Origin of the sequence: Flavobacterium piscis (assembly GCF_031457575.1) — a bacterium.
GTDB classification, from domain to species: Bacteria; Bacteroidota; Bacteroidia; order Flavobacteriales; family Flavobacteriaceae; genus Flavobacterium; species Flavobacterium piscis_A.
Genome location: NZ_JAVDWQ010000021.1, coordinates 1 through 57,671 on the forward strand (window position 1 = coordinate 1; position 57,671 = coordinate 57,671).

47 protein-coding genes and 4 tRNA genes (1 of these 51 running past the window's edge) are annotated in these 57,671 nt (G+C 34.9%); 39 read left to right on the forward strand and 12 right to left on the reverse strand.

Features of this window, described 5'->3' with window-relative positions; genetic code table 11:
• Nucleotides 1-220 precede the first annotated feature (220 nt).
• The 19 genes from rpsU to J2W48_RS20755 all read left to right on the forward strand — a co-directional run bounded on the left by rpsU (nt 221) and on the right by J2W48_RS20755 (nt 19,167).
• On the forward strand, nt 221-415 hold the full coding sequence (gene rpsU / locus J2W48_RS20665; protein WP_007807454.1) for a 30S ribosomal protein S21: 195 nt from the start codon (nt 221-223) through the stop codon (nt 413-415).
• 145 nt (nt 416-560) lie between these two features.
• Entirely contained in the window at nt 561-1,454 is an 894-nt protein-coding gene (locus tag J2W48_RS20670) for a tyrosine-type recombinase/integrase (RefSeq protein WP_310283837.1), read from the forward strand.
• Nucleotides 1,455-1,488: 34 nt separating this feature from the next.
• The gene (hpf, locus tag J2W48_RS20675) at nt 1,489-1,791 is read left to right on the forward strand and encodes a ribosome hibernation-promoting factor, HPF/YfiA family (protein WP_310283839.1); all 303 of its coding nucleotides are present in this window, start codon (nt 1,489-1,491) and stop codon (nt 1,789-1,791) included.
• A gap of 91 nt (nt 1,792-1,882) precedes the next feature.
• Nucleotides 1,883-1,956, forward strand: a tRNA-Thr gene (locus J2W48_RS20680).
• 54 nt (nt 1,957-2,010) lie between these two features.
• Nucleotides 2,011-2,091: transfer RNA gene (locus tag J2W48_RS20685), tRNA-Tyr, on the forward strand.
• Between the two features lie 84 nt (nt 2,092-2,175).
• A tRNA-Thr gene (locus J2W48_RS20690) sits at nt 2,176-2,247 on the forward strand.
• Between the two features lie 54 nt (nt 2,248-2,301).
• Complete coding sequence (gene tuf / locus J2W48_RS20695) at nt 2,302-3,489, forward strand: elongation factor Tu (protein ID WP_310283842.1); 1,188 nt, start codon at nt 2,302-2,304, stop codon at nt 3,487-3,489.
• A 59-nt stretch (nt 3,490-3,548) separates the two neighbouring features.
• Nucleotides 3,549-3,619: transfer RNA gene (locus J2W48_RS20700), tRNA-Trp, on the forward strand.
• Between the two features lie 18 nt (nt 3,620-3,637).
• The gene (gene secE / locus J2W48_RS20705; RefSeq protein ID WP_008466927.1) at nt 3,638-3,835 is read left to right on the forward strand and encodes a preprotein translocase subunit SecE; all 198 of its coding nucleotides are present in this window, start codon (nt 3,638-3,640) and stop codon (nt 3,833-3,835) included.
• Between the two features lie 10 nt (nt 3,836-3,845).
• Nucleotides 3,846-4,397: a transcription termination/antitermination protein NusG gene (gene nusG / locus J2W48_RS20710; RefSeq protein ID WP_310283844.1), complete on the forward strand. Its 552-nt coding sequence runs from the start codon at nt 3,846-3,848 to the stop codon at nt 4,395-4,397.
• A 67-nt stretch (nt 4,398-4,464) separates the two neighbouring features.
• Entirely contained in the window at nt 4,465-4,902 is a 438-nt protein-coding gene (gene rplK, locus J2W48_RS20715) for a 50S ribosomal protein L11 (RefSeq protein ID WP_007807442.1), read from the forward strand.
• 13 nt (nt 4,903-4,915) lie between these two features.
• On the forward strand, nt 4,916-5,605 hold the full coding sequence (gene rplA, locus J2W48_RS20720; protein WP_073240943.1) for a 50S ribosomal protein L1: 690 nt from the start codon (nt 4,916-4,918) through the stop codon (nt 5,603-5,605).
• 22 nt (nt 5,606-5,627) lie between these two features.
• Nucleotides 5,628-6,128 carry a 50S ribosomal protein L10 gene (rplJ, locus tag J2W48_RS20725; protein ID WP_310283849.1) on the forward strand — a complete coding sequence of 167 codons (501 nt, stop codon included), beginning with the start codon at nt 5,628-5,630 and terminating at the stop codon, nt 6,126-6,128.
• A gap of 90 nt (nt 6,129-6,218) precedes the next feature.
• On the forward strand, nt 6,219-6,590 hold the full coding sequence (gene rplL / locus J2W48_RS20730; protein WP_007807437.1) for a 50S ribosomal protein L7/L12: 372 nt from the start codon (nt 6,219-6,221) through the stop codon (nt 6,588-6,590).
• 266 nt (nt 6,591-6,856) lie between these two features.
• Complete coding sequence (gene rpoB / locus J2W48_RS20735; protein WP_310283851.1) at nt 6,857-10,669, forward strand: DNA-directed RNA polymerase subunit beta; 3,813 nt, start codon at nt 6,857-6,859, stop codon at nt 10,667-10,669.
• Between the two features lie 316 nt (nt 10,670-10,985).
• Nucleotides 10,986-15,296: a DNA-directed RNA polymerase subunit beta' gene (rpoC, locus tag J2W48_RS20740; RefSeq protein WP_310283854.1), complete on the forward strand. Its 4,311-nt coding sequence runs from the start codon at nt 10,986-10,988 to the stop codon at nt 15,294-15,296.
• Between the two features lie 56 nt (nt 15,297-15,352).
• Nucleotides 15,353-15,661 (forward strand): DUF3467 domain-containing protein, encoded by a 309-nt coding sequence (locus tag J2W48_RS20745; protein ID WP_025572408.1) that lies wholly within the window; start codon nt 15,353-15,355, stop codon nt 15,659-15,661.
• A 210-nt stretch (nt 15,662-15,871) separates the two neighbouring features.
• Complete coding sequence (lnt, locus tag J2W48_RS20750; protein WP_310283860.1) at nt 15,872-17,407, forward strand: apolipoprotein N-acyltransferase; 1,536 nt, start codon at nt 15,872-15,874, stop codon at nt 17,405-17,407.
• A 38-nt stretch (nt 17,408-17,445) separates the two neighbouring features.
• Nucleotides 17,446-19,167 (forward strand): LamG-like jellyroll fold domain-containing protein, encoded by a 1,722-nt coding sequence (locus J2W48_RS20755; protein WP_310283863.1) that lies wholly within the window; start codon nt 17,446-17,448, stop codon nt 19,165-19,167.
• Nucleotides 19,168-19,430: 263 nt separating this feature from the next.
• On the opposite strand, the gene J2W48_RS20760 is transcribed toward J2W48_RS20755, so the two are convergent.
• Nucleotides 19,431-21,020 (reverse strand): peptide chain release factor 3, encoded by a 1,590-nt coding sequence (locus J2W48_RS20760; protein ID WP_310283865.1) that lies wholly within the window; start codon nt 21,018-21,020, stop codon nt 19,431-19,433.
• Nucleotides 21,021-21,175: 155 nt separating this feature from the next.
• Nucleotides 21,176-22,618 (reverse strand): alpha-amylase, encoded by a 1,443-nt coding sequence (locus J2W48_RS20765; RefSeq protein WP_310283868.1) that lies wholly within the window; start codon nt 22,616-22,618, stop codon nt 21,176-21,178.
• A gap of 508 nt (nt 22,619-23,126) precedes the next feature.
• Between J2W48_RS20765 and J2W48_RS20770 the strand changes: the two genes are divergently transcribed.
• Nucleotides 23,127-24,557: a peptidylprolyl isomerase gene (locus J2W48_RS20770; protein WP_310283870.1), complete on the forward strand. Its 1,431-nt coding sequence runs from the start codon at nt 23,127-23,129 to the stop codon at nt 24,555-24,557.
• A gap of 78 nt (nt 24,558-24,635) precedes the next feature.
• Entirely contained in the window at nt 24,636-25,589 is a 954-nt protein-coding gene (locus tag J2W48_RS20775; RefSeq protein ID WP_310283872.1) for an AAA family ATPase, read from the forward strand.
• A 189-nt stretch (nt 25,590-25,778) separates the two neighbouring features.
• On the opposite strand, the gene xrtN is transcribed toward J2W48_RS20775, so the two are convergent.
• Both xrtN and J2W48_RS20785 read right to left on the reverse strand, forming a co-directional pair.
• Nucleotides 25,779-27,014 (reverse strand): exosortase N, encoded by a 1,236-nt coding sequence (gene xrtN, locus J2W48_RS20780; protein WP_310283875.1) that lies wholly within the window; start codon nt 27,012-27,014, stop codon nt 25,779-25,781.
• The gene (locus J2W48_RS20785) at nt 27,014-29,512 is read right to left on the reverse strand and encodes an XrtN system VIT domain-containing protein (protein ID WP_310283877.1); all 2,499 of its coding nucleotides are present in this window, start codon (nt 29,510-29,512) and stop codon (nt 27,014-27,016) included. Before J2W48_RS20785 ends, xrtN begins: the two co-directional genes overlap by 1 nt.
• Before the next feature lie 404 nt (nt 29,513-29,916).
• On the opposite strand from J2W48_RS20785, the gene J2W48_RS20790 reads away from it, so the two are divergent.
• The 3 genes from J2W48_RS20790 (at nt 29,917) to J2W48_RS20800 (ending at nt 36,593) form a co-directional block, all read left to right on the forward strand.
• Nucleotides 29,917-32,700, forward strand: a complete 2,784-nt coding sequence (locus J2W48_RS20790) for a bifunctional aconitate hydratase 2/2-methylisocitrate dehydratase (RefSeq protein ID WP_310283878.1) — start codon at nt 29,917-29,919, stop codon at nt 32,698-32,700.
• Nucleotides 32,701-32,829: 129 nt separating this feature from the next.
• The gene (locus J2W48_RS20795) at nt 32,830-35,094 is read left to right on the forward strand and encodes an aconitate hydratase (RefSeq protein ID WP_310283879.1); all 2,265 of its coding nucleotides are present in this window, start codon (nt 32,830-32,832) and stop codon (nt 35,092-35,094) included.
• 383 nt (nt 35,095-35,477) lie between these two features.
• On the forward strand, nt 35,478-36,593 hold the full coding sequence (locus J2W48_RS20800) for a C40 family peptidase (RefSeq protein ID WP_310283881.1): 1,116 nt from the start codon (nt 35,478-35,480) through the stop codon (nt 36,591-36,593).
• A gap of 106 nt (nt 36,594-36,699) precedes the next feature.
• Here J2W48_RS20800 and J2W48_RS20805 read toward each other — a convergent pair whose 3' ends face one another.
• The 8 genes from J2W48_RS20805 to J2W48_RS20840 form a co-directional block, all read right to left on the reverse strand.
• Nucleotides 36,700-37,152, reverse strand: a complete 453-nt coding sequence (locus J2W48_RS20805; RefSeq protein ID WP_310283884.1) for a hypothetical protein — start codon at nt 37,150-37,152, stop codon at nt 36,700-36,702.
• Between the two features lie 171 nt (nt 37,153-37,323).
• Nucleotides 37,324-38,862 (reverse strand): L-aspartate oxidase, encoded by a 1,539-nt coding sequence (nadB, locus tag J2W48_RS20810; RefSeq protein ID WP_310283886.1) that lies wholly within the window; start codon nt 38,860-38,862, stop codon nt 37,324-37,326.
• Nucleotides 38,862-39,806: a quinolinate synthase NadA gene (gene nadA / locus J2W48_RS20815; RefSeq protein ID WP_310283888.1), complete on the reverse strand. Its 945-nt coding sequence runs from the start codon at nt 39,804-39,806 to the stop codon at nt 38,862-38,864. The genes nadB and nadA overlap by 1 nt, the downstream gene beginning before the upstream one ends.
• Nucleotides 39,807-39,920: 114 nt before the next feature.
• Nucleotides 39,921-40,370 carry a CopD family protein gene (locus J2W48_RS20820; RefSeq protein ID WP_310283890.1) on the reverse strand — a complete coding sequence of 150 codons (450 nt, stop codon included), beginning with the start codon at nt 40,368-40,370 and terminating at the stop codon, nt 39,921-39,923.
• Nucleotides 40,371-40,382: 12 nt separating this feature from the next.
• The gene (locus J2W48_RS20825) at nt 40,383-41,072 is read right to left on the reverse strand and encodes an anaerobic ribonucleoside-triphosphate reductase activating protein (RefSeq protein WP_310283892.1); all 690 of its coding nucleotides are present in this window, start codon (nt 41,070-41,072) and stop codon (nt 40,383-40,385) included.
• Nucleotides 41,053-41,217 carry an anaerobic ribonucleoside-triphosphate reductase gene (gene nrdD, locus J2W48_RS20830; protein ID WP_310283895.1) on the reverse strand — a complete coding sequence of 55 codons (165 nt, stop codon included), beginning with the start codon at nt 41,215-41,217 and terminating at the stop codon, nt 41,053-41,055. The genes J2W48_RS20825 and nrdD overlap by 20 nt, the downstream gene beginning before the upstream one ends.
• Before the next feature lie 87 nt (nt 41,218-41,304).
• On the reverse strand, nt 41,305-43,425 hold the full coding sequence (locus J2W48_RS20835; RefSeq protein WP_310283897.1) for a ribonucleoside triphosphate reductase: 2,121 nt from the start codon (nt 43,423-43,425) through the stop codon (nt 41,305-41,307).
• A gap of 66 nt (nt 43,426-43,491) precedes the next feature.
• Nucleotides 43,492-43,950 (reverse strand): DUF542 domain-containing protein, encoded by a 459-nt coding sequence (locus tag J2W48_RS20840; RefSeq protein ID WP_310283899.1) that lies wholly within the window; start codon nt 43,948-43,950, stop codon nt 43,492-43,494.
• A gap of 458 nt (nt 43,951-44,408) precedes the next feature.
• Between J2W48_RS20840 and J2W48_RS20845 the strand changes: the two genes are divergently transcribed.
• From J2W48_RS20845 to J2W48_RS20915, 15 genes are all read left to right on the forward strand, one after another.
• Entirely contained in the window at nt 44,409-44,675 is a 267-nt protein-coding gene (locus J2W48_RS20845) for a hypothetical protein (protein ID WP_310283901.1), read from the forward strand.
• A 104-nt stretch (nt 44,676-44,779) separates the two neighbouring features.
• Entirely contained in the window at nt 44,780-46,267 is a 1,488-nt protein-coding gene (nirK, locus tag J2W48_RS20850; RefSeq protein ID WP_409025191.1) for a copper-containing nitrite reductase, read from the forward strand.
• A 32-nt stretch (nt 46,268-46,299) separates the two neighbouring features.
• Complete coding sequence (locus tag J2W48_RS20855) at nt 46,300-46,677, forward strand: c-type cytochrome (protein ID WP_310283905.1); 378 nt, start codon at nt 46,300-46,302, stop codon at nt 46,675-46,677.
• 23 nt (nt 46,678-46,700) lie between these two features.
• Nucleotides 46,701-47,537 carry a formylglycine-generating enzyme family protein gene (locus J2W48_RS20860; RefSeq protein WP_310283906.1) on the forward strand — a complete coding sequence of 279 codons (837 nt, stop codon included), beginning with the start codon at nt 46,701-46,703 and terminating at the stop codon, nt 47,535-47,537.
• On the forward strand, nt 47,500-48,135 hold the full coding sequence (locus J2W48_RS20865) for an SCO family protein (RefSeq protein ID WP_310283909.1): 636 nt from the start codon (nt 47,500-47,502) through the stop codon (nt 48,133-48,135). Before J2W48_RS20860 ends, J2W48_RS20865 begins: the two co-directional genes overlap by 38 nt.
• 2 nt (nt 48,136-48,137) lie before the next feature.
• Complete coding sequence (locus J2W48_RS20870) at nt 48,138-49,403, forward strand: alginate export family protein (RefSeq protein WP_310283911.1); 1,266 nt, start codon at nt 48,138-48,140, stop codon at nt 49,401-49,403.
• Between the two features lie 162 nt (nt 49,404-49,565).
• Entirely contained in the window at nt 49,566-51,038 is a 1,473-nt protein-coding gene (locus tag J2W48_RS20875) for an MFS transporter (protein ID WP_310283913.1), read from the forward strand.
• Between the two features lie 14 nt (nt 51,039-51,052).
• On the forward strand, nt 51,053-52,102 hold the full coding sequence (locus tag J2W48_RS20880; RefSeq protein ID WP_310283915.1) for an MFS transporter: 1,050 nt from the start codon (nt 51,053-51,055) through the stop codon (nt 52,100-52,102).
• Nucleotides 52,103-52,177: 75 nt separating this feature from the next.
• Nucleotides 52,178-54,394, forward strand: a complete 2,217-nt coding sequence (locus tag J2W48_RS20885) for a molybdopterin oxidoreductase family protein (protein ID WP_310283917.1) — start codon at nt 52,178-52,180, stop codon at nt 54,392-54,394.
• Between the two features lie 18 nt (nt 54,395-54,412).
• The gene (locus tag J2W48_RS20890) at nt 54,413-54,979 is read left to right on the forward strand and encodes a 4Fe-4S dicluster domain-containing protein (RefSeq protein WP_310283919.1); all 567 of its coding nucleotides are present in this window, start codon (nt 54,413-54,415) and stop codon (nt 54,977-54,979) included.
• A gap of 10 nt (nt 54,980-54,989) precedes the next feature.
• Nucleotides 54,990-55,502, forward strand: a complete 513-nt coding sequence (locus J2W48_RS20895) for a Rieske (2Fe-2S) protein (protein WP_310283920.1) — start codon at nt 54,990-54,992, stop codon at nt 55,500-55,502.
• An 18-nt stretch (nt 55,503-55,520) separates the two neighbouring features.
• Nucleotides 55,521-55,778: a DUF6755 family protein gene (locus J2W48_RS20900; protein ID WP_310283921.1), complete on the forward strand. Its 258-nt coding sequence runs from the start codon at nt 55,521-55,523 to the stop codon at nt 55,776-55,778.
• 31 nt (nt 55,779-55,809) lie between these two features.
• Complete coding sequence (locus J2W48_RS20905; RefSeq protein WP_310283923.1) at nt 55,810-56,811, forward strand: 2-hydroxyacid dehydrogenase; 1,002 nt, start codon at nt 55,810-55,812, stop codon at nt 56,809-56,811.
• A 65-nt stretch (nt 56,812-56,876) separates the two neighbouring features.
• A complete protein-coding gene (locus J2W48_RS20910; protein ID WP_310283925.1) occupies nt 56,877-57,476 on the forward strand; it encodes a hypothetical protein in 600 nt (199 codons plus the stop codon).
• 149 nt (nt 57,477-57,625) lie between these two features.
• On the forward strand, nt 57,626-57,671 hold the start of the coding sequence (locus J2W48_RS20915) for an AAA family ATPase (protein ID WP_310283926.1). The gene runs 1,121 nt beyond the window's last position; 46 of the gene's 1,167 nt are visible here — the first part of the coding sequence; the start codon lies at nt 57,626-57,628; the stop codon falls past the right edge of the window.

The following is a 57,671-nucleotide window of genomic DNA, read 5'->3' on the forward strand; positions in this document are numbered from 1 at the left end:
GAATAAAGAATAAAGAATAAAGAATAAAGAATAAAGAATAAAGAATAAAGAATAAAGAATAAAGAATAAAGAATAAAGAATAAAGAATAAAGAATTTGAGATAAAATCTATTCTCTTTCTTCTATGCTCTTTATTCTTTTAAAATAATTTATAATTTATAACTCATAATTCATAATTAATATTTACTTTTGCACCCTTAACGAGAGGAGGTGTCAATATTATGTTAATTATACCAATTAAAGACGGAGAAAATATCGATAGAGCATTAAAGCGCTATAAAAGAAAATTTGATAAAACAGGAACTGTTCGTCAACTAAGAGCACGTACTGCTTTTATTAAGCCTTCTGTAATCAAAAGAGCTCAAATCCAAAAAGCGGCTTACATTCAAAACATGAAAGATGGTTTAGAAAGTTAGTAACAGCTTTTCAAAATAATTACCGTTAGTCATCATAAAGTTATAACTTTGATGCTAACGGTTTTTTTTATGCCTATTATTTTAAAATCACTTTGATTTTAAAATAAATATATAAAAAGGTAGAGGAGGATAATATTTATTTTTTATGAAATCTAATAAAGACGCTTTTCGTGATTATCTTGAGCTGGAAAAGAAATATTCTGCTCATACGGTTAATGCTTATTTAAATGATATTGCATTTTTTGAAATATTTAATAAAGCTCATTTTGAACAAGAGAATATTGATAAGGTAAATTACAGTCAGGTCAGAAGCTGGATTGTTTCGTTAGTAGATGATGATATTTCCAATGTCTCTGTAAATAGAAAAATGGCTTCGTTAAAAGCATTTTATAAATTTCTTTTAAAAACAAAGCAAATAGAGGTGAGTCCAATGCTAAAGCATAGGGCATTGAAGATGCCTAAAGTTGTTCAGATTCCATTTTCTGAAAAAGAACTGATGGATTTAATGCAGGCTGTTGGTTCTCCTGTTGGTTTTGAAGAAGTCAGGGATAAGCTTATTGTAGATATGTTTTATACTACAGGAATGCGAAGGGCGGAATTAATACATTTAATGATTAAGAATGTTGATTTGTCCACAAATGTAATTAAGGTTCTAGGAAAGAGAAATAAAGAGCGTATCATTCCTGTTTTGCCAATTATTGCCGGACAGCTTGCTGACTATTTAATTGAGCGGTCATCGATCGAAAATATTGTAGATAGTGATTATTTCTTTATTTCAAAAAAAGGGTTAAAATTGAGTGAATCTTTTGTGTATCGATTAATAAATTCATACTTTAGTAAAGTCTCCGAAAAGGTAAAAAAGAGTCCGCATGTGCTTCGTCATACGTTTGCGACTCATTTATTAAATAACGGGGCAGATTTAAATTCAGTTAAGGAATTATTAGGGCATTCGAGTTTGGCGTCAACACAAGTTTATACTCATAATAGTTTAGCGGAGCTTAAAAAGGTATATACAAATGCACATCCAAGAAATAAATAATAATTCTGAAATGTTTAACCCTAAAATTTGTATTATGAAGGTAGATGTTCACGCAGTTAACTTTACTGTTGACAGAAAATTGGTAGATTTTATTCAGGAAAGAATGGATAAATTAGAAAAATACTACGACAAGGTGGTTTCTTCAGATGTTTTTTTGAAAGTAGAAAGAACAAGTGATAAGGAGAATAAATTTGTAGAGATTAAAATTAATGTTCCTGGAGATGATTTTTTGGTAAAAAAACAATGTAAGACTTTTGAAGAAGCGGTTGAACTTTCGGCAGAATCATTAGAGCGTTTACTGGTAAAAAGGAAGGAAAAGGTAAGAGCACACATATAATTGAAATTTTTTTTTAAAAAATGTTTTGATACAAAGATAAAATAGCTACATTTGCAGTCCGTTAGAAATAGCGGACTTTTTTATTGATATTGCCAGCGTAGCTCAGTTGGCTAGAGCAGCTGATTTGTAATCAGCAGGTCGTGGGTTCGAGTCCCTCCGCCGGCTCTAATATTTTCAAATACGATTTGAAATTGTTTATGCAATTATTGATAAAAAAATGGGGAGATACTCAAGCGGCCAACGAGGGCAGACTGTAAATCTGCTGTGTGAACTTCGCAGGTTCGAATCCTGCTCTCCCCACAAGAATTAATTTAGATTGCGGGTTTTAGATTGTGGATTGAAAAAATCTGAAATTAGAATCTAAACTCTTTAATCAAGGATTCTGCCGACTTAGCTCAGAGGTAGAGTGCTTCCTTGGTAAGGAAGAGGTCACGGGTTCAATTCCCGTAGTTGGCTCAAGTAAGTAGGAAATTGAAATAAATATATAACTAAGATTAAAAATTAAGTAAAATGGCAAAGGAAAATTTTAACCGTAACAAGCCCCATTTAAACATTGGAACAATTGGGCACGTGGATCACGGAAAAACAACATTAACTGCGGCAATTACAAAAGTATTGTCAGATGCAGGTTATTGTCAAGCAAAATCATTTGATCAAATCGATAATGCTCCAGAAGAAAAAGAAAGAGGTATTACAATTAATACATCACACGTAGAGTATGAAACAGCTAATCGTCATTACGCTCACGTTGACTGTCCAGGTCACGCGGATTACGTAAAGAATATGGTTACTGGAGCTGCTCAAATGGACGGAGCTATCTTAGTAGTTGCTGCTACAGATGGTCCAATGCCACAAACTCGTGAGCACATCCTTTTAGGTCGCCAGGTTGGTATTCCTAGAATGGTAGTTTTCATGAACAAAGTAGATATGGTTGATGACGCTGAGTTGTTGGAACTTGTTGAAATGGAAATTAGAGATTTATTGTCTTTCTACGAATATGATGGAGATAATGGACCTGTTGTTCAGGGTTCTGCTTTAGGTGGGTTGAATAATGATCCTGCTTGGGTTCCTAAAATTATTGAATTGATGGAAGCTGTTGATAACTGGATCGAAGAGCCAGTACGTGATACTGCAAAACCTTTCTTGATGCCGGTTGAGGATGTATTTACAATTACTGGTCGTGGAACTGTTGCTACAGGTCGTATCGAAACTGGTATTGCTAATACAGGTGATGCTGTTGAAATCATTGGTATGGGAGCTGATAAATTAACTTCTACTATTACAGGAGTTGAGATGTTCCGTAAAATCCTTGATAGAGGTGAAGCTGGAGATAACGTAGGTTTATTGTTAAGAGGTGTAGATAAAGAATCTATCAAAAGAGGAATGGTTATCATTAAGCCAGGATCAGTAAAACCACACGCTACTTTCAAAGCTGAGGTTTATATCCTGAAAAAAGAAGAAGGTGGACGTCACACTCCATTCCATAATAACTACCGTCCACAGTTCTACGTACGTACAACTGACGTAACAGGAGTTATTACTTTGCCAGAAGGTGTAGAGATGGTGATGCCAGGAGATAACTTGACTATCAATGTTGCTTTGTTAAGCCCAATCGCAATGAGCGTAGGTTTACGTTTTGCTATCCGTGAAGGTGGTAGAACTGTAGGAGCAGGTCAGGTGACTGAAATCGTAGGTTAATCCTATAAAAAATTATAAAAGCCAGTTGGTTTTCTTAACTGAAATCACTGGCTTTAATTACGGGCGTAGTTCAAGGGTAGAATAGCGGTCTCCAAAACCGTTGATGGGGGTTCGAATCCCTCCGCCCGTGCAATAAAAAATATATCAAATGACAAAAGTAACTAATTATTTATCAGAGGCTTTCGAAGAGTTAAAGTCAAATGTTACTTGGCCAGCTTGGGCTGAAGTGCAAAAATTGACAATTGTTGTGGCTGTATTTTCAATTCTATTTGCTTTGGCAACATGGGGAGTAGATGAATTTTTTGCAAAAGCTTTGGCTGGATTTTTTAACTGGTTAAAAGGATAAATTTTTTGTGATGGCAGATAATAATGTGAAAAAATGGTATGTAGTTAGAGCTGTAAGCGGACAGGAAAACAAAGTCAAAGCTTACATCGAAACTGAGATTGCCAGACTAGGTATGGGTGATTATGTTTCTCAGGTTTTAGTTCCTACTGAAAAAGTGGTAACTGTAAAAGATGGGAAAAAAATGTCTAAGGATAAAGTTTATTTTCCTGGATATGTTATGATTGAAGCTAATTTAATTGGTGAGATACCTCATATTATTAAGTCTATTACTAGTGTGATTGGATTTTTAGGAGAGATTAAAGGAGGGGAGCCTGTTCCTTTGAGGCTATCAGAAGTAAATAGAATGTTAGGTAAGGTGGATGAGCTTGCTGTAAATACAGATACTCGTGCTATTCCTTTCAACTTAGGAGAAACGGTTAAAGTGATCGATGGTCCTTTTAATGGATTTAACGGAACGGTTGAAAAAATAAATGAAGAAAAGCGTAAGCTTGAAGTTATGGTGAAAATTTTCGGAAGAAAGACTCCACTTGAGCTAAGTTTTATGCAAGTTGAAAAAGTATAATTTTTGTTACATCTATAATAACCACTGCAATTGCTTCCAATAATTGTGGTGTAAAATTTTTTAAAAAATGGCTAAAGAAATTAGTAAGGTAGTTAAACTACAAGTTAAGGGAGGTGCTGCGAATCCGTCGCCACCGGTTGGACCTGCTTTAGGAGCTGCTGGGGTTAATATCATGGAGTTCTGTAAGCAATTCAATGCTAGAACACAAGATAAACCTGGCAAAATATGCCCAGTTCAAATTACTGTGTATAAAGACAAATCATTTGATTTTGTTGTAAAAACTCCTCCAGCTGCTGTCCAATTATTGGAAGCTGCAAAGCTAAAGTCTGGATCAGGTGAACCAAATCGTAAAAAAGTAGCTAGCGTTACTTGGGACGTTATCAAAGCAATTGCTGAAGATAAAATGGTAGACTTAAATGCATTTACAATCGAATCTGCAATGAGCATGATCGCTGGAACTGCTAGGTCTATGGGTATAACTGTATCAGGAGATGCTCCTTTTTAATTAAGAGAAAGAAATGGCAAAATTAACAAAAAAGCAAAAAGAGGCTGCTTCAAAAATTGAAAAGAACAAACTATACTCTTTAAAAGATGCAGCTGCATTGATAAAAGTTATAGCTTCTGCAAAATTTGATGAGTCTGTTGATATCGCAGTTCGTTTGGGTGTAGATCCAAGAAAAGCGAATCAAATGGTTAGAGGTGTGGTTACATTACCTCACGGAACAGGTAAAGATGTTAAAGTATTAGCATTGGTTACTCCAGATAAAGAGGCGGAAGCAAAGGAAGCTGGAGCAGACTATGTTGGTCTTGATGAGTATTTACAAAAAATTAAAGATGGTTGGACAGATGTTGATGTAATCATCACTATGCCGGCTGTTATGGGTAAATTAGGCCCATTAGGTCGTATTTTAGGACCTAGAGGTTTAATGCCAAACCCTAAAACAGGTACAGTAACTATGGATGTTGCTAAAGCTGTTGCAGAGGTTAAAGCTGGTAAAATCGATTTTAAAGTTGATAAAACTGGTATCGTACATGCCGGAATTGGTAAAGTTTCTTTTGGAGCTGAGCAAATTTATGACAATGCACACGAAATTATTCAAACATTAATCAAACTTAAACCAACTGCTGCTAAAGGTACCTATATTAAAGGTATTCACCTTACAAGCACTATGAGTCCTGCAATTGCATTGGATCCAAAAGCAGTATAATTGGTAGTTAATAATTTTTAGTATGACTAGAGAAGAAAAATCAATCGCGATTGAAAATTTAACTGCGCAGTTAGCTGGTACAAATATCATTTATGTATCTGATATTTCTGGATTAAACGCAGAGACAACTTCAAGCTTGAGAAGAGCTTGCTTTAAAGCAGGTATAAAATTAGAGGTAGTAAAAAACACTTTGCTTGCAAAAGCAATGGAAGCTTCTGCTAATGATTATGGTGATTTACCTTCTGTATTGAGCGGTAATAGTGCTATATTCATTTCAGATGTTGCAAATGCACCTGGAAAAATAATTAAAGATTTCAGAAAAAAATCAGCTAAGCCTGTATTAAAAGGAGCTTACATTAATTCTGAAATTTACATTGGTGATGATCAATTAGATGCATTAGCAACTATTAAATCTAAAGAAGAACTTCTTGGAGAACTTATTGGATTATTGCAATCACCGGCCCAAAGAATTATTTCTGCTTTACAAAACAAATTCGCTGGTAGCGAAGAAGTTGAAGCATAATAAATTCAATGCAAGGATTTTTTCCTTGCTGCTTAATTAGCGCACAATAAATAAATTATATTTTACAAATCATTTTAAACGATAGAAAAAATGGCAGATTTGAAACAATTCGCAGAACAATTAGTTAACTTAACAGTTAAAGAAGTTAACGAATTAGCAACAATATTAAAAGACGAGTATGGTATCGAGCCTGCTGCTGCAGCTGTAGTAGTTGCTGCTGGTGGTGGAGAAGGTGCTGCTGAAGAAGCACAAACTGAATTTACAGTTGTATTAAAAGAAGCTGGTGCTTCTAAATTAGCAGTTGTAAAATTAGTAAAAGAACTTACAGGTTTAGGTCTTAAAGAGGCTAAAGATGTAGTTGACGGTGCTCCAAGTAACGTTAAAGAAGGTGTTTCTAAAGAAGAGGCTGAAGGTCTTAAAAAATCATTAGAAGAAGCTGGAGCTGTAGTTGAATTAAAATAATTCAATTCGGTTTTAAGAACTAGGTTTAGGTCTTGAGTTAATGCTCAATGACCTAAACCATTTTTCGTATAATAAAATATATCCAATTTTATTATCAAATAGTTTAAAATACGAAAAAGTTTTTGATCAATACGAAGAAAAAAATTGAATCATATTTCTCCGATTCATTTTTAAAGATGTATTGATTTTAATAAGAAAGTATAAATTAAACAGTGAGTGTGTTTACACAAAAAATTACTTTTTTTTAATCAAAATTTTGTCCATTGATGATAACAAATCAGACTGAAAGATTGAATTTTGCCTCTACAAAAAATATACCTCAATATCCGGATTTTCTTGATGTTCAGGTTAAATCGTTTAAAGATTTTTTTCAATTAGAAACTAAATCTGACGAAAGAGGCGACGAAGGGTTATACAATACCTTCATGGAAAACTTTCCAATTACAGATACCAGAAACAACTTTGTATTGGAGTTCCTTGATTATTTTGTAGATCCGCCACGTTATACCATTCAAGAATGTATAGAGAGAGGTCTTACTTATAGTGTGCCTTTAAAAGCCAGGTTAAAACTATATTGTACAGATCCTGAACACGAAGATTTTGAAACTATTGTACAAGACGTTTATCTTGGAACAATACCTTATATGACTCCAAGCGGTACTTTTGTTATCAATGGTGCTGAGCGTGTGGTAGTGTCACAGCTACACCGTTCTCCTGGAGTTTTCTTTGGTCAATCATTCCATGCAAATGGAACAAAACTTTATTCTGCCAGAGTAATTCCTTTTAAAGGTTCCTGGATAGAATTTTCTACAGATATCAACAGCGTAATGTATGCTTATATCGATAGAAAGAAAAAATTACCGGTTACAACTTTATTCCGTGCAATTGGGTTTGAAAGAGACAAGGATATCCTTGAAATCTTTGACCTTGCTGAAGAAATTAAAGTTTCTAAAACAGGTATTAAAAAATATATTGGAAGAAGACTTGCTGCACGTGTATTGAACACTTGGCACGAGGATTTCGTTGATGAGGATACCGGTGAGGTAGTTTCTATCGAACGTAACGAAATCATCCTTGACAGAGATACTATTATCGATAAAGATAATGTTGAAGAAATCATTGATGCTAACGTTAAATCTATTTTGTTGCACAAAGAGGATAATAATCAGGCAGATTATGCAATTATCCACAACACGTTACAAAAAGATCCAACAAACTCTGAAAAAGAAGCTGTTGAGCATATCTACAGACAATTGCGTAATGCAGAACCGCCTGATGAAGAAACTGCTCGTGGTATTATTGATAAATTGTTCTTCTCTGATCAACGTTATAACTTAGGTGAAGTTGGTCGTTACAGAATGAACAAAAAACTTGGTTTGGATATTCCAATGGAAAAGCAAGTGCTTACCAAAGAAGATATCATTACCATTGTAAAATATTTGATCGAATTAATTAACTCTAAAGCAGAGATTGATGATATTGATCACTTATCAAACCGTCGTGTTAGAACAGTTGGTGAACAATTGTCTCAACAATTCGGTGTTGGTTTAGCGCGTATGGCCAGAACTATTCGTGAGAGAATGAACGTTAGGGATAACGAGGTGTTTACACCAATTGATTTGATTAATGCTAAAACATTATCATCGGTTATCAACTCTTTCTTTGGTACGAACCAGTTGTCTCAATTTATGGATCAAACGAATCCATTAGCTGAGATTACACACAAAAGAAGATTATCTGCACTTGGACCTGGTGGACTTTCTAGAGAGAGAGCTGGTTTCGAGGTTCGTGACGTTCACTATACACACTATGGTCGTTTATGTCCGATTGAAACTCCAGAGGGACCAAACATTGGTTTGATTTCATCTCTTGGTGTTTATGCAAAAGTTAACGGAATGGGTTTCATTGAAACTCCTTACCGTAAAGTTACTGATGGTGTAGTTGATTTAGTAAGTACACCTATCTACTTAAGTGCTGAAGAGGAAGAAGGAAAAATGATTGCTCAGGCAAACATTGAAATGGATTCTACAGGTAAAATTACAGCGAGCAATGTTATTGCTCGTGAGGAAGGTGACTTTCCGGTTGTTGAGCCATCTGCAGTACATTATACAGACGTTGCCCCTAATCAGATTGCTTCGATTTCTGCTTCATTGATTCCTTTCCTGGAACATGATGATGCGAATAGAGCCTTAATGGGATCTAACATGATGCGTCAGGCGGTTCCTTTGATCCGTCCGGAAGCACCAATTGTTGGTACTGGTTTAGAGCGTCAGGTAGCTTCAGATTCCAGAGTATTGATTAATGCTGAAGGAGATGGAACTGTGGAATATGTTGATGCTAATATTATTACTATTAAATACGACCGTACTGAAGAAGAAAGAATGGTTAGTTTTGATGCTGATGAAAAAACATACAACTTAATTAAATTTAGAAAAACGAATCAAGGAACAAGTATCAACCTGAAACCTATCGTAAGAAAAGGTGACAGAGTGAGTCTTGGTCAGGTATTATCAGAAGGATATGCTACTCAAAATGGTGAATTAGCTTTAGGTAGAAACTTAAAAGTTGCGTTCATGCCATGGAAAGGGTATAACTTTGAGGATGCGATTGTAATTTCTGAAAAAGTAGTTCGTGATGATATTTTTACTTCTATCCACGTTGATGATTATTCATTAGAGGTTAGAGATACTAAGTTAGGAAACGAAGAGTTAACAAACGATATTCCTAACGTTTCTGAAGAAGCTACTAAAGATTTAGATGAAAACGGTATGATCAGAATTGGAGCAGAGGTTAAACCTGGCGACATTTTGATTGGAAAAATTACTCCAAAAGGGGAATCAGATCCTACTCCGGAAGAGAAATTGCTTCGTGCAATCTTCGGGGATAAAGCAGGTGATGTGAAAGATGCTTCATTAAAAGCGTCTCCATCTTTACATGGTGTAGTTCTTGATAAAAAATTATTTGCAAGAGCCGTAAAAGATAAACGTAAACGTACTCAGGATAAAGATGCTTTAGGCGCTTTAGAAATGGAATTTGAAACTAAGTTTGTTGAATTAAAAGACAGATTGGTTGAGAAATTATTCCTGATCGTAAACGGAAAAACATCTCAGGGTGTAATGAATGATTTGGGTGAAGAAGTTTTACCAAAAGGTAAAAAATATACTCAAAAAATGCTTTACGCAGTAGAAGATTTTGCTCACTTAAGCAAAGGTCAATGGGTTGCTGATGATGCTACAAATAAAATGGTGAATGATTTAATTCATAACTATAAAATTAAGCTGAACGACTTACAAGGATCTTTAAGAAGAGAAAAATTCACTATTACAGTTGGAGATGAATTACCATCTGGAATCTTGAAATTAGCGAAAATTTATATCGCTAAAAAACGTAAACTGAAAGTAGGGGATAAAATGGCAGGGCGTCACGGTAACAAAGGTATTGTTGCCAGAATCGTTCGTCATGAGGATATGCCTTTCCTTGAAGACGGAACACCGGTAGATATCGTATTGAATCCACTTGGGGTACCTTCACGTATGAACATTGGTCAGATTTATGAAACTGTTCTTGGTTGGGCTGGACAAAATTTAGGTAGAAAATTTGCTACCCCGATTTTTGATGGTGCTTCTTTGGATCAAATTAATGAATTAACTGATGAGGCTGGAGTACCACGTTTCGGGCATACACACCTTTATGATGGTGGTACTGGAGAGCGTTTCCATCAGGCAGCAACCGTGGGTGTAATTTACATGCTTAAATTAGGACACATGGTTGATGATAAGATGCACGCACGTTCTATCGGACCATACTCGTTGATTACTCAACAACCACTTGGAGGTAAAGCTCAATTTGGAGGTCAGCGTTTTGGAGAGATGGAGGTTTGGGCACTTGAAGCTTATGGGGCATCAAGTACACTTCGTGAAATCTTAACAGTTAAATCCGATGACGTTATTGGTAGAGCTAAAACTTACGAAGCTATCGTTAAGGGAGAGTCTATGCCAGAACCGGGATTACCTGAATCATTCAATGTATTAATGCATGAATTGAAAGGTCTTGGACTTGACATTCGTTTAGAAGAATAAATAAAGTTTTCAGTTGCAGTCTCAGTATTCAGTTCAACACTGAAAGCTGAGGCTGAAGCTGTTTATTAAAATAAAAGTTTTTAGGATTTATACCCGTAACCCGTTCCGATTTTTTATATAAACCTGAAAAGTTTTATAATTAGCACTTCAAAATTTAGTTTGAAGTTTAGAGAAGTAACCCGAGGTAGTGTTTAAGTCATAAAGTCAAATGTCTTAAAGTTTTAAAGTCCCAAATGACTTTTGACTTTCGGCTTTTAAACTTTCGACTAAAGCGAGAATCAATTTTTTAATTGCAGATAAATCAATAGTAAAAACTATGATGAATAATAGAAATAATAATAAAGATAAGAATCCTATAAAAAGATTTAACAAAATTTCGATAGGATTAGCTTCACCAGAATCTATCCTGAAAGAATCAAGAGGAGAGGTGTTGAAACCAGAAACTATCAACTACAGAACTCACAAACCAGAGCGTGACGGACTTTTCTGCGAAAGAATCTTCGGACCTGTTAAGGATTTTGAATGTGCTTGTGGTAAATATAAAAGAATTCGTTACAAAGGGATCATCTGTGACCGTTGTGGTGTTGAAGTTACTGAGAAAAAAGTACGTCGTGACAGAGTAGGACACATCAACCTTGTTGTGCCAATTGCCCATATCTGGTATTTCCGTTCTCTTCCAAACAAAATTGGTTATATACTTGGTCTTCCGTCTAAGAAATTAGATATGATCATTTACTATGAAAGATACGTAGTAATTCAGGCTGGTATTGCTAAAAATGCAGATGGAGAATCATTACAAAGATTAGATTTCTTAACAGAAGAAGAATATCTGAATATTTTAGATACGCTTCCGCAGGAAAACCAATATTTAGATGATATGGACCCTAATAAATTTGTTGCCAAAATGGGAGCAGAATGTATTATGGATTTATTAGCACGTATCGACTTAGATGAGTTGTCTTACCAATTGAGACACAGTGCTAATAACGAAACATCTAAACAACGTAAAACTGAAGCTTTAAAAAGATTACAAGTTGTTGAGTCTTTCCGTGAGTCTAACTTAAACCGCGAGAACCGTCCAGAGTGGATGATTATGAAAGTGGTTCCTGTTATTCCACCAGAATTACGTCCGCTTGTGCCACTTGACGGAGGTCGTTTTGCGACTTCAGATTTAAATGATCTATACCGTCGTGTAATTATTCGTAACAACCGTTTGAAAAGATTAATGGAGATCAAAGCTCCAGAAGTTATCTTAAGAAACGAGAAACGTATGTTGCAGGAATCAGTAGATTCACTTTTCGACAATACTCGTAAAGCTTCTGCTGTAAAAACAGAATCAAACAGACCATTAAAATCATTATCAGATTCATTAAAAGGTAAGCAAGGACGTTTCCGTCAAAACTTACTTGGAAAACGTGTGGATTATTCTGCTCGTTCGGTAATTGTTGTTGGTCCTGAATTGAAATTATTCGAATGCGGTTTGCCAAAAGATATGGCTGCTGAATTATACAAACCTTTCGTAATCCGTAAATTGATTGAAAGAGGTATTGTTAAAACAGTAAAATCTGCTAAGAAAATTATAGACAAAAAAGAGCCTGTAGTTTGGGATATCCTTGAAAATGTAATTAAAGGACATCCAGTATTACTAAACCGTGCTCCTACATTGCACAGATTGGGTATTCAAGCTTTCCAGCCAAAATTAATTGAAGGAAAAGCGATCCAATTGCACCCATTAGTATGTACGGCTTTCAACGCCGATTTTGATGGGGATCAGATGGCAGTTCACTTGCCATTAGGACCAGAGGCTATTTTAGAGGCACAATTATTAATGTTGGCTTCCCACAATATCCTGAATCCTGCAAATGGTGCTCCAATTACTGTACCTTCTCAGGATATGGTCTTGGGTCTGTATTATATGACCAAAGAACGTATCTCTACTCCGGAACATAAAATTTTAGGTCAGGACTTAACTTTTTATTCTGCAGAAGAAGTAAATATTGCATTAAACGAAGGAAGATTAGAATTGAATGCTCGTGTAAAAATTAGAGCAAAAGATTTTAATGAAGCTGGAGAATTAGTGTACAAGATTATTCAGACAACTGCAGGTCGTGTATTATTTAATGAAGTAGTACCTGAAGCAGCTGGGTATATCAATGATGTATTGACTAAGAAAAACCTTAGAGATATTATTGGACATATTTTAAGTGTGACCAATGTACCTACTACAGCAGCTTTCCTGGACAATATGAAAGATATGGGTTATAAGTTCGCATTTAGAGGAGGTTTATCATTCTCTCTTGGGGATATTAGAATTCCAGAACAGAAAACAAAATTAATTGCAGATGCCAGAGAGCAAGTTGAAGGTATTTCTGTGAATTATAATATGGGTCTTATTACCAATAACGAGCGTTACAACCAAGTTATTGACGTATGGACTTCAGCAAATGCTCAATTGACAGAGTTAGCAATGAAAAATATTAGAGAAGACCAACAAGGTTTCAACTCGGTATATATGATGCTTGATTCTGGAGCGAGGGGTTCTAAAGAACAGATTCGTCAGTTAACTGGTATGCGTGGTTTGATGGCTAAGCCTAAAAAATCTACTGCTGGTGGTGGAGAAATTATTGAAAACCCGATTCTTTCTAACTTTAAGGAAGGTCTTTCGATTCTTGAGTACTTTATTTCTACTCACGGTGCTCGTAAAGGTCTTGCGGATACGGCTCTTAAAACTGCCGATGCTGGTTACCTGACAAGAAGATTGCATGACGTTTCTCAAGATGTTATTGTTAACATTGAGGATTGTGGGACTCTTAGAGGTGTTGAAGTTTCTGCATTGAAGAAAAATGAGGAAATTGTTGAATCATTAGGAGAAAGAATACTAGGACGTGTTGCATTACAAGATGTAATTAATCCTTTGGATAGTGAAATTTTAGTAAGATCGGGAGACCAAATTACTGAAGCTATAATGAAAGCGATTGAAGCTTCTCCAGTTGAGAAAGTTGAAGTTCGTTCTCCATTAACATGTGAAGCGCTGAAAGGAATTTGTGCTAAATGTTACGGTAGAAATTTAGCTACCGGAAAAATGACACAAAGAGGAGAAGCAGTAGGTGTTATTGCAGCTCAATCTATTGGTGAGCCTGGTACACAGTTAACACTTCGTACTTTCCACGTTGGAGGGGTTGCGGGTGGTATTTCTGAGGAGTCTAGCATTATTACGCGTTTCGCTGGTAAACTGGAAATTGAAGATTTAAAAACTGTTAAAGGAGAAGACAATGAAGGTAATTCAGTTGATATTGTAGTTTCACGTTCAACAGAATTAAAATTAATCGACGAAAGAACAGGTATTCTTTTAAGTACAAATAATATTCCTTACGGTTCCAGTATCTTTGTTCAGGATGGACAATCTGTAGCCAAAGGTGATGTTATCTGTAAATGGGATCCATATAATGGAGTTATCGTTTCTGAGTTTACCGGTAAAATTGCTTATGAAGATTTAGAGCAAGGTCAGTCATTCATGGTTGAAATTGATGAGCAAACAGGTTTCCAGGAAAAAGTAATTTCTGAATCCAGAGCTAAAAAATTAATCCCAACCTTATTGGTTTACGGTAAAGAAGGAGAGTTAATTCGTTCTTATAACTTACCAGTTGGAGCCCACTTAATGGTTGAAAACGGGGAGAAAATTAAGGCAGGTAAAGTACTGGTTAAAATTCCACGTCGTTCTTCTAAATCAGGAGATATTACAGGAGGTTTACCAAGAATTACAGAGTTGTTAGAAGCTCGTAATCCATCTAATCCAGCTGTTGTTTCTGAAATCGATGGAGTTGTTTCTTTTGGAAAAATCAAGAGAGGTAACCGTGAGATTGTGATCGAATCCAAATTTGGTGACATTAGAAAATACCTGGTTAAATTATCAAGTCAAATTCTGGTTCAGGAGAATGACTTTGTGAGAGCAGGTGTTCCATTGTCGGATGGTGCAATTACTCCGGATGATATTTTAAGAATTCAGGGGCCAGCTGCTGTTCAACAGTATTTGGTAAATGAAATTCAGGAAGTTTACCGTTTACAAGGGGTGAAAATTAATGACAAGCACTTTGAGGTAGTTATTCGTCAAATGATGCGTAAAGTAAGAGTTCAGGATCCTGGTGATACTTTATTCTTAGAAGACCAATTGATCCATACTAAAGATTTTATCGTTCAAAACGATAAATTATATGGCATGAAAGTGGTGGAAGATGCTGGAGATTCTGCAGTATTGAAACCGGGTCAGATTATTACGCCTCGTGATTTACGTGATGAAAATTCATTGCTGAAACGTAATGATAAAAACCTTGTTGTAGCAAGAGACGTAATTACTGCAACGGCAACGCCAGTTTTACAAGGTATTACAAGAGCTTCGCTACAAACTAAATCATTCATTTCTGCTGCTTCTTTCCAGGAAACAACAAAAGTACTTAACGAAGCTGCAGTGGCTGGTAAAGTAGATGATCTTGAAGGATTGAAAGAAAATGTAATTGTTGGACACAGAATCCCTGCGGGAACTGGTATGAGAGAATACGATCATACAATTGTAGGTTCTAAGGACGATTACAATGAAATGATGGCAAATAAAGAAGAATATATTTATTAATTCTTATCAATTCCCTCTTTTTCGAAAGAGGGAAATTGAAAAAAAATACTTAAATTATGAGTAATCCGAAACAACAAGAGCAAATTAATATTGAGCTGGACGAAACTATTGCGGAAGGAATCTATTCCAACCTTGCAATTATTAATCACTCATCATCAGAATTTGTTTTAGATTTTGTAAATATTATGCCGGGTACTCCAAAAGCCAAGGTGAAATCAAGAATTGTCCTGACACCGCAACATGCTAAAAGATTATTGAGAGCAATTGGAGAGAATATTCACCGATTTGAGGCAGCTCATGGCGAAATTAAAGAAACTGAACAAGCACCAATACCGCTTAATTTTGGTCCGGCAGGACAAGCATAAATTTTAAAAGCTCCAGAAATGGAGCTTTTTTTATGCATTTATTAAATGGAAATTTTAATATTCAGGGGTTACCCCTTATGATAAAAGTTTTATAATTATTTAACTTTGACCAAGCAACCAATCTAAAGCTATTAAATTAATTTATTCTTTTAGTTATCATTATACACTTATTGCTGCTAATCCAACTTTAAGTTTTACAATTGTTTATAAATGGGAAACAACTTAAAAAGAGCAGTTATATCAGTAACATTCGGTTTAATACTGAGCTTTGCCCTCAATTATCTTTGGATTTTATTAGTTTGCATTACTGTTGCTCCATTATTTATACTTATAAAAGAGAACACTAAAAAAAAGTCATTAGGAATTGGTTTTTTTTATGGTTTCGGAACCGGATTAGGTTCTTTTTTCTGGATGATTAGAGGCATAAGTCATTATACTGGAAATGACTTTTTTTATGGAGTATTAGTTTTCCTTATTAGCAGTATTTTTCTCGGGATTTATTTTGCTGCAATTTCATGGATTACTAAAACTATTTTAACATCAAATATAATATCACATAGATTATTGGTTTTAAACAGATTATGTGTAGCGGCTGTATGGGCAACTTTCGAGTTTGTTTTTGCATTCACATTACAATCATTTCCATTACATTCCATTAGGATTGGCTTTCCATTTGTTACTAATATTTACACCATTCAGTTGTCTAGTTACGGAGGTTTAATTCTGCTAAGTTTTTTAACCGTTTTAATCAACCTTTTTGTAGCTGAATTTTATATTCAGAAAAAGAAACTGTATTTGTTATATGGTTTTTCTATACTTGCGTTTATGTTCATAATAGGTGCTGTAACCTTTTATACTTTCAAGCCAAGTCCGGTTGGAAAATCATTTAAGATAGCTGTGGTTTCAGATAATACAAATCCGGAAACCAAATGGAATAGTGAAAATGGGAATACTTTTGCAAACAACTATTTTAAATTGTGCAAAGATGCGGTGGCACTTGAGCCTGATTTTATCATTTGGCCGGAAACTGCACTTCCGTGGACGTATTCTCCCGATGATGACTTATTAAAAGAAATAATCAAAATAAGCAGTAATCATGATCTTACTCACGTTATTGGAATTAATAATGAAAACAGCACTGATAAAAAATTATACAATTCGGTTTTTTATATCAACAATCAAAATAGGGTAAACGGAATTTACAATAAACAAATTTTGCTTAAAGGTATTGAAGAACCAGTAGGTAAATTCCTCGTTCCATTTTTAAGTCAGGACGGTTTTGTTTTGTCAAAAGGTCACAGCCAGCAACCAATTCAAACTCGTTTTGGAAAAGCTGGGAATTTGATTTGTAATGAAGTTGTGGTAGAAAATTGTGGAGCAGAGCAAGTTAGAAATGGTGCTAATTTCCTGTTCAATTTCAGTAATGATGGCTGGTTTAAGGACAATTACATATCAGACCTACACTTTTATTACACCCGACTTCAGGCAGTTGAAAATCGAAAAGACATTAGTGTTGCTAATAATTGTGGTATTAATGCCATCATTAACAGTAACGGATCAATTATTTCAGAAAAAAAAGGCACAAGCGGAACATTAGTATCAGGAACTATTCAGCCAAATAATAATATTTCATTATTTACAAAGTATCCTTTGTTTTTTCCTGTGTTATTTATCATGTTCATCCTAATATATTTATTAACCATAAAACTCAAATCTACAAGAAACAGACAAATACCACGAATTTAATCCAATTTTTAATTAATTTTTTAACACAATTTACCAATATGAAAAAAATATTACTTTTTACATTACTCCTTGCCAATTTCTTTTATGCTAATGCATTGACCAGAATAACAGCTTATCGTTGGAGAAATGATGATGGTTCAGAAATAACAGCTACATGGAAAGCAACAACAAATGCTCCTATACAAATCAATAATTTTGATCCAATAAGAATTAGAATAGCTGTTGAAGATAATACTGGTACAGATCCTAATACTGACCAAATTTTTGGTTCCTCAGTAGGTGTAAATGCTATTCTCCAATTTTCAGACAATAACGGTCAGACATGGAATAATATTACAGATTCACAATCTCCATTTACTCTTGTTAGTTCTTCCGTAGTAAATGATGGGACAAATACTACTCAGCAAATTTCTTCGGGTAATTCCTCTTCATTTGTTGCCGGCCTGTTCAAAAGTACGGAGCAAAATACTACATTTACCATGCCTAGAAAAAATAGTAGTTTTACGGAACATGAATTTTCCATAATACCTAATTCATTAATTTCTACTTCAGTTACTTATACTTTTGTAATAAAGGATGTTAGTACTAATTTGGTAATCCCCACACTTACTTATTGCCCTACTACTGAACCTACAGTAACTTCTCCACAAAACTTTAATTCAAGTGCAAAAGTTTCAGATTTATCAGCGACAGGTACCGACTTAAAATGGTACACGAATGCTACTGGAGATACTGCACTAGACGCAACAACGGCTTTGTCGACAGGTTTATATTATGTTTCCCAAACTCTATCTTGTGAAAGTACGCGTACTCAAGTACAGGTAAATATCATTAAAGGTTCTGCTTTAAACTTTGCTGGAGGCTATGTAGATTTACCTTTTAATATGCCAGCCACCTATACAAAAGAAGCATGGATTAATGTAAGTGATTTATCAAAGGTTAACAATATTATTTCTGGAGGTAATCAGGATGGCAGACATGCTATTTATATACCTAACGGTACATTGTCTGCAGGTCATAATGGTACTTATCAGGCATTAAGTGATATTGATCCATTAGACGCTGATACATGGTATCATGTTGCTGTAACTTATGATTTAGCAACAACCACAATGACATTATATAAAAATGGTAATATTGTAGCCACAGATAATAATATCCCAGCCTTTACAGGGAATGAGGTAAGAATTGGAGCGTTTGACACTAATAATAATCTTTTATATGGTGTAATTGACGAAGCACGAATTTGGGACAAGGTTTTAACTCAGGCTGAAATCCAGGACCAAATGGATTGCGAATTCGCAGGAGCTCAACCAGGATTGGTAGGTTATTATAAATTCAATCAGGGATTTGAAGGTGCGGATAATTCAGCAGTCACAACCTTGACAGATTCAAGCGGAAATGGGAATGATGGTACATTAATTAATTTTGATTTATCTGCAAGTTCTTCTAACTGGATTGGCAGTTCTATTATTATAACCGGTAAAACTTGCACAACTTTAAGTGTTGGCGATCATAATTTGGATTTTAGTTCAAGTTTGAAAGTATATCCTAATCCGTCAAATAATGCATTTTTTATCAATAGTGACTTAAACGGTACTGCAGTTATATTTGATTTATTGGGGAAAGTGATTCAAACCCAAAAAATAAATTCAGGAACGACTATACTAGATTTAGGTAGTACTCCAAACGGAGTGTACTTATTGAAAGTTACTAATGAGAAGAGTCAATCAAAAACTGTGAAGTTGATTAAGAATTAAAAAAAGAGACATAATGTTTTAAAGCTCCAGAAATGGAGCTTTTTTATAAAATTAAATTTGAAGAAAGAATCATGAAGTATTTAGCTTTTTGTATTTAATCCGATATAATTCATTTTTAACGAATATATTTTAGGGAGTTAAAGTTCTGTAATATATTTGACTCACATAAAATAAGAAAATTAATTTTTTTAAAAGTTAATTTAATTCCATAAAAAAAGCGCCAATTGAAAAATTGGCGTTTTTTGATTTATGATATATTTTAGTTATTCAAATTCCGAAGTAAAAAACAATTTTACATTTGGATATTTGCTTTGGGTCATCTGAATTGTGAAATCAGAGTCAGCCAAAAACACCAATTGACCGTATTTATCGTGAGCCAGGAATTTTTGCTTGATTCTTCTAAACTCTTTGAATTCATCACTTTTGGGATCATTTGGTTTTACCCAGCAAGCTTTGTGAACCGGGAAGTTTTCATATGTACATTTTGCACCATATTCATGTTCTAAACGATACTGAATAACTTCATATTGTAGTGCACCAACAGTTCCAATAATTTTACGGTTATTCATTTCTAATGTAAATAACTGAGCAACACCTTCATCCATTAACTGATCAATTCCCTTATCCAGTTGTTTTGCTTTCATTGGATCAGCATTGTTGATGTATCTAAAATGCTCTGGTGAAAAACTCGGAATTCCTTTGAAACTCATTAATTCACCTTCGGTTAAAGTGTCTCCAATCTTAAAGTTTCCGGTATCGTGTAAACCAACAATATCACCAGGGTATGAAATATCAACGATTTCTTTTTTCTCAGCAAAAAAAGCATTTGGACTTGAGAATTTTAAATTTTTCTTTTGACGAACATGATAGTAAGGTTTGTTTCTTTCGAAAGTTCCCGAAACAATTTTAATAAATGCCAGACGGTCACGGTGTTTAGGATCCATATTAGCATGGATTTTGAACACAAAACCTGACATTTTTTCTTCGGTAGGGTCAACAAGACGTGTTTCAGAATCTTTTGCTCTAGGAGATGGAGCGATGGAAACGAAACAATCCAATAATTCACGAACACCAAAGTTGTTCAATGCAGAACCAAAAAAGACAGGCTGTAATTTTCCATCTAAATAATCCTGACGATCAAATTTTGGATATACTTCATCAATCAATTCTAACTCTTCACGAAGTCTGTCTGCAGGTTTCTGACCAATAATTTTTTCTAATTCCGGATTTTGAACGTCAGAAAATGCGATGGTTTCCTCAATGTTTTTACGGCTATCCCCACTAAAAAGATTGATATTTTGCTCCCATAAATTATAAATTCCCTGAAAGTCATAACCCATACCAATAGGAAAGCTTAAAGGTGTAACAGTCAGTCCTAACTTTTGTTCCACTTCATCCATTAAGTCAAAAGCATCTTTTCCTTCACGGTCTAATTTATTGATAAAAACAATCATCGGTATGTTACGCATTCTACAAACGGCAACTAATTTTTCAGTTTGTTCCTCAACCCCTTTCGCAACGTCAACCACAACAATAACACTGTCAACAGCGGTTAAAGTCCTAAAAGTATCTTCCGCAAAATCCTTGTGACCGGGAGTATCAAGAATATTGATTTTTTTGTCATTATAATTAAAAGCAAGCACAGAAGTAGAAACCGAAATACCTCTTTGGCGTTCAATTTCCATGAAATCACTTGTTGCTCCTTTTTTTATTTTGTTGTTTTTTACAGCTCCTGCCTCCTGAATAGCTCCTCCAAAAAGTAATAATTTTTCGGTTAAGGTGGTTTTACCGGCATCAGGATGCGATATAATTCCAAAAGTTCGTCTGCGTTGTATTTCTTTTAAAAAGCTCATATTTTGTATAAATAGGTTGCAAAAGTACTATTAATTACGGCTTAATAAAAATATTCACTTCTTAATTTGAAGGTCATAGTTTATGATAGCAAAGTTATCGACAAAAAAATAAGGCTGTTTTTTTAGAACAGCCTTAAATCTCATTTTTAGATAAATTATTGATTGATGGACCAAACTGAATATCCTTTTGGCGGACATTGAATTTTTACCCATTTATCTGCTTGTGTAGTAGGAAACCAAGTTGAATTTCCTGTAAAATCTTTGATTTGTGTATTGGCCCAATTGGTTTGAATCCATCTTTCCTGCCATGAATTTGAGTTATTGATATAGACAACTAATCCTGGATTTCCATTGTATCCATTTCTTCTGGCAACATATTCGTCATTATCAGAATATAGGATAGAGGTAGTGCCAGTAGCTTTGTTGTTATGTATCCATATAAGGTTATTCAATTTGTTTTTATCCAGCCACTCTTCATAATCTCTATAGAAAATGGTTGGATATCCTTCATGAGTTAGAATATATGAATAGGCCAATAATTTATTTGAAATTTCATCGGTGTCATGATTGCTTACAAATGTCACGGCTTTGTAGGGATTTCTTTTCCACATCATGTCGTCATTTAAGATAGCGAGATTATTGCCATCAAAGGCATCGTTCATTTTGTAATAACAAGCAAAATCAAAAACGGAACTATTAGCGTTGTTTGCCCACCATTCCAGCGTGTTTACATTTGAATCCCAATATTCTCCAACAGAAAATCCACCAACATTAGCATTCCAGGCGTTTACTACCCAAGGACCAAAACCTTTAACGTAATCAAATCTCCAGCCATCAAACTTCATGGTGTTTTTGTAGTATTTCCCCACTCCGTCAGCTCTTATCCATAACCAGTCTTGTACATACGGATTAGCGTGGCACAAATCAGGAAAGCCTCCAAAAAAGCCTTCGTCATTATTGCCGTAACTATTTTTATAAAAGTCATTGTAAGTACGTTTGAATTTTCCTGAGGCTATATTATTAAAATTGGTCCAGGTACTCGTTCCCGTAAACGGATTAGCTTCTGACTGTCCGCCGCTATTATGATTAATTACGATATCGGCATAAACCTTCATGTTTTCAGTATGCGCTTTTGTAATTAGACTTACTAATTCTGTTTTAGATCCAAATCGGGTTTCTATAGTTCCGTTTTGATTATAATCTCCAAAATCAAAATAATCTGTAGGGTCATATCCCATGGAAAAAGCACCGTTTTGTGCTTTTGAAACGGGAGGCAGCCATATTGATCCAATTCCGGCATTCGACCAGGCTGTCAATTTGCCATTTACAACATTCCACCAATTTCCACCAGCAGGAACATCCCAGTAAAAAGCCTGCATCATGACACCTCCTCCTGGATTATCGACGTACTTTTTTGTCAAAGATGATTTTTCAATTCCTGTGCTAAACGGTTTTCCATCATGATTTGTAATATTTATAATCTCAAATTGCTGACTTTCAGCTCTGGGATTCATTTTCTCAGCTTCATTGTCTGAGCACGAATAAAAAAGTACAGTAAATACTGTAATAAAATAAACCTTTAAATTTAATTTTTTCATAATTACGGTTGGTTTTAGGGTAGATAATAAAGTTTTATTGAATAATTTAAATGACTTTTATGTACTATTTGATGGTTTAAACTCAAGAAAATTATTCAATATTTATCTAAAGTATGTAATTTTTGAATCGACCTCTTTTTATAAAAAAATAGTTATCCAACGAAAACGTTATAGTGTTTAAAACTTTTTTTATTTAATTGTAAATTAGTGTTTTATGGAATTGACAAAACGCTGTCTAAGGCTAAAATTATCTTTCTACAGCGGTTAATTACTTTGCAGTATTTTTTCTTTTTATCAGGTTTTCAAAACTATCCCTATAATTTTTTGTTAATAGTATTGCTGATAGTTGTATTATGTAATTGAATTGTTATTTTTGTTCGTTATAAGTCAAAAATGCGTTTAGATTGGATTGCTTTTTTGACTATAAAATTTTGAACCTAATTTGTGACGGGACAAAAAATCACCCGACACATAAACGAGAACTTTACATTAAATTAAATTTAGAATAATGTTATTAAAAAAATTACAGCTAAAAACTATTGATTTCAAAGTGATGATAACAATATGTTTTTTGTTTTTTTTCAGCTCAATTATTTCGGCACAGGAAGTTATTAAAGATACTGTTGTTGAAAAACCAGTTGAAGTTTCAATTGATAAGAAAAAAATTGACGGTATTATAGCCACTGTAGGAGATTATATTGTTTTAGATTCCGATATTGATAAAGGTTTTGTTGAAATTGCTGCTCAGGGCGGATCGGTGAAAGATATTACAAGATGTCAAATGTTAGGTAAACTTTTAGAAGATAAATTGTATGCGCACCAGGCCATTCAGGACAGTATAATAGTAAGTGATGCAGAGGTGAAAAGCCTGATGGATGACAGACTTAATTATATGTTACCACAAGCGGGTGGAGATATAAATAAGATTGTAGAATTTTACAAGAAAAGTTCTGTTGAAGAATTTAAAACTTATTTTGCAGATATTCTAAAAGAACAAAAGCTGTCTGCCGAAATGCAGAAAAAAATTATTGATGCTGTTGAAATTACGCCTGAAGAGGTTCGTAATTTCTTTAAAAAAATACCAAAGGAAGAGTTGCCCACTTTTGGAGCCGAAATGGAAGTAGCCCAAATTGTGGTAGAGCCAAAAGTCTCAAAAGAAGACGAGCAAAAAGTTATTGATCGATTAAATGGCATTAGAAAAGATGTTTTAGAAGGTTCCAGTTTTGCTACCAAAGCCGTTTTATATTCACAAGATCCGGGATCATCATCTAGTGGTGGTTTTTATAAAATGACCAGAAAAACACCTTTTGTGAAAGAATTTAAAGATGTTGCTTTCAGTTTGGATGAGGGGGAAATTTCTGAACCATTTAAATCTCCTTTTGGATTTCATATCATTATGGTTGATAAGATAAAGGGTCAGGAAGTAGAATTACGCCATATTCTAATTTCACCAACAGTTTCTGAAGATGCATTGAAAGAAGCCAAAGAAAGAATTACAAATATTAGAAAGAAAATAGAAAGTAAAGAAATTTCTTTTGCTGATGCTGCCAGAACAGAGTCTGATGAAAAAGAAACCAGAGCAAATGGAGGAACTTTGGTGAATCCTAATACACAGGATACTCGTTTTGAACTGACTAAAATGGATCCTACTTTATATTCGCAAGTTTCGAATTTAAAAGACAATGAGATTTCACAGCCACTTTTAAATATAGATGATAAAGGTAAAAAAACATACAAGCTAATTACTGTAACAAACAGGATCGATTCCCATATTGCCGATTATGCCCAGGATTACACTAAGATTAAAGAATTAGCCCTGAAAGAAAAACAATTCAACGCTATTGGAAAATGGTTTGATACTAAAATTAAAGATACTTACATAAAAATAATTGGTGAATACAGAAATTGTGATTTTACAAACAATTGGTTGAAAAAATAATTTTTATAAAATAAATAAAAAGAGCTAGTTTTATGAATTCATAGAGCTAACTCTTTTTTAATTTAAAAACATACATAAATGTCTGATGTAGCAGCAATTCATAATTTAGTTCAGAAACGAAACGAATTAAAAACCGAAATAGCAAAAATCATTGTAGGTCAGGATGCAGTTGTAGATCAAATTTTACTATGCATATTTTCAGGAGGGCACGCACTTTTAATTGGTGTTCCGGGTTTAGCAAAAACCTTAATGATAAATACATTATCTCAGGCTTTGGGTTTGGATTTTAAAAGAATTCAGTTTACGCCAGATTTAATGCCATCGGATATTCTGGGAAGCGAAATTTTAGATGAAAACCGACAATTTAAATTTATAAAAGGCCCTATTTTCTCAAATATCATTTTAGCAGATGAGATCAACAGGACGCCACCGAAAACGCAAGCTGCTTTATTGGAAGCTATGCAGGAACGTTCGGTTACGATTGCCGGAGAAAATCATAAACTGGATTTGCCTTATTTTGTACTAGCAACACAGAACCCGATTGAGCAAGAAGGAACATATCCGTTGCCGGAAGCACAATTAGACCGTTTTATGTTTGCTGTAAAATTAGAATATCCATCTTTTCAGGAAGAAGTTCAGGTAGTGAAACAAACTACTTCTGATGTAAAAACGACAATAAATCCTTTATTTACAGCACAGGAAATTATAGATTTTCAACATTTGATTCGTAGGATTCCTGTAGCAGACAATGTAATTGAATATGCTGTGACTTTAGTAAGTAAAACACGTCCGGATAACCCTTTGTCTAATGATTTTGTAAAAAATTATTTAGATTGGGGAGCAGGACCAAGAGCGTCTCAGAATTTAATTTTGGCAGCAAAAGCACACGCAGCATTCAATGGTAAATTTTCTCCGGATATTGAAGATGTAAAAGCAGTAGCAACCGGAATTTTGCGTCACAGAATTATTAAAAATTACAAGGCTGATGCTGAAGGAATAACGGAAGAAATCATAATTCAGAAGTTAATGTAAGGGAAAAAATAACACGCAATTTGATATTTCTACAAAATAGCAAATGTGTTGGTTAAAAAAAACGCAAAAGAATATACGCAATCTTGTCATTCCGTAGGAATCTCAACTCAGGAATATTTTTATAAATATTTAAAAGAAAATAATTAAAAGAAAGCCTAACAGATTTAAAATTTGTTAGGCTTTTTCAATTCAATATGCCCTACTTGTTTCGTTAATCAAACGAACGGGTTTATTATAAAAAAGTTTGATAAATAAGACTTCTACAAGTGAAGTGTATTTTTTATTACCACATTCATACCACCAGTAAGAAAAGTATCGAATATTATCTTTCTCCATTTTTACAAACCAAATTTCTTCATGATTCCTGATGATTTTTTTAGACTCAATGATTTTGTAGCCATTTCCCGTCCAACAAATTAAAGGTTTGTGAACAGGAGTTTTGATGTATGTTAATTTTCCAGGAGTTATAATCTTAAAAACATCTTTGTTTGCCCAAACTCCTTTTTGAGTATTGTATTTTGGGTCTAGATTTTCTAATATATTTTGATTTTGTTCTTTTTTTATTTCTAAACTCGTAATGAATAGTATTCCTGTAGTTATGATTATAGGTAACAATTTAAGTGAAACAGGAGTACTAGTAATTTCTTCTATTTCTGGTTTAAAGAAACGAATCAAAAATAGCATTGGTACAATTTGGTAGAATGCAAAGCAAATTATTCCGATAGTGTGATGTAATACGTTTTCTTCGGTACAATTGAATAAAATTAGGGTAATTATTCTAAAATAATTCGAAATTATATTCAGTAAAACTACTACCATGCAAAAAAGTAAAATTTGTACAATACTGAAATGTTTATCCCTTTTTCGTTCTTCTAAAGTTAATAAGAAAGCGCCGGTAAGTAATCCTGTTTTAAACATTGATAAACCCATACAGGCAGTATCTATTGAAATTTTTGCGTTATTGATATAGAAATTAATGCCTTCTATTTTGTCAATTGGAATGAAGTTCCTTAAAGTTAGATATACATTATAACAAAGTGCCTGTTTGATCTCGACAGTAAGATAATTGAATAATTGATCAAAAACAGACGAGAATAAAAAGAGACAGATAAAAGCAATGAACGAAAACTTTCCAGTAAAACTGTAGTAGATAAAACAGATAAATAAGGATAAAGCCTGAAAATGTAGTGTTTTAGTATGCAGGCGATAGCTAATAAATTCTAATGCGAAAATCATTCCTAAAAGCGGGTAGCTCATTTTTAATGAAGTTTTTCTACCCGTAACAAGGAATAATAATATAGAAAAGAACACACCAAAAAAATTGCTGTCCAGTCCGGCAACTACAATAGGATAGTTCATAGCCAAAAGGCAAGCCAGAATAAGAACTGTTATTTCTTTTTTATATGGTATTGTAGTAATTCCCATTAAATAGCTTGCTTTTTGTTTTTTCGATAATAGAGAAATAGTGTTGTTAGTCCAATAATAATCAACAACCATTCATGAGGTTCAGGAACAGCACCATCGTTGTTTATTGCTGCGTTCCCAAGTGTATCGACATTTTTATCTATTCCGTTATTTTTATAATCAGCATCCGTTTCTAAAACAATTAATGAAGAAATCGGCGTTACAATATTGGCATCTTTTGCAAGGGTTACATATTGATTAATTGCTAAACTGTCATTTTGAATTTTGATTTGTTCCTCTAAAACTTTTCCGAAAGCATACATTCTGTAGATATGATTAGGACCAGTAGATTTTGTTGCATTGGTTTTTGATTTTTCCTGAATTGAAATGTTTGCCGGCTCAATGTTGACCGAATTTTTTTCTGTCTGAAATAAAACAAATTGTTTCTTAGCAATCAGTTGTAAACTGTTTTTTAGACTTGTCTGATAAAAATCAACATATTTTTGTTCTTTAATAGTTTGCCAAAATGGATTAATTCCTGATGAAATATTAATGACTTTTAAATTTCTTTCTTTAGTTCTGGTTTTTATTTTTTGTAAATAATTAGAGTTTTCAAGTTCTTCAAAGTTGGCAGAAAATGTACCACTTTTGGTAATAATCAAACTGTTTGGTGTTAGTTTGTAGAGGGGTAATAAAGAGTAATGCAAACCTTTAAATTCTTCCTGAATAGTTTTGTAGTTTTTGGTGTTAATTGCTTTTTTCTCTTTGTTGCTATAGACATAAAAGAGTGTTTCTTTTAAATTTAAAATTGATTCAATTTCCCCGGTTGTCCAATTACTATTCAAATCCAAAATAATTTCTGATGCAGTAAAAGGAACAGTCGTTTTTTGGATATCTTTTACTTCGTAGATTTTATCCTTCCATACAAAAGAATTAGAATGTAATTTTTTATGTAAAGGCATAGTGGCTTCCCAATCGTCAAGTCCTTTAGATTGATTAAGATAGTAGTTGTTTTTTAACTCAAAGTCTTTATTGGTTTGTACTTTTAAATTTCCAACTATCTGAATTCTGGATAATGTTTGTGCATTCGAAATATTCGGGCCTTTTATCGAAAGACTTAGGTATTTCATTTCGTGGGCATCTACTTTTAAAGGAGTTGTAAATCCGCATTTGAATGTTCTGGGTGTGCTGAAATTTACCGGAAAAACTCTGACAACAACTTTGTTGCCTTCTTTCCATTGCATTAAAGAGGGGTCGCGGCTTTCAATACCAACAATTTGCTTATAGACTTTTGCTGCTTTTTCTTTGGTAGTAAGGACTCCTTTTCTTTCAATGCCGTTTACCCATAATGATAATGATGTGGCAACAGATCCTTCGGGCAGTTGGAATGAATAAATAGCTTCCTGATCTTGCCATGATTCTTTTTTGCAGGCAATATCCATTGTAATTTCGGTGTAAGCCAATCGGGTTTGGGGATAGAGTTTTATATCTTCCCTGATATTTTTGGTAAATAAATCTTCTCCGCTCCAGAGTTGTTCTTCGGTTTCTAATCGTTTATCAAAATTTGATTTTAGGATATTTATTTTGTCATCTGCGCTCAAATTAAGATCCCTGCAGAAAAGATAGGCTATCGTAATGAAGGGATTGTGAATTTTTCTTTCATTAAATTGACTATTTCCCAAAGAATTAAAACTTCTAAATTCAAAAAAATTATCCTGAGAGGTATACACGATGTCTTTTTTAAATAAAATCTCATTCAAAAAATTGGGTTTGAGGTTTTGTGAAATAGTGATGTAATCAGGCAGATCCTCGTTTGAATCAAATGATTTGGTGGTGGTATTTTGGGTTATTTTTTCACTTTCTAAATTCAGCCCCACTATAAAAACAATCAAGCTAACCAATACCATTGAAAATCCGATACTGAAAGAGAGAAAGTATTTTCTCTTTTTTTGATAAATAAGAAATAATGTTATAGTATGGATTCCCAATGTAATTGCCGGTACTAATCCATAAAAGCCCATTCCAAGTGCGATGATGCCAATGAAGGAATAAGGCATAATCGGAACAAGATAAATAGCAAAATAAATAATCAGAGCAAAAGATAATCCGTTTATAAAATAAGAGAGAGAAGAAACGTATCTCTGTTCTGTATTTCGGTAAATAAAGAAATTAGAAATACAAAACAGTAGTGTAATCACATATACCCAAATAGCCAAATCCTCAAAAACGGACATGAAAGTATTGAGGCAAAAACATCCAATAAACCAATTTAATATCAGAAATGGAATGAGATGAAGGTGTTTTTCTTTGTTCTTTAGTATTAAAAATGAAAGCACCGTTCCATAAACAAACTCGATAATTAAACTTACTATAGCAAGTTGTTCGAGAGCACGAAATTCGAATTTAAATCCTATCAGTGAAGTTGTAAGAAGAATGATGTTAAAGAGGGTGACAGTAATACTGATTTTTACCCCGGGATTTTGAGAATATTGTTCTAAAATTTCTAATTTGTTTTTCATAGTTGTATTTTTAATAAAGTACTTTGAATTGCAAAGTTAATGGAATATTTGAATTACAGCAGATAATTTTAATTTTTTTAAATTTTAAGTAGTTTTACGTATAATATGACATCGAAAGAATTAACTACAACGTTATAAATACTTATTTAGAAAGATTCTCGCTCAAAAACGAAGTAAAATAAGATCTCGTTTATAACATATAATTTCGACTTTGTTAAAGAAAAGATTTTAAATTATTGATAATTTATTATTTAGGTGCTAAACTGAATTTTTGGCAACAAAAAACAATGAAATTCATTATTTTGCAATAATAATTTTCTAAAAAGGTCCATCTATTATATTTTTTTTAATTCTCAGCTTTAATTCCTAAATTTGCGAACAAAAAATAAAAATACCTATTTACTATGGCTTTTGATAATGATATTTATAAAGATTACATTAAAGAAATTGAAGAGCGAAAAGAACAAGGGCTTAACCCGAAACCAATTGATGGTGCCGATTTGTTAAGTGTAATCATTGCTCAAATTAAAGATGTAAATAATGAATACAGAGAAGATTCTCTTAAATTTTTTATCTACAACACTATACCAGGAACCACGAGTGCAGCTGGTGAAAAAGCCAAATTTTTAAAGGAGATTATTCTCGGCGAATCTGTAGTAAAAGAAATTACACCTGCTTTCGCTTTTGAATTATTATCACACATGAAAGGTGGTCCTTCGATTGAAGTGCTTCTCGATTTAGCCTTAGGTAATGACATCGCTATTGCGAAAGAAGCTGCAAAAGTGCTAAAAACACAAGTATACCTTTATGATGCGGATACAGACCGTCTTAAGGAAGCATTCGAGAGTGGTAATGCAATCGCCAGAGAAATTATTGAAAGTTACGCACAGGCTGAGTTTTTTACAAAACTGCCAGACGTTGCAGAAGAAATTAAAGTAGTTACATTTATTGCTGGTGAGGGAGACATCTCAACTGATTTACTTTCTCCGGGTAATCAGGCCCACTCAAGATCAGATCGTGAATTACATGGTAAATGTATGATTACTCCTCAGGCACAAGAGGAAATTAAGGCGCTGCAGGCACAACATCCAGATAAAAGCGTGATGTTGATTGCCGAGAGAGGTACCATGGGTGTAGGTTCATCAAGAATGTCAGGTGTAAACAACGTGGCTCTTTGGACTGGTAAACAAGCAAGTCCTTATGTTCCATTTGTTAATTTTGCTCCAATTGTTGCAGGAACAAACGGTATTTCTCCAATCTTCCTGACAACTGTTGATGTTACTGGTGGTATTGGTATTGACCTTAAAAACTGGGTTAAAAAATTAGATGCAGATGGTAACCCAATTCGTAATGAAAGTGGTGATCCGGTTCTTGAGGAAACTTACTCTGTTGCTACCGGGACTGTCCTTACAATAAACACAAAAAAGAAAAAACTATATAATGGTGACCAGGAGTTAATTGATATTTCTAAGGCATTCACGCCTCAGAAAATGGAATTCATTAAAGCTGGTGGATCATACGCAATTGTATTTGGTAAAAAAATACAAACATTTGCATGTAAACTTCTAGGTATTGATACTCCTACAGTATTTGCTCCGTCAAAAGAGGTTTCTATTGAAGGACAAGGTCTTACAGCAGTAGAAAAAATCTTCAACAGAAACGCTGTTGGTACGACTCCGGGTAAAGTGTTACACGCTGGATCTGATGTTCGTGTTGAAGTTAACATTGTAGGTTCGCAAGATACTACAGGTCTTATGACTGCTCAGGAATTGGAGTCTATGGCTGCTACAGTAATTTCTCCAATCGTTGATGGTGCCTACCAATCAGGTTGTCACACTGCTTCAGTTTGGGATAAAAAAGCGCAGGCAAACATTCCAAAATTGATGAAATTCATGAACGAATTCGGTTTAATAACTGCTCGTGACCCGAAAGGGGAATATCATGCAATGACTGATGTAATTCACAAGGTACTTAACGATATTACAATAGACGAGTGGGCAATTATAATCGGTGGAGACTCTCATACAAGAATGTCTAAAGGTGTTGCTTTTGGTGCTGACTCAGGAACAGTTGCTCTTGCATTGGCTACAGGAGAAGCATCTATGCCAATTCCTGAATCGGTAAAGGTAACATTTAAGGGAGATATGAAGGATCACATGGATTTCCGTGATGTAGTTCATGCTACACAAGCTCAGATGCTTCAGAAGTTTGGTGGTGAGAACGTATTTCAGGGCAGAATCATTGAGGTTCACCTGGGGACTCTTCCTGCTGACCAGGCATTTACTTTTACTGATTGGACTGCAGAAATGAAAGCAAAAGCTTCTATCTGTATTTCTTTGGATGACACCTTGATTGAATCATTAGAGATTGCAAAGGGCAGAATCAAGATCATGATCGATAAAGGAATGGACAACAAGAAACAGGTTCTTCAAGGATTGATTAATAAAGCAGATAAGAGAATCGCAGAGATTAAATCAGGTGATAAACCAGCGCTGACCCCAGATGCAAATGCTAAGTATTACGCTGAAGTTGTTATTGATCTGGATCAGATTTCAGAGCCAATGATTGCTGATCCTGATGTGAATAACAAAGATGTTTCTAAACGCTACACTCACGATACCATTCGTGCACTGTCTTTTTATGGAGGTGAGAAAAAAGTAGATCTTGGTTTTGTTGGATCCTGCATGGTTCACAAAGGTGATTTAAAAATAGTTTCTCAAATGCTTAAGAATATAGAGGAACAACAAGGTAAGGTTGCTTTTCTAGCCCCGCTTGTAGTGGCAGCGCCTACATATAACATCATAGATGAACTAAAGGCTGAAGGCGATTGGGATATGTTGCAGAAGTACTCTGGTTTCGAATTTAACGATAATGCCCCAAAACCTGCGGCACGTACTGAATACGAAAATATGATGTATCTTGAGCGTCCGGGTTGTAACCTTTGCATGGGTAATCAGGAAAAAGCAGCTAAAGGTGATACAGTGATGGCAACTTCAACCCGTCTTTTCCAGGGAAGAGTTGTTGAAGATTCCGACCGTAAAAAAGGAGAGTCATTGCTTGCGTCTACACCAGTAGTTGTTTTATCTGCAATCCTTGGGCGAATTCCTAATATAGATGAATATAAAGCTGCAGTGGTTGGCATAGATCTGACTAAGTTTGCACCATCTCACAAGCAGTTAGTTAAATAAGCACATAATGAGTTAATCATAATTCAAAAGCCCGAGCCATAAACTCGGGCTTTTTCTTTTATTGCTCCTCTGTTTTTTGTATCTTGTGATGTTAAAAATAAAAAATAACAAAAACAATTATATAATCTTATGGCTTTTGATATAGAAATGATTAAAAAAGTGTATGACAACATGCCTGGTCGTGTTGATAAAGCACGAGAGATAGTTGGTCGCCCACTTACTTTAACAGAGAAAATTTTGTACAATCACCTTTGGGACGGAACTCCGTCTAAGGCGTTTGGAAGAGGGGTTGATTATGTTGATTTTGCACCGGATCGTGTAGCGTGTCAGGATGCAACTGCCCAAATGGCATTATTGCAATTTATGCATGCCGGAAAGAAAACAGTTGCAGTACCTACAACGGTTCACTGTGATCACCTGATTCAGGCAAAAGTTGATGCTGCAACCGATTTGGCAAGGGCAAAAACACAGAGTAACGAAGTTTTTGATTTCCTTTCCTCTGTTTCTAATAAATACGGAATTGGTTTTTGGAAACCGGGAGCAGGAATTATTCACCAGGTAGTACTTGAAAATTATGCTTTCCCTGGTGGAATGATGATTGGTACCGATTCCCACACTGTAAATGCAGGTGGATTAGGAATGGTAGCGATTGGTGTTGGTGGAGCCGATGCTGTAGACGTTATGTCCGGTATGGCTTGGGAATTGAAATTTCCTAAATTAATTGGAGTGAAATTAACCGGTAAATTATCCGGTTGGACGGCTCCTAAAGATGTAATCCTTAAAGTTGCCGGTATCCTGACTGTAAAAGGTGGTACCGGTGCAATTGTTGAATATTTTGGAGAAGGCGCAACTGCTATGTCCTGTACTGGTAAAGGTACTATTTGTAACATGGGTGCCGAGATTGGAGCTACGACTTCAACTTTTGGTTATGATGATTCTATGAGTCGTTACCTGCGTTCTACAAACAGAGCTGATGTTGCTGATGCTGCTGATAAAATAGCTCCTTACTTAACAGGAGATCCGGAAGTTTATGCTGACCCTGAAAAATATTTTGATCAGGTTATCGAAATCAACTTATCCCAATTAGAGCCACACTTAAATGGTCCTTTTACACCGGATTTAGCTACGCCAATTTCTAAAATGAAAGAAGAAGCGATTAAAAATAACTGGCCATTACAAATTCAGGTTGGTTTAATTGGTTCTTGTACCAACTCTTCTTACGAGGATATCGCTCGTGCCGCTTCATTGGCTCAACAAGTGACGGCTAAAAATTTAAAAATAAAATCTGAATTTACGATCACTCCAGGGTCAGAAGTAGTCCGTTCTACTATCGAGAGAGATGGTTTTATTGATACTTTTGATAAAATTGGTGCTACCGTTTTTGCAAATGCCTGCGGGCCATGCATTGGTATGTGGGACAGAGAAGGTGCTGAAAAAGAAGAAAGAAATACTATTGTTCACTCTTTCAACCGTAACTTTTCAAAACGTGCAGATGGTAACCCCAATACTTTGGCTTTCGTAGGTTCTCCCGAATTGGTAACCGCTATGGCTATTGCAGGAGATTTAGGTTTCAATCCATTAACAGATACCTTAATCAATGAGGATGGAGAAGAGGTAATGCTTGATGCTCCAACAGGTGACGAATTGCCATCAAAAGGTTTCTACGCAGAAGATCCGGGTTTTCAGGCTCCGGCTGAAGATGGTTCAGGAGTTCAGGTTGCAGTAAGTGAAACATCAGAGCGTTTGCAATTATTAGCTCCGTTTGATGCCTGGGATGGTAAAAACATTACTGGTGCTAAACTATTGATCAAAGCGTTCGGAAAATGTACTACAGATCACATTTCTATGGCTGGTCCATGGCTGCGTTTCCGCGGACATTTAGATAATATTTCTAATAATATGCTCATTGGTGCTGTAAACGCATTCAATCAAAAAACAAACTCTGTTAAAAATCAATTGACAGGTTCTTACGATGCAGTTCCTGCTGTAGCCCGTGCTTACAAAGCGGCTGGTGTACCATCTATTGTTGTAGGAGATCACAATTATGGTGAAGGTTCATCTCGTGAGCATGCTGCTATGGAGCCTCGTTTCTTAGGAGTTAAAGCAGTACTGGTAAAATCTTTTGCCCGTATTCACGAAACCAACCTTAAAAAACAAGGTCTTTTAGGATTGACTTTCGCTAACGAAGCTGATTATGATAAAATTCAGGAAAACGATACTATTAACTTTACTGATTTAACTGAGTTCGCTCCGGGAAAACCATTAACGTTAGAATTCGTTCATGAAAATGGTTCAAAAGATATCATTCTGGCCAACCATACGTACAACGCAGGCCAGATTGGCTGGTTTGTTGCAGGTTCAGCATTAAACTTAATTGCTGCCGGTAAAGCTTAATATTTAAGATCCAATTATACTCAAAACGCTCTGTGAAAACAGGGCGTTTTTTATTAGAAGCTAATCCAGCTGTCCGCTATATCTTTTGTTTTTTAAAGAAAAAAACAAAAGGATACCGCTTCCATCCGGGCTATGGCTTCAGTTTTCAATTTTACGTTTGGCATAAATTTTATGATATTAAAATAAAATCATAACTCACACAAAAACTTTAAGTTAACATCAAAACAATTTTATGGTTGTCAATTTGAGGTAAATTAGTTGTTAAAAAACGTGCATTTTTTACTTTAAAAAGTTAAATTCGCCTTATTCGTAATATTGTTTTCTTTTTTGGAGTTTAAAATATAAGAAAACAAACAGCATATAAAATTCAAAATTCCCAAATAATGATTTTTAGGTTAGTCTTTATCTTCTTTCTTTTTAGTGTCAGTGTCTTTTCTCAGGAAAATTATATTAAACATACTATTTCTAAAGGTGAAAATATTACCGTAATTGCTAAGAAATATGGACTTAAACCGAAAGACATTACTGAAGCAAATCCTGATGCTCCTAAGATTTTAAAACTGAATTCGGTTTTATTAATTCCAAATACCAATCAGTCTTCAATAAGTAAATCCAATGAGCCAGTTACAAATCCAACTCCTGGTTTACATGAAGTTTTAGCCAAAGAAACACTCTGGGGTATCTCCAAACAATATAAAATTTCTATAGAGGATTTAAAGCAGGCAAATCCCTTTTTAGAAACAGAAGGATTAAAAATCGGACAAAAAATCAATATTCCTTCCAATATTGTGGTAACAGGGCCTGCAACTGCTCATGCAGAAGCTTCAAACGTAGAGATTATAAGAGAAGTCCAGCCTAAAGAAACCAAATATTCCATTGCAAAAGAATTCGGAATCACAGTTGCCGAATTAGAAATGCAAAATCCTGAGGTCAAAACAAAGTTGCCTATCGGATATAAACTGAAGATTCTTACTTCAAAAGAAAAGGCCATAGCGTATCAAAATACAAATCCATCAGTCAACTCCCCGGATAAAATATTAAATAATCCAATCGTAAAATCTGAAACTTCAGTTGTGAAAGTGGATTCCGGCACAGTAAAAGTTTCCAATCATTCTGATTTGATTGATCAATTAGTTTATAATGCTACAGAAAATATAGGTATTCGTTATCGCTCAGGCGGAACATCGAAAGCAGGTTTTGATTGTTCAGGATTAATGTATTCTACTTTTGGAAATTTTGACATCAGGTTGCCAAGAACTTCACTGGAGCAATCAAGAATTGGTATTAAGGTCAATTCAGAAGAAGTACAAAAAGGAGATTTGATTTTCTTTAAGACTAATGGAAGACATCAGATTAACCATGTCGGAATGGTAGTAGAAGTAACAGATGAAGAAATTAAATTTGTTCACGCCTCAACCCATGGAGGTGTTATGATTTCTTCAACAAAAGAAGGATATTACCAAAGAAATTTTACGCAGGTAAATCGCATTTTAGAGTAATATTTTTTTAGTAGTTTTTAATTAAACGTAAGTATTTGAGAACAAAAACATTTTTGGTCAATTATAGTAAAATAAAAAAGAGGCTTTTTACACCTCTTCTGATTGATTAAGATTTATTTTTATCTTTTTTGTACTTTTTCATTTTTTCTCTGCCCTCATCTTTCTTTTGATCCTGTAGTGCTTTCCATTTAGTATATTGGTCGGCAGTTAAAATTCCTTTCATTTTGGCATCATTTGCATCCTTTTCCGCAATCATTTCTTTTTTGAAAGCTTCTTTTTGAGCATCAGTTAGTTTAGTGCCTTTTTCTCTTTGCTCTTTTCCGGCGTCTCTTAATTTTTCAGATTTAGCGCTTCTTTCGGCAAGCAATTGTTTTACCTGTTCTTGTTGGTTTGCGTTTAAAGTCAACTCAGAGGTTAATTTTTTCAGTTGTTTTTCATTTCGCTGTTCTGGAGTTAAACGCTCTCTTTGTTCACGAGCTGGTTTTTGATCCATATCGCCATCTTGTGCGAAACTTGCTATTCCAACGAATAACAATGCTGCAATAAATAATTTTTTCATGATTTGTTTTTTTATTTGATTTACAGATGTAAGACAATAAATCAAACGAAGGGTTTAATTGTTTAACAAAAATTTATTATTTATTTATCTGAAGACCAGACAATTTACCCTGCTGTCCGGATTTGCATATTGACTAATTTATAAATAATGATAAATCATTCTTGAAAGTTTCTAAACAAAAGAGAGTGTTTTAAATTTAACAAAACCACCACAATTTTCCTTTCGTTCAATAGAATGTGATACAATCAAACTTCCGATAGTAATCATATTTAATAATTCGTAATATGAAACACTAATTTGATGCGTTTTTCCAATTTCTTCCATTTTTTTCTTCCATTTCAAAAGTTGTTCTTGAGCATTCAGTAAGTCAGTATCATATCTAACGATTCCGGCATTTTGTCTCATCAAATGCTGAAGTCTGGTTTTTAATGTTGTCAAATATTCAGAATCAATTTTTGGTTTATCAGTCTGTACTGCTTCTGAAATTTTAAACGCAGCTTCTTTTATTTCTAAATCAGGACTGGCTAAAAATTCATAAATTTTATTCGAATAGACTAAAGCTTCCAATAATGAATTTGAAGCTAATCGATTTGCACCATGCAAACCCGTTTGAGAGCATTCGCCACAAGCAAATAAATTTGTTACAGATGTTCTTCCATCAGTATCAACTACAATTCCCCCGCAAAGGTAATGCTGTGCCGGAACTACAGGAATCCAGTCTTTTTTAATGTCAGTTCCTGCTTTTAAACAGTGCTTATAAATCATTGGAAAATGCTTTTTGAAAGTTTCCAAATCAAGGTGGGTACAATCTAAATAAACACAATCATCTCCTGATTTTTTTAGTTCCAAATCAATACTTTGTGATACAATATCCCTGGAGGCTAATTCTTTTCGGGCATCATAATCAATCATAAAGCGATGTCCGTTTTTGGTGCGTAACCAGGCACCAAAACCACGAACTGCCTCCGAAATCAAAAATTTGGAACCAGTAGACACTTCATAAAAAGAGGTAGGGTGAAATTGAATAAATTCCATTTCTTTAATATTGGCATGAGCGCGATATGCCATTGCAATTCCGTCACCGGTTGCTATTACCGGATTAGTGGTATGTCCGTAAAGATGACCAATTCCGCCGGTAGCCAATAGTGTGATGTCAGATTTGTAAGTGTTTATCTGCTGTGTTTTTTCATCTAAAACAATGGCTCCTAAACAACAATTTTCAGATGTAATTAAATCGGTGGCAAAATGATGGTCGAGAACAGTAATGTTATTTTTTTGATAGACCCGCATCAAAATAGCACGTTCTATTTCATAACCTGTTTGGTCTTTATGATGCACTACGCGGTTTTCAGAATGACCTCCTTCTTTACCTAAATTAAGATTACCATCGGAGTTTTTGTCAAATTTTGCTCCCCATTCTATCAGTTGTTTTAGTCGTTTTGGACCTTCAGTAACAACCATTTTTACCACAGTTTCATCACACAATCCATCTCCGCAAATAAGTGTATCTTCGATATGCTTTTGGTATGAATCTTCATTTTTATCAGTAACAATGGCTATCCCGCCCTGGGCATATTTAGTATTCGATTCGTCAGCATTCGCTTTGGTAACAATAGTTACTTTTTTGTACGGAAACTGCTCTGCTATCCGGAGTGCAAATGTTAAACCAGCAACACCAGAACCTATAATCAAGTAATTGGTATTTATCATTATTTTGATAATTCAAGCATTCTTTCTATCGGAATTAACGCTTTTTTGATAATTTCTTCGGTTACGATAACTTCAGGACTTTCATTTACTAAGCAGTCATATACTTTTTGCAGGGTGTTCATTTTCATGTAGCCGCATTCGCTGCAGGCACAAGTGTTGTCTTCTTTTGCAGGGGCTGGAATTAATGTTTTTTCCGGAACTTTTTCCTGCATTTTATGTAAAATGCCAAATTCTGTAGCCACAATAAATTTATTGCCCGGATCTGTTTTTACATAATCTATCATTCCCGAAGTAGAGCCAATATAACTGGCAGTAGCTAAAATATGTGTTTCTGATTCCGGATGTGCAATAATTTTTGCGTCTGGATGCTGTTTGTATAATTCAATTAATTTATCTAATGAAAAAGCTTCATGAACTACGCAGGAACCATCCCATAATAGCATATCCCGTCCCGTTTTGCTCATAACATATTTTCCCAAATTTTTATCAGGGGCAAAAATGATCGGAGTGTCTTTTGGGATTGATTCTACAATTTTTACCGCATTTGCAGATGTGCAAACAATGTCGGTTAACGTTTTTACTTCTGCAGAACAATTCACATACGTGATCACAATATGGTCAGGATGCTGATCAATAAATTTTTTAAATAAATCAGCAGGGCATGATTCAGCCAGAGAACAACCGGCATTTAAATCAGGGAGAATCACTTTTTTGGCAGGATTTAAAATCTTTGCTGTTTCTGCCATAAAATGAACCCCGGCAAAAAGAATAATATCTGCATCCACTTTCGCAGCTTCCTGAGATAATCCTAAGCTGTCCCCAACATAATCTGCAATGTCCTGAATCTCTTTTTCCTGATAATAATGCGCTAAAAGAACTGCATTTTTTTGCTTTTTTAGTTTTAATATTCGCTCTTTTAAATTTTTTATTTCGTTTGTATCCATTTTTTTAATTGTCGATTACATGTCATTTTTAAAGAATTGTTTTTCTATGAAGATTGAAAGTTATTTGTCATGATGATATGTTTTCAAAATGTTATTTGAGTGCTGTTATAGCAATTAGAAACCTCCAAACCGAATAAAGGACCCAAAAATTAGCATTAAAATACCGATTGTTGTGACCGACAGAATATGTAAAGCCATTTCGGGTAATTTACCCGAATCGGTTTTTAGTTTGGGCAAAACCCGAAATTGAGCGCTCAATGCAAGAGCTGCAGTTAATAGCAATAAAATTAATTTTAATGAAATTACTTTCTCGATGGGAGTTGCAAATTGAAACCAATAGTCTATTGTTACTCCATATTTATAAGCCATCAAAATGCCTGTTGTCACTAGTAAAAACAAAGAAGTCATACCCACAGGTTCGTATTTTTTTTCGTAATTCAAAATAATTTCAGGGTCTTTTTCACTAAGTGCCCGGGGCAAGTATGCCAAACAAAGCAGTAAATGTCCGCCAACCCAAATGGCTGCGCTTAAAAGATGAATGATTAAGAGTAAATGGTGATTCATAGTTTTTTGAAATTATCCTCTTAAACAAACTTTTATTCTGGCAGAGGAAAGTTTTTGACTGTCTAATTTTTGGTAAGAATGACCTAATGATTTTAAAGTTGGTACTCCATTTACAAAATGCTGGATGTAATAATTGCCGAGGTAGTTTTTGCTTTCTAAATAGGCAATCATTTGTAGAATAACTTTTTCAGGTATCAGTTCCGAATGTACTGTTGTACGAACTTCAAACGGAATCTGGCTTTCCAGTAATAAGTGCAAGGATTTTTCAAATTTGTCAAAAAGTTTTGATTGGGTTATTTTTTTAAAATATTCCGGTAAGGCTTTAAAATCCAAAGCTATATAATCAATCAATTGGTTTTCAATAAGTGTTTTTATGATATTAGGTTTAGAGCCGTTGGTATCTATTTTTATATGAAATCCCATTTTTTTTACTTCAATAATGAGTTCTAAAATGTTTTTGTGCAACAGGCACTCACCTCCGCTGAAAACAACTGCGTCGAGTAAATTTTTTCGGGTATGAAGAAAAGAAATTGCTTTAGAAAATGAGATAGTTCCTTTGCCAAGTACGATTTCCGGATTGTAGCAATATAAACAACGCATATTACAGCCTGCAAACCAGAGAATGCAGGCTGACTTATGTGCATAATCCAACAAAGTAAACGGGGTTATACTATAAATGGGATTACTGGTATTTTCCTTCATTGAAATGAGTGCGTTGTTGATGTTCTCCTTTTTTACCAATGTTGAAACTCTCTACAGGGCGATGATAGCCCATTACTCTGGTGTACACAAGACATTTGGTTCTTAAATGTTGTTTTTCTTCTAAAATAGGAATGACTGTTTTCATAATTTTTTTATTTAAAGTTTAAGGTTGGTTTGAAGTTTTTTAACCATTAAGAGATTAACAAAATGTAGGTTGTCAGATTTAGTGAAGTTATGTCTGGATGGGTATTGTTTTTAAATTTGAAATTTCCTTTTCAATCAATTCATTATCACATTTGGGGCAATATTCATGTTCTCCGGTCAGATATCCATGTACAGGGCACACACTAAAGACGGGCGTTATGGTGATATAAGGCAGTTTAAAATTTGATAAAACCTTTTTTACAAATTGTTTGCAGGCTTCCGGTGAACTGATTTTTTCGCTCATATATAAATGCAAGACGGTTCCTCCGGTATATTTACATTGTAATTCATCCTGCAAAAACAAGGCTTCAAAGGGATCCTCGGTATGGTCTACCGGAATTTGCGAACTGTTTGTGTAATAGATATTTTCTTCCTGTCCTGCCTGATAAATATCTGCAAAACGTTTTTTATCTTCCTTCGCAAAACGATAAGTTGTACCTTCTGCTGGTGTTGCTTCCAGATTGTACAGATTCCCGGTCTCCTCCTGGAATTCTTTCATTCTGTTGCGGATATGATCTAAAATTTCGGAAGCAAATGCAATTCCTGATGTTGAAGTTATTGTATCCTGATTCTCAGTATAGTTTACAATTAATTCGTTCATTCCGTTTACGCCAATGGTAGAAAAATGATTTCTGAAATGCTGTAAATAACGTTTCGTATACGGATACAAACCCCGGTCATACATTTCCTGAATAAAGACTCTTTTTTTCTCCAGAGTAGATTTAGAAATATACAATAACCGGTCTAATTGTTTAAACAGTTCGGTTTTGTTTCCTTTAAATAAATATCCCAAACGCGCCATGTTGATGGTAACTACTCCAATACTTCCCGTCATCTCGGCACTTCCAAAAAGCCCGTTACCGCGTTTTAACAATTCACGCAAATCTAATTGCAAACGACAGCACATACTGCGAACGGCATTGGGTTTATACGCATTTGGATTTTCAGATTTTACGCCTTTTTCATCCAAAATATATTGGCTTCCTATAAAATTTTGAAAATAGGAAGAACCAATTTTGGCTGTATTTTCAAAAAGTAAGTCGCTATTTTCGCTGTTCCAATCAAATTCTTCGGTGATATTTACCGTTGGAATAGGGAAGGTGAAGGGTTGGCCATTGGCATCACCTTTAGTCATAACCGTATAATATGCTTTGTTGATGAGATTCATTTCGGGCTGAAAATGTTCGTAACGCAAATCGGTTAGTTTCGTGACACCTCTTTCTTTGGCCCGAACCAAAAGTTCATAATTAAAATTACCCTCAAAAAAGTGCACATCATTTTTTGTCGGAATCTGTGATTTCAAATCTTCCGGAACAACCCAGTCCAGAGTAATGTTGGTGAAAGGCGACTGCCCCCAGCGCGCAGGAACATTCAGGTTATAAACAAAACTTCGTACGGCTTTCAGGACTTCATTAAAAGGCAAATTATCTTTAAAAACATAAGGAGCCAAATAGGTATCGAATGAACTAAAGGCTTGTGCACCGGCCCATTCACTTTGTAAAATTCCAAGAAAGTTGGCCATTTGTCCAAGAGCTTCCCTGAAATGCGATGGGGCTTTGCTTTCTACACGCCCGCGCACGCCATTAAAACCGTCGTTCAATAGTACACGTAAACTCCAGCCGGCGCAATATCCTGTCAAACAATCCAAATCATGAATATGAATGTCTCCGTTGCGGTGCGCATGACCTTCTTCTTTGCTGTAGACTTTATCTAACCAATAATTAGCTATGATTTTTCCGGCTACATTATTTACAAGGCCGGCGTTAGAGTAGGAGGTATTTGCATTGGCATTGATACGCCAATCGGTTTGCTCGGTGTATTCCTCAATCGTTTGTGTACTGTCCACATAAGTTGTGTCTTCGTTTAAACCATTGATGTGCTCACGCTGTAATTTTCGGGTATGCCGGAATAACATAAACGAACGCATAACATCAAAATACTGTTTCTCAAAAAGGTTTTTCTCGATTATGTCCTGTATCTCTTCAACCGCCCAGGTTTCCCTGGTTTGTAAATCCCCGATAACTTTAGTAAAAATAGATTCATCAGTTGGTATGGAAACGCTCAGAAAGCTTTTTTCGATAGCATCTTTAATTTTAAAAGATTCAAAAGGTTTGTATTTGCCGTTTCTTTTGATAACGTATTTTTCCATGAGAATTCGTTTATTAGGTTTATTTTTTGTTAGGAATGCATTCAGGCAGAAAGTTTTTATGAAAACTCAACAGAGATTAGTCTGCACCTTAGTGATGAAAGGAAAGAGAATCTGTTCTTCCTTTTTTATAAGTTGGGCCAATTCACCTTCGCAACCTGCGAATAGTTCGTTGATGGCAAACAATTCAGGATGACTCACTCCGTGTACGCTGCATAGTCTATCTAAAAAAGGAAGCAGGATTTGTGTTTTTTCTTCTACATACCGTTGATGTGTTCTCTCAATATAATCTGCCAATAAATCCAGGGGCCGTGATTTAAAATCGATACTGTTATCATTTTTAGAATTTAAAACGGCATTAATTTCATTCAGAGTGGTTGCAGGATCATGACCTTTTTTATCACAGGCTTCCTGGATTGTCCTGTTTCCTTTGCAATAAAAATCAATGCCATAATTTGAGAAAACTGCTGCTGTTCTGAAGTCTTTTGCAACGTATTCCCTTATTGTTATTTCCTCTCTAAGTTTCATTTTTTTGTTTTTAAATTACAATTACTGGTACAAACATAATTATTATTTTTAATTAAAGATAAATTTGTCTTTAATTAATTTTAATATTTTTAATCACTTGTTTTTCAATTGTTTGTGTAAGTATTTAAAGCTGTTTTTCCATCCGGAATTTTACAGTTTTAAAAAAGAAAGGGAAATGATTATTATCATGTTTTGCTTTTTTAAAATAGCATTATTTTGTTGCAATTAAAATAAAAGATAAAATTATCCTTTATTTTAATTCGAATAGTTTCATCAGTAAACAAAAACGAGATAATTATGCTTTCAAAATTATAGGCAAGAATGTTTTTTGGTGTACCACTAATCATTTTTTGAATCTTTACTCGATAGAAAAGCACTACGAGATTTTAGCTAATCAAATTGAATTACTACAATCTCTTGTGAGTCAACAAAAGATTAAAAATCAAAAATAAAGTTTAATGAACAAATTAGCAGATAAAACAGCGCTTCCGGTAAAGTATCCCGTATGGATTTACTTTCAGGAAAATGATATAATTACATTCGCTTTTAGAAGAATCATCAAATACAGTCGTGTAATTTATGCAGACCTGCCAACTAATATGGCTTTCAGTCCTTGGGTTAGTTTAAACAGAGAGACGTTGGCCGGATTATTTTTTCATCAAAAAAACTCAAATATTATCATAAAAGCGAGTTTTAAAATTTGTTTTAGCAATTATTTCGGATAAAAAATTACTAAAAAATATGAAAGATGATAAATGTCATAATAAAGGACTTTTTTGTCTTTTATATTTATGCTGTAAAATTAAGATAGATTTAACACCAAACAATTATGAAACCTAAACTACAATTAAAGAAGCAAAGCATACGAATTGCTGCAGCTATTGCACTGACTTTTGGTATGTTTTCCTGTACCAGAAATGAAAATAAAGATGCTCAATATTATCAGAGTATTAAAGTAGATGGTCAAAAAGAAGCAGAGCTTACTGCTCCGCCGTTTGTTCCTAAACCAGTTGGAGACCGAGCGGCAATGACCTTGATAGTCAATATGGAGATTAAAGAAGAAGAAGGCGAAATGGTAGAGGGGGTAAAATATACCTATTGGACTTTTGGAGGTTCTGTTCCGGGGAGTTTTATTAGAACCAGAGTAGGGGATGAGGTCGAATTTCACTTAAAAAACCATCCGGATAATAAAATGCCGCACAATATTGATTTGCATGCGGTAACTGGCCCGGGAGGTGGAGCGACTTCTTCATTGGTGGCGCCGGGACATGAAAAAGTCTTCAAATTTAAAACTATCAATCCAGGTTTATATGTCTATCATTGTGCTACAGCGCCAGTAGGAATGCATATTGCAAACGGAATGTATGGTTTGATTTTAGTAGAACCCGAGGGAGGATTACCGCCAGTGGATAAGGAATACTATATAATGCAAGGCGATTTTTATACAAAAGGCAGCTATGGTGAACAAGGAAACCAGCCTTTTGATATGAATAAAGCAATCAAAGAAGAACCAGATTATGTAGTCTTTAATGGAAAAGTAGGTGCTGTAACCGGAGATAAATCAATTACGGCAAAAGTGGGTGAAACGGTGCGTATTTTTATGGGTAACGGCGGGCCTAATCTGGTCTCTTCATTCCATGTTATTGGGGAAATTTTCGATAAAGTACACATAGAAGGAGGAGATATGATTAATGAAAATGTACAAACCACTTTAATTCCTGCGGGAGGATCTGCAATAGTCGAATTTAAAGTTGACGTTCCCGGTACTTTTATCTTGGTGGATCACTCCATTTTTAGGGCATTCAACAAAGGAGCTCTTGGAATGCTGAAAGTGGAAGGGGAAGAAAATAAAAAAATACATTCAGGAACAACACAAGAAGGTATTTATCTGCCAGAAGGAGGAACCATACAAAACATGCCAAAAGAAAAAGGTACAGTGAAAAGTGTAGAGGCTAAAACCGTTCCGGAACAAATTAAATCAGGAAAGGAACTCTACGGAAGAACCTGTTTTGCCTGCCATCAATCTAGCGGACAAGGAATTCCAAATGCTTTTCCGCCATTAGCCAAATCTGATTTTCTAAATGCAAATCCTGAGCGGGCCATCAGTGCTGTATTACATGGATTAAGTGGAGAAATTATGGTGAACGGTATAAAATACAATAACGTTATGACCAGCCAACATTTGAGTGATGAAGAACTTGCTGATGTTTTGACTTATGTGTATAACAGCTGGGGGAATAATAAAACAGTGGTAACTCCGGCAAAAGTAAAATCAGTTAGAGCAAAACCTGCTCCAAAAGTGACTGCAGAACACTAATATATTGAAGTAAATTTAAAAAATTAAGAATAATGAAAAAATATGTCTTTACAATAGTAATGATGGGATTAAGTCTCTATGGATTCAGCCAAAATATAGTTCAGGGAAAGGGAGTGTATAACAAGGTCTGTATTACTTGTCATCAATCTGCAGGTCAGGGAATACCAGTAGCTTTTCCGCCTTTAGCAAAGTCTGATTATTTGAATAAAGATGTGAATCGTGCGATAAAAGGAGTTGTAAAAGGTTTAAACGGACCAATTGTCGTAAATGGTAAAAAGTTTAATGGAGCGATGCCTCCTCAGGCTTTGACTGATCAGCAGCTGGCAGACGTTATGACGTATGTTTACTCCAATTGGGGGAATAGTAAAAAAGTAGTGACAGTGGCAATGGTGAAAGCCCAAAGAAAATAATGTACTACAGTAAAAAGACAACAATGTTTACGCAAAAAACAATAATCATTTTCTTTTTATTACTGATAAGTACCCTTTGTGCTCAGGAAGTTAATATGGCAACTATAAATGGGGGGGCTTTTATCCCCCTTTATGGTGCCGTTAACAAAAAACCGGTCAAAGTTATACCATTCAAATTGGATGTATATCCTGTTACGAATGCTCAGTATTTAGCTTTTTTGAAAAAGTATCCTGAATACAGCCGTTCTAAAATTAAAGGACTTTTTGCAGATAAGAGTTATCTGTCGCAATGGGAGGGGGATTATAATTACGGAAAAGATAATTTAAGTAATGCTCCTGTAACCAATGTCTCCTGGTTTGCAGCCAAAAAATATTGTGAGTGTCAGGGGAAAAGGCTGCCTTCTATGGATGAATGGGAATTTACAGGCATGGCTGATGAAAAACGAGTAGATGCCCGTACCAAAGAAGATTTCAACAGATATATTTTATCCTGGTATGAGAAACCAAAAACCTTTAAAAATCCGGTAGGTAAAACCTTCAGAAATTATTGGGGAGTTTATGATATGCATGGTTTGGTTTGGGAGTGGACATCCGACTTCAACAGCATTTTTCTTTCGGGTGAATCCAGAAAAGATAAAGATACCGACAAGAATCTTTTTTGTGGAAGCGGATCAGTAAATGCGACCGATTTAATGAATTATGCTGCTTTTATGCGTTATGCTTTTAGAGGTAGTTTAAAAGCGAGATACACCACAAGAAATCTTGGATTTCGCTGTGCCAAAGATAAAAAAGCTCTAGTAAGCCCCACTAAAAATCAAGACAATGAGATCAAAAAAAGAATGCCGGATAATAAAAAATAGAAGTTTCAGCTTACTTTTTGCAGGAGTATTTTTGGCAGTATTAACGCTGCAATCCTGTAGCCAGAAAGAAAAACCAACCGTAAAAGAAAAAGCGATTTCCGATTTATCGATTTATAATCTTCCTTCAAAATGGACGAATCAAAACGGGGGAAATATTGAAATGAAGGATTTGAAAGGTAAGGTACTGGTTATGGTTATGATTTATACATCCTGTAAAGCGGCTTGCCCTCGTTTGGTCGCCGATATGCGTAATATAGAACAGCGTTTGCCTCAAAACGTCAAAAGCCATATAAAAATGGTTTTAGTGAGTATTGACCCGGAAGTAGATACGCCTAAACGTTTAAAAGCTTTTGCTATCGAGAATAAAATGGACAATAATCAGTGGGTTTTCTTGCGTTCTACCGAAGAAAACACCAGAGAATTTGCAGCGGTTTTGGCGGTAAATTATAAAAAAATTGCTCCTTTGGATTTTTCTCATTCAAATATCATTAGTGTCTTTAATGCCGATGGGGAATTGGTTTACCAGCAAGAAGGCTTGGGCGTCAATTCAGATCCGACTATTGCTAAAATAACAGAGGAGGCTCAAAAGCTAAATTAAAGATGAAAGCACTAAAAACAATTGGCTTTACATTCATTACAATAGTAAGCACGATAACTTATGCCCAGGAATTAGATGCCAATTTACAATTTAGACCTCGTTATGAATACCGAAACGGTTTTAAAAGTCCTATGCCAAATGGAGAAAATGCAACTTCATTTGTCACACAGCGTTCCAGATTGAATTTCAATTTCAAACAGGAGAAATTAAAATTAAAGCTGACTTTGCAAAACATCCGCACTTGGGGTGATGTGACAACTACTGCGACAGCTGATAAGAACGGAATAGCAGTCTTTCAGGCCTGGGGACAATATGATCTTAGCCCTAATTGGTTAGCACGCTTTGGCCGTCAGGTGATTTCCTATGATAATCAACGTATTTTTGGAGAAATTGACTGGGCACAGCAAGGGCAAAGTCATGATGCTGTCGTGTTTTCTTTTCATTCAAAAAAACATCAACTGGACTTAGGAGTTGCGTTAAATGCAAATGCTGAAAATTTGTTGGACCCTAAAACGTCATACAGCACTAATTATAAGTCAATGCAATATGCCTGGTATCATACCCCATTTGGTAAAATGAATATCAGCTTTTTAGTGTTGAATACAGGTTATGAATTTGAAAAAAAATCAGGTAATCCAGAAGTTAATTACAAGCAGACTTTTGGGACTTACCTTAGTTTTAAAGATAAAAAGTGGGATATTGATTTAGGCTTGTACGGGCAAACAGGAAAAAATACCAATAAAAATGTTAGTGCCTGGTATGCAGGAGTAAATTTTGGTTATGCTTTTACGGATGCCTTTAAAGTTGCTTTAGGATATGAGTTCCTTTCGGGTAAAGATCAGGATGATACTAGTTTAGCAATCAAATCATTCAGTCCTGTTTTTGGAACTAATCATGCTTTTAATGGCTGGATGGATTATTTTTATGTTGGGAATCACCAAAATAGTGTGGGATTGCAGGATGCTTATCTCAAGTTAAATTATTCGTCCAAAAAATGGCAGTTTACTTTAACTCCCCATGTTTTCAATGCGCCAAATACGGTTTTAGATGCTTCCAATAAAAAAATGGACCGTTATTTAGCTATAGAACTCGATTTTACATTAGGTTATACAGTTCAAAAAGACATTGTAGTTTCGGCAGGATATTCCCAGATGTTTGCTTCCAGAACTTTAGAAAGAATAAAAAATGTTGCTGATGCTTCCAATACCAATAATTGGGCGTGGGGGATGGTTTCGTTCAGCTCCGGAATATTTGCTTTAAAAAAATAAAATTATTTAACATCATTAGATTTTTATGTAATAGATGATTCTTTATTAAAAACTTAATTATTAATGTTTTACCTGGCGTATTTTTCTTTAACTTTAAAAATCTCTAAAATAGAGAATTACAATTTTGTGATTATAAGCAGGTAAACAATATAAAACATTCTTATGTCTCAAAATTCATTATCCCATCGCATTTTATTTTTAAACACTTTGGCATTTGCTGTTTGCTTTGCCTGTTGGACACTCAATGGTGTTTTGGTTACTTTTCTGGTTGATCGTGAAATATTTGATTGGGATGTAGTACAGATTGGATGGCTGTTGGGAATTCCGGTACTTACAGGCTCAATAATGAGACTCCCAATGGGAATTTTAACAGACAAATTTGGAGGAAGAATTGTGTATTCAGCCTTACTTGTTTTAGCCTCAATTCCGTTATTTTTATTGCCTTTTGCAACCAATTTCTGGATGTTTGCCTTTCTAAGTTTTCTTTTCGGAATGGTTGGAACCAGCTTTGCGGTTGGAGTGGCGTATACATCAATTTGGTATCCAAAAGAATGGCAGGGACGTGCGTTGGGAATATTTGGAATGGGAACTGCCGGGGCATCGATAACGCCATTTTTAGCCCCTACATTACTAAGTAATTTTTCAGAAACAGATCCTGAAAATGGCTGGAAATGGTTGCCAATAATTTACGGATCAGTATTATTGTTAATGGGAATTGTTTTTTTAATATTTTCTAAAACTAAAAAAGTCAGTACTGAGCCAAAAACAGTGAAGCAATTGCTGCAGCCACTAAAAAGCGTTCGCGTTTGGCGTTTCGGAACCTATTATTTTTTATTATTTGGCTCTTTTGTAACTTTTTCCCAATGGTTATTGCCCAACTTCATGAATGTGTATCATACAACTTTAATTGTGGGTGGTTTGTTTACCACATGTTTTAGTTTACCTGCTGGAATAGTTCGTGCCGTTGGAGGATTTTTATCGGATAAATTTGGTGCCAGAAAAGTAATGTACTGGGTGCTTTCTATTTCGGTGGTATTAAGTTTTTTATTGCTGTTTCCTAAAATGGATATCACTACGACCGGAAGTGGATTAATGGCCAGCAAAGCAGGAACCGTAACTCAGGTTTCATCAGATAAAGTAACCATTGGTGATAGACAATATCCTATTATGGAAAAAGATGAGGTAACGCAGCCGAGTCAATTTTTTCCCTCTAAAAAATCATGGCAGGAAGTTGTAGTTGCTGAAAATCAAAAAGTACAAAAAAAGGAATTATTGGCAGAAGGAATTACACAAATTCATTTTGAAGCCAATATGTGGGTATATTTAGTATTAGTGATTTTAATAGGTACCTGTTGGGGAATTGGTTCTGCCGCTGTTTACAAACACATACCCGATTATTTCCCAAATGAAGTGGGAGTTATTGGAGGAATGGTTGGTATGCTTGGTGGTTTGGGAGGTTTTGTTGGGCCAATTGTTTTTGGTTATTTGCTTTCAATTACCGGTTTTTGGACTAGTTCATGGATGTTTATTTTCGTATTATCACTTATCTGTTTGATATGGATGCATCGTGTAGTTGTAAAAATGACAAAAGAAAAATTGCCTCATATGGCTAAAGATATGGACAGAAAAGAATAATTAATTTAAGTAAAATGAAAAGTACGACCTTAAATACAAAAGCTTTATTAATTGCAGCAGCTTTTTCAGTTTTGATGATTGCCAGCGTTTTTTATGGCTCCAGAAAGCTGCAAAATTTTGATGCGGCTTTGATAACCTATTTATTTGGGACAGTTTTTGCTTTCTTCGGAATTGTGTATCGTTATTCGGTCTGGCTGCAGCGACCTCCTACATGGATGTATTTTAAAAGAGGTTTTCAGTTTTTCTTTTCAGGGAAATTTTTCTCGCATTTATGGTTTTTAGGCAGGGAATCTGTAGAAAATATTGCTTTTCAAAAATTCATATATCCAAGAGGGAAATTCAGATGGCTGGCTCATTTTTGTATTGCCATAGGTTGTTTATCTGCTTTTGCCATTACTTTTCCGCTTACATTTGGCTGGATCCATTTTACTTTGGCGCCAGATTCAATTTCGGTTTATGAAGCTCATTTTTTTTGTTTTAAAATATTTGATTTTAAACTGGGTTCTGTACTTGCTTTTTTAACATTTCATGCTTTAAATTGGTCTTCATGGCTGGTAATTATAGGGTCAGTCTATTATTTAAGACGCCGTTTAACAAACCCGGGTTTAATTGCAACACAAACTTTTGAAGGCGATTTACTGCCTCTTATTTTATTAATTGCTATCTCCGTGACAGGACTTTGTTTAACCTATTCGTATCAGTTTATGAAAGGTTTTGCTTTTGATTTTCTGGCGGTTATCCATGCTGTGACAGTTATAATGTTTTTAATATGGATTCCGTTTGGGAAATTTTTTCACATTATTCAAAGACCGGCACAAATTGGTGCACATATATACAAAAAAGAAGGACTAAAAAGGGGTATGGCTGTTTGTGAACATACTGGAGAAGAGTTTGCAACGCAATTACATATTGATGATTTAAAAGAAGTTACAAAAGAATTAGGTTTTAATTTTGATAGAAAAGACGGAACCTCACATCTTGATTTAAGCCCTGAAGGGAAACGTTCCCGACTGGCACAAGCACATTTAAAAGCCCGATTAGAAGGTGGAAACCTATTTGGATAAAAAATAGTATCAGTTTTTAGTCCCGGTTTACAACTAAAACCGGGACTGAAAACCGGAACTGAAAACTAAAAAAAAATGGCAAAATTACCTGTTTCGACAGAAAAAATAATAGAAGATTTTGGACCACATTTAAATTATGTTCCCAAAGATGGATACATAGGACGTGATGAACCGGATGCTGTTGTAAAAACCCATTGTTGTTTTTGCGGTATGCAATGCGGGATTCAGTTATTGGTTAAGGATAATAAAGTGGTAGGATTTGAACCCTGGATGGAATTTCCGTTTAACGAAGGGCGCCTTTGCCCTAAAGGAGTACAGCGCTATTTGCAAAATAATCATCCCGATCGTCTTTTATCACCAATAGAGAGAGTAGAAGGAAAAGGTTTTCAGTCGGTTTCATGGGATACAGCTATGGATAAAACAGTAAACGAAATAAAAAAGATTCAGGAAAAATATGGAAAACATGCTTTTTCAATGTTGTCCGGAGTTTCGTTAACCAATGAAAAAAGTTATCTGGTCGGAAAATTTGCCAGAGTAGCTTTAAAAACAAGGAATTTGGATTACAACGGAAGGCTTTGCATGGTAAGTGCCGGTGCCGGAAATAAAAAAGCATTTGGCCTGGACCGGGCTTCTAATACGTATGAAGATTTAGAGTATGCTGAGGTAATTATTGTAGCGGGAGCCAATATTAGCGAAACTTTTCCAACCCTCACACATTGGATTTGGAAAGCCAGAGATCGTGGTGCAAAACTAATTGTTATTGATCCACGAGTGATTCCCTTAGCTCGTACAGCCGATATTCATTTAGATGTAAAACCAGGAACAGATTCGGCTTTGTATGGTGCTATGTTAAAATATCTGGTTGACAATGACATGCTTGATCATGATTTCATTGATAATTATACTTCGGGATTTCAGGAAACAATTGATGCGGTAAAAGAGTATACTTTAGAATGGGCAGAAGAAATTACAGGAATTGATAAGGAAAAAATAAAAGCAGCAGCCGAATTATGGGGAAAAGCAAAGACAAGTTATTTGCTGCATGCCCGCGGAATTGAGCATCATTCAAAAGGCGTTGATAATGTTTTGGGCTGTATTAATTTGGTTTTGGCTACGGGTCGAATAGGAAAACCATATTGCGGCTACGGAACTATTACCGGACAGGGAAATGGTCAGGGAGGTCGTGAACACGGACACAAATGCGACCAGTTACCTGGAAATCGCGACATCGAAAATATGGAACATCGAAAATACATCGCTGACGTTTGGGGAATCAAAGAAGAAGATATGCCTCATAAAGGACTCACAGCTTATGAGATTATCGAAGCCATTCATCGTGACGAAATAAAAGGATTAATTTCAATTTGCTTTAATCCTTTAGTGTCGCTTCCCAATAACAATTATGTCCGCTCGGCATTAGAAAAATTAGAGTTTTACGTGTGTATTGATTTCTTTTTAAATGAAACAGCAAGACATGCAGATATTGTATTGGCAGGCTCATTACAGGAAGAAGAAGAAGGAACTACAACTTCAGCAGAAGGTCGTGTAATCAGAATTAGACAGGCAGTTACCCCTCCGGGAGATGCCAGAACAGACACCTCAATTTTATTGGAATTAGCCAGACGATTAGGCGAAGAAGATAAATTTACATATCCTGACAGTGAATCTATTTTTAATGAACTTCGAATTGCTTCGAAAGGAGGAACTGCTGACTATAACGGAATAACCTATAAAAGAATTGAAGATAATATGGGCATTTTTTGGCCGTGCCCAACCGAAGACCACCCGGGAACTCCCAGATTATGGGAAGATAAAAAATTTGAAACTCCTGATAAAAAAGCACATTTTAATCCGGCCCCTTATAAACTTCCTGGAGAAATCACAGATAATGAATATCCAATTATACTCACCACAGGACGTGTTGTTTCACAATATTTAAGTGGTACACAAACACGAAGAATCGGAAAACTAATTGATCAGTTTCCGGAACCTTTGGTTGAAATCCATCCGGAATTAGCAGCAAAATACAATATCAGCCAAAGAGAATTGATTCGCGTTTTTACCCGAAGAGGCGAAGGCATCTTTCCGGCGAATATTGTAGAAACCATTCGAAAAGACACTGTTTTTATACCTTATCACTGGCCCGGAAAAAAATCAGCAAATCAATTAACGCCCGGAACTTTAGATCCGATTTCTAAAATTCCGGAATTTAAAGTCTGTGCCTGTCAGTTAGAACCTTTAGGAAAAATTGCGGATCCGTCAAGTGAATCAAAAGCGTATGCAAGTGTTTAATCTATAAAAAAACAAAAGATGAATTTGGTCAATTTTAAAAACGAAGAATTTTTTGTAGATATGCAACGCTGTATTGGCTGTAAAGCCTGCGAAATGGCTTGTGCAGAATGTGAAACCAATGGCCAGGAGTCAATGATTCATGTTAATTATGTAGAACGTTCCACCACAATTCAAACTACAGTTCAGGTTTGTATGCATTGCGATGATCCGGTTTGTGCGAATGTTTGCCCGGCGGATGCTATCTCGCAGGACGAATTCGGAATTGTACATACTGCAAATACGGAACGATGTATAGGTTGTTCTAATTGTGTAATGGCTTGTCCTTTTGGAGTTCCGAAAAAAATGGAAAACTATGATTTAATGATGAAATGTACAATGTGTTTCGACAGAACCAGTGTGGGCAAAAAACCAATGTGTGCTACAGTTTGCCCAAGCGGAGCCTTGTTTTACGGTACCAGAGAACAAATTGAAGAAATGCGTCCCAATAGTACACCCGTAAATACGTTTCTTTTTGGTGAGGAAATTATAAACACAAAGGTGAATATAATGATGCCAAAAGGAAGCAATGAATTAAGAATATTTTAAATAGCAATTCATGTCTAAAGAAGATAATTTAAAAGAAAACTGGAAGAAAGATTTTCCATATGAAAAACAACAGGCAACTCAGGTCAGTCGTCGGGATTTTGCTAAATTTTTGACTTTAGTTTCCGGCGGATTAATGGTGGGAAGTGGTTTGGTAGCTGCAAAAGCTTATCTGTTACCAAAGGAAGAAGTACAAGGCGACCATTTTATTTGTAATAAAAATGAAATTCCAATAGGCGGAACAAGGGGGTTTGTGATTGAAGGCAGTACAATTCCGTATATTTTGATACATCTGGAAAATGGCGAATTCAAGGCTTATGAGCAAAAGTGTACGCATCTTTCCTGTTCGGTATTTTACAAGCCGGGATCCGGAATAATTCACTGCCCTTGCCATGAAGGTTCTTTTGATGCAATGACAGGCGAGGTTTTGGCAGGGCCACCACCCAGAGCTTTACCACAATTGACGGTTTTTTTTAAAGAAAATGAAATTTATGTAAAAGCTTTTCATGAAGAAGCATTAAGTTAAATCCATAAAAACTAAATTATGAGTACTTTTAGAAGAAGTCAAAATAGTGCTAACCCCAATAAATTAAATGTTATTTTATCAACACTTATCTTTATTTTAATCTTAAATGTAAGTATTCAAATATGGTTGTTATATGCTGCCTTAAACAATGCTTTGGATAATAATAAGGAAATTTTAATTCCCGCATTTATAGCGTCTTTTGTGTTATTTTTGATTGGTTTTTCCTGGTTGTATTATTTACCAAAAGGAAATTTTCAATACAAAAAGAAAAATTAATAATACTTTCTGCCTTTTAAAAATCTCAATTATGCCTAAAATATCCTTTTTCTCAACCCAGCAATACGATAAAACATTTTTTAATAAATATAATAGCGGTTTTGGTTTCGAATTGCATTTCTTTGAAACTCAGCTGAATTCACAAACCGTAATTCTAATCGAAAATGCCTCGATTGTTTGTGTATTTGTAAATGATGTAGTCAACGAAGCTGTCATCAAACAATTGGCAGAAAAGAACGTAAAAATTATTGCTTTGCGTTGTGCAGGCTTTAATAATGTCGATTTAGAAGCTGCTAAAAAATATAATATTAAAGTTTGTCGCGTTCCGGCATATTCGCCTCAGGCGGTTGCAGAACATGCAATGGCAATGATTTTAACCTTAAACCGAAAAACACATAAGGCTTACAATCGGGTTCGCGAACAAAACTTTTCCCTAAACGGTTTATTAGGTTTTGACTTATTTGGAAAAACAATCGGAATTATCGGTACGGGAAATATTGGGAAAGCTTTTGCTAAAATCGTTTTAGGTTTTGGTTGCAAAGTCCTGGCATACGATATTGTTACAAATTCGGAAATGGAAAAAGACGGAGTCGAATTTGTTTCTCTGGAAGAAATTTTCAAAACAAGCGATATTATCTCGCTTCATTGCCCATTAAACGAGCAAACCAAACACCTTATCAACGAAAAAGCGATTGGTTCGATGAAAGATCATGTTATGATTATAAACACCAGCAGAGGAGGATTAATCGGAACTGCCTGCGTGATCGAAGGTCTTAAAAAAGGAAAAATAGGATATTTAGGAATCGATGTTTACGAACAGGAAGAAAAGTTGTTCTTCAGGGATTTATCTGCAGATATCATTCAGGATGATGCGATTCAGCGTTTAATGAGCTTTCCGAATGTTCTGGTTACGGCGCATCAGGCCTTTTTTACCAACGAAGCCTTAACACAGATTGCTATGATCACTTTTAATAATATAAAATCCTTATTGACAGAGAATAATATTGAGAACAAAGCCGCATTGTTAGTTTAGAAAATTATAGTTTTTGAGTTTTATTATCTGTAAATTTAAGTTGCGAATTATAAAAAAGTAAAATTATGAAGAGTACATTTTTAATTGCATTGACAGTTCTGATACTTTGTGGATGCCAAAATAAAGAAAAAACGGAATCCAATATAATTAAAACGATTGCCGAAGATACATTGTCAAAAACAGTTGTAGGAACAGCAGATGTAAGCGCTGCACCTCCAAAAGATGATAAAACTGTTGAACTGATCCGGAAGCAGTTAAATCTTTTACTGAAAAAAGATTTACCAGCCATGACAAAAGAAGACAGATTCTTTTATTACGATTCGTTCGACCTGAATAATGATAAAAAAGACGAATATTTCGTTGGTTTCTCAAACTCTTATTTCTGTGGAAGTGGAGGATGTTCAGGTTATATTCTTAATAATGACGGAAGCTTAATTAATTCTTTCACCATAACCGATTTCCCAATTTATGTAGCAACAACATCAACTGAGAGATTCTACGATCTTATAGTTGAGACTGGAGGAAAACTTCATCTTATAAAAATGAAGAATGGTAAATATCCGTCAAATCCATCTGTTCAGGAAAAATGGAAAGATGAAGTTCCTAAAGAAAGTACAAAGGTTTTGGATATTGAAGGGAAAAAATTGGAGAAGTATTCGTTTTAAATATTTCATAAAATTAAACGCTTATTTAATGCTTTAAACCCAATTAAAGTCTATATTTGTATAATATATACAAATTAAGCCCTTAAGTGATGTTGTTAAACTTTAGAGTATCAAATTTTCGATCAATTAATGAAATGGTTGAATTGTCTATGGTCCCTAGTGATTTAAAAAATCCAGTGAACGTAATCAAGAAGA

Coding starts and splice junctions, on each gene's coding strand:
- rpsU (WP_007807454.1), top strand. CDS start 221: ATGTTAATTATACCAATTAAAGACGGAGAAAATATCGATAGAGCATTA.
- J2W48_RS20670 (WP_310283837.1), top strand. CDS start 561: ATGAAATCTAATAAAGACGCTTTTCGTGATTATCTTGAGCTGGAAAAG.
- hpf (WP_310283839.1), top strand. CDS start 1,489: ATGAAGGTAGATGTTCACGCAGTTAACTTTACTGTTGACAGAAAATTG.
- tuf (WP_310283842.1), top strand. CDS start 2,302: ATGGCAAAGGAAAATTTTAACCGTAACAAGCCCCATTTAAACATTGGA.
- secE (WP_008466927.1), top strand. CDS start 3,638: ATGACAAAAGTAACTAATTATTTATCAGAGGCTTTCGAAGAGTTAAAG.
- nusG (WP_310283844.1), top strand. CDS start 3,846: ATGGCAGATAATAATGTGAAAAAATGGTATGTAGTTAGAGCTGTAAGC.
- rplK (WP_007807442.1), top strand. CDS start 4,465: ATGGCTAAAGAAATTAGTAAGGTAGTTAAACTACAAGTTAAGGGAGGT.
- rplA (WP_073240943.1), top strand. CDS start 4,916: ATGGCAAAATTAACAAAAAAGCAAAAAGAGGCTGCTTCAAAAATTGAA.
- rplJ (WP_310283849.1), top strand. CDS start 5,628: ATGACTAGAGAAGAAAAATCAATCGCGATTGAAAATTTAACTGCGCAG.
- rplL (WP_007807437.1), top strand. CDS start 6,219: ATGGCAGATTTGAAACAATTCGCAGAACAATTAGTTAACTTAACAGTT.
- rpoB (WP_310283851.1), top strand. CDS start 6,857: ATGATAACAAATCAGACTGAAAGATTGAATTTTGCCTCTACAAAAAAT.
- rpoC (WP_310283854.1), top strand. CDS start 10,986: ATGATGAATAATAGAAATAATAATAAAGATAAGAATCCTATAAAAAGA.
- J2W48_RS20745 (WP_025572408.1), top strand. CDS start 15,353: ATGAGTAATCCGAAACAACAAGAGCAAATTAATATTGAGCTGGACGAA.
- lnt (WP_310283860.1), top strand. CDS start 15,872: ATGGGAAACAACTTAAAAAGAGCAGTTATATCAGTAACATTCGGTTTA.
- J2W48_RS20755 (WP_310283863.1), top strand. CDS start 17,446: ATGAAAAAAATATTACTTTTTACATTACTCCTTGCCAATTTCTTTTAT.
- J2W48_RS20760 (WP_310283865.1), bottom strand. CDS start 21,020: ATGAGCTTTTTAAAAGAAATACAACGCAGACGAACTTTTGGAATTATA.
- J2W48_RS20765 (WP_310283868.1), bottom strand. CDS start 22,618: ATGAAAAAATTAAATTTAAAGGTTTATTTTATTACAGTATTTACTGTA.
- J2W48_RS20770 (WP_310283870.1), top strand. CDS start 23,127: ATGTTATTAAAAAAATTACAGCTAAAAACTATTGATTTCAAAGTGATG.
- J2W48_RS20775 (WP_310283872.1), top strand. CDS start 24,636: ATGTCTGATGTAGCAGCAATTCATAATTTAGTTCAGAAACGAAACGAA.
- xrtN (WP_310283875.1), bottom strand. CDS start 27,014: ATGGGAATTACTACAATACCATATAAAAAAGAAATAACAGTTCTTATT.
- J2W48_RS20785 (WP_310283877.1), bottom strand. CDS start 29,512: ATGAAAAACAAATTAGAAATTTTAGAACAATATTCTCAAAATCCCGGG.
- J2W48_RS20790 (WP_310283878.1), top strand. CDS start 29,917: ATGGCTTTTGATAATGATATTTATAAAGATTACATTAAAGAAATTGAA.
- J2W48_RS20795 (WP_310283879.1), top strand. CDS start 32,830: ATGGCTTTTGATATAGAAATGATTAAAAAAGTGTATGACAACATGCCT.
- J2W48_RS20800 (WP_310283881.1), top strand. CDS start 35,478: ATGATTTTTAGGTTAGTCTTTATCTTCTTTCTTTTTAGTGTCAGTGTC.
- J2W48_RS20805 (WP_310283884.1), bottom strand. CDS start 37,152: ATGAAAAAATTATTTATTGCAGCATTGTTATTCGTTGGAATAGCAAGT.
- nadB (WP_310283886.1), bottom strand. CDS start 38,862: ATGATAAATACCAATTACTTGATTATAGGTTCTGGTGTTGCTGGTTTA.
- nadA (WP_310283888.1), bottom strand. CDS start 39,806: ATGGATACAAACGAAATAAAAAATTTAAAAGAGCGAATATTAAAACTA.
- J2W48_RS20820 (WP_310283890.1), bottom strand. CDS start 40,370: ATGAATCACCATTTACTCTTAATCATTCATCTTTTAAGCGCAGCCATT.
- J2W48_RS20825 (WP_310283892.1), bottom strand. CDS start 41,072: ATGAAGGAAAATACCAGTAATCCCATTTATAGTATAACCCCGTTTACT.
- nrdD (WP_310283895.1), bottom strand. CDS start 41,217: ATGAAAACAGTCATTCCTATTTTAGAAGAAAAACAACATTTAAGAACC.
- J2W48_RS20835 (WP_310283897.1), bottom strand. CDS start 43,425: ATGGAAAAATACGTTATCAAAAGAAACGGCAAATACAAACCTTTTGAA.
- J2W48_RS20840 (WP_310283899.1), bottom strand. CDS start 43,950: ATGAAACTTAGAGAGGAAATAACAATAAGGGAATACGTTGCAAAAGAC.
- J2W48_RS20845 (WP_310283901.1), top strand. CDS start 44,409: ATGAACAAATTAGCAGATAAAACAGCGCTTCCGGTAAAGTATCCCGTA.
- nirK (WP_409025191.1), top strand. CDS start 44,780: ATGAAACCTAAACTACAATTAAAGAAGCAAAGCATACGAATTGCTGCA.
- J2W48_RS20855 (WP_310283905.1), top strand. CDS start 46,300: ATGAAAAAATATGTCTTTACAATAGTAATGATGGGATTAAGTCTCTAT.
- J2W48_RS20860 (WP_310283906.1), top strand. CDS start 46,701: ATGTTTACGCAAAAAACAATAATCATTTTCTTTTTATTACTGATAAGT.
- J2W48_RS20865 (WP_310283909.1), top strand. CDS start 47,500: ATGAGATCAAAAAAAGAATGCCGGATAATAAAAAATAGAAGTTTCAGC.
- J2W48_RS20870 (WP_310283911.1), top strand. CDS start 48,138: ATGAAAGCACTAAAAACAATTGGCTTTACATTCATTACAATAGTAAGC.
- J2W48_RS20875 (WP_310283913.1), top strand. CDS start 49,566: ATGTCTCAAAATTCATTATCCCATCGCATTTTATTTTTAAACACTTTG.
- J2W48_RS20880 (WP_310283915.1), top strand. CDS start 51,053: ATGAAAAGTACGACCTTAAATACAAAAGCTTTATTAATTGCAGCAGCT.
- J2W48_RS20885 (WP_310283917.1), top strand. CDS start 52,178: ATGGCAAAATTACCTGTTTCGACAGAAAAAATAATAGAAGATTTTGGA.
- J2W48_RS20890 (WP_310283919.1), top strand. CDS start 54,413: ATGAATTTGGTCAATTTTAAAAACGAAGAATTTTTTGTAGATATGCAA.
- J2W48_RS20895 (WP_310283920.1), top strand. CDS start 54,990: ATGTCTAAAGAAGATAATTTAAAAGAAAACTGGAAGAAAGATTTTCCA.
- J2W48_RS20900 (WP_310283921.1), top strand. CDS start 55,521: ATGAGTACTTTTAGAAGAAGTCAAAATAGTGCTAACCCCAATAAATTA.
- J2W48_RS20905 (WP_310283923.1), top strand. CDS start 55,810: ATGCCTAAAATATCCTTTTTCTCAACCCAGCAATACGATAAAACATTT.
- J2W48_RS20910 (WP_310283925.1), top strand. CDS start 56,877: ATGAAGAGTACATTTTTAATTGCATTGACAGTTCTGATACTTTGTGGA.